Origin of the sequence: Microbacterium sp. NPDC096154 (genome assembly GCF_040302945.1) — a bacterium.
Taxonomy (GTDB): Bacteria; Actinomycetota; Actinomycetes; order Actinomycetales; family Microbacteriaceae; genus Microbacterium.
Window position 1 is genome coordinate 113,694 of record NZ_JBEOSM010000003.1, and the last position, 57,671, is coordinate 171,364.

Below are 57,671 nucleotides of genomic sequence, written 5' to 3' on the forward strand. Positions count from 1 at the left end.
CCCGATCAGGCGTCGATGCTCGTCCAGGGTCACGCGCAGGATGCCCTCGGCGTCGGGCTGCGCGTCGCCGTCCACGGCGATCTCGAGCGCCCGCGCGGTGCCGTCGGGATCCTCGTCGTTGGCCAGCAGGTCGACATCGGCGGTCAGCTCGGGCGTGACATCCTCGACCCGCACACGATCGTCGCGCGCGATGGGTGCCTGTGCCGGGACGTCGGGGTCGACCGTGACCTGCACGACGCCGAGCGCCTCGGCTCCCAGCTCGTCTTGGATCGTGTACTGGAACGAGTCCTGCAGAGCGTGCTCGGGCGCGGTCACGTCCACGCGGTTGGGACCCGGGACGTCGGCGGTGAAGTCGGCCGCCTCCGGCAGGATCAGGCCGTTCTCGACCACGCCGACGCGCCCGCCCTCCGGATCGGAGTCGTTCTCGAGCACGGGCACCGAGACGACGCGCCCCGGACGCATCCTGAGGTCGTCGCGCACGGCGAACGGCGCCTGATTGGTGTCCGAGGCGGGGGCGATGCCGATCCGCACGGTCGCCGTCGCCGACTGCCCCAGGCGGTCTCGCACCCGGTACGAGAAGGTGTCGACGCCGGTCGCGCCTTCCTGTGCCACGTACTCGAGGCGATCGCCGTCGACCTGCGACACGGTGCCCTTGGTCGGTGCCGACTCCAACCCGTCGAGCTCGACCGAGTCGCCGTCGGGGTCGATGCCGTCGAGCGGCACCACCACCGTCGCTGTGCGTCCGGACAGTGCACGGGCGACGAGATCCTTCGGCCGCGGCGCCGCGTTGGCCTCCTCGTCGACGGGCAGGATCTGGATCGACACGACACCCGCGTCCCTCTCGCCCACGCTGTCGACGGCCTCATACGTCGCATAGACGGTGCCCGGCTCATCGCCCGCGCGGAACCGCACGCGGTCCTGCGACACGAACATCTCCCCCATCTCGGCCGCCTCGGCGGCGTCGAGCTCGGGGAGGAGATGCAACTCGTCGCCGTTGGGGTGCGTGTCGTTGTCGAGCACCGGGATGGTCACGACGTCGCCGGCCCGCACCACCGCCTCGTCGTCCGCGACCACGGGCGGGCGCAGCTTGTCGGCCCCCGGCACCGAGATCACGACGACCTCGCCCTCGGCGCTCTGCGAGCCGTTCGACATCGTGTACCGGATGGTCGCCCGCTCGCCCGCCATCGCGCGGTCGCCGATGCGCAGCGTCTGATGCGCGAGCACCGACACGCTCAGGCCGGAGGCCTCCTCGACCACGATCGACTGCACCACGAGCACGCCGCCGCCCGGATCCGCGTCGTTCGCGAGCACGTCGACCAGCACCTCGCCGCCGGCCGGGAGCAGCGCGACGTCACGCACGGCCACGGGCGGCAGATCGCTCTGCGTCGGCGGGCGGACGTCGATGCGCACCAGCCCCGGCACGGCGTTCGGACCGGTCGACGCGAGGTACTGCACGTAGTACGTGCCCGGGGTGTCGGAGCGGAAGGAGAACGAGCGGTTGGGGAAGTCGGGGGTGACCACGGCGCCCTGCACCTCGTCGACCCGCGCCAGGCGCAGCGGTTCCGCGCCGGCGCTCAGGTCGTTCGCCAGCGGAGCCACCGTGGCCTGCTGCCCCGCCCGCGTGATCACGTGGTCGGCCGTGGTGACCGGAGGCGTGCTGCCGCGCGGGCGCACGTCAAGGCTCAGGACGCCCGCCGCCGACGCGAGCCCGTCGGACACTTCGACGGGAACCTCGACGGGCCCCTGGGTGCCCGACAGCGCGCGGTAGGTGATGCGCCCGTCGGCGGTGAACGTGACCTCGTCGCCCTCGAGGGGGTGCACGGCGACGAGGTACATGCTGTCACCATCCGGGTCGCGCCACTCCGGCAGCACGCTGTACGTCACGGCCCCGCCGACCTCGACCGGCACACGCAGCGTGCGCTCCGGCAGCTGCACAGGCACAGCGTTGCGGTCGGCTCCGTGCACCGTGAGCGACACCGAGCCCGCGGCCTCTCCCCCACGCCCATCCGAGACCGCATAGCCGAACGTGTCCGTGCCGCTCGCATCGGCCGGCACCGCGATCTGCAGGGCGGTGTCGTTGTGGATCAGCCGCACGTCCCCGAGCTCCGGCGACCCGTCGGGCAGCGACACCGTCAGCACGTCACCGTCGGGGTCGCTGTCGTTGTCGAGCACCGGCAGGATGGTCGTCTGCCCGGCCCGCACGCCGAAGTCGTCGTCCTTCGTCACCGGGTCGGTGTTCTGCGGTCCGCGATCCGGCGGCAGCGCCTCGGGCACCTGCTGGGTCGTCTTGTCGTCGTTCGTCTCCCCCTCGCCCTCGGGCGGGGTGACGTCCTCCCAGTTGTCGACCTTCTGGAGCGTCTCGGATGGCAGCCAGGCACCGCCGCCCCGCACGTCGTTGAGCACGACGGCGTCGCGGTTCACGCGGAAGCGCAGCTCGCCCGCGGCGTCATAGTCGGGGATGTCCTGGCGCAGATCGTCGCCGTCCCCCGGGCAGTCCCGCAGCACGCGGCCGCTCTCGGCCCAGGCGCCGTATGCGCATCCGCCCACCGCGACGGGCTCGATCGGGTTGGCGGCGGGGACGCCCGTGGGCGTCTCGACCGGCCGGCCCGATGACAGCGGCACTCGGAGCAGCCCGGTCCGCGTGGCGAGCAGCACCGATCCGGCCCCGTTCGCGTCGGCCGGCATCGGATCGGCCGTGCTCGCATCGGCCGCGAGCCTCGCGTCGGCCGCGCCGGCGACGGACACGTCGCGTTCGGGCAGATGCAGCGTTCCGGCTGAGGCGTCGAGCACGACCGGCGCCGTGCCGCCCGTCGTCGCCACCGAGGTGACCGCGACCTTCGAGGTCGCGGTGATGCCCGCCAGTTCCCGCTCCGCGACCGTCTGGGGCGCGCCTTCGGGCGTGAGACGCACGGTGTGCACCGTGCCGCTCTCGGGGGCGACCGCGTACACGGTGCCGTCGCTCGCGACCGTGAAGTCAGCGCCCGCCCCGAGCACCAGCACCGGCTCGGCCTCCGCGCCGCCGAACGAGCTCACGCCCGCGAACGGCAGGACGTGCAGCGCGCCGGATTCGGGATCCAGGATCGCGACGGTGTCGCCGCCCAGCTCCACACGCGCGCCGCGGGGCACCTCCACGCGCTCGCCCAGCGCGACCGCGGCGGGGTCGATGGGCGACAGCGAGCCGTCACCCGCGTCGTGCACCAGCAGCCGCTCGCCCTGCTGCAGCACGTCGTAGTCGGCCGTGGGGGCGACGAGCAGGCCGTCGAGCCGCCGCGACTCGTTGTTGAAGTGGCCGACGTACTGCTCATCCTGTTTGGTGATCCACACCGAGCCGTCGTGCAGGTCGAGCTCGGTCGTGGGGTTTCCCTCGTACGCCACCGCCATGGTGGTGACGCCGAGCGCCGCCACCGCGACCACGGCACCGGCTGCGAGCGTGCGCCGACGCTCGCGCAGCCACGACATGGCTCTCACCGACCTGGCCTCCCCCCGGGGCTCTCGACTGCTCGCACCCCGAAGGATCCGCGACGGCACTAGGATAATGCGCGCGGGGGACATCGCCGCGGGGCAGCCCTGCCCGGCGGACCGGTGCCGGTTCAGGCGACGAGGTCGGCCTGCTCCGGGTGGCGCTGGAGCCAGCCCTGCACGAACGTGCACACCGGCACCACGCGCACCCCGCGCTCACGTGCATCGGCGAAGGCGTGCGATGCGAGGCGGCCGCCGACGCCGTGCCCCGAGTGCTCCTCCCACACCACCGTGTGCAGCAGCGTGCGGGCCCCTTCCGCCTGGCTGTCGTCGTAGACCAGCACGCCGGCCAGCGCGCGGGCGCCGTCGGGCAGCGCGATCAGCGCCTCGTAGCGGGTGTGCTCCGGGTTGTCTCGCACGACGATGTCGGGCTCGGTGTGGGTATCGCTCACGCGCCCATCAAACCGCCGAGCGCGCCCCCGCTCAACCCCTCTCCCGGGTGCGGAGGCGGATGCCCTACTCCTTCTGCGCGGGCGCCTGCGCGGGTGCGGGCCAGAGCGCGTCGATGAGCCGCGCGACCCACGTCAGCAGGTCGGCATCCGCCAGCGGCTCGCCGCCCGCAGTCGGCAGCGGCACCACCATGGCCTCGCCGCCGGAGAGCAGCTTGGCACCCGGGTACAGGCGCTGCAGGCGCACGCGCATCGAATCGGACAGGTTCGCGGGAGCCACGCGCAGGTTGCGCCCCATCGCGACCACGTCGGTCAGGCCGGCCTGCGCGGCCCGGCGCCGCAGGCGGGCGACGGCGATCAGGCCGTCGACCTCGGGCGGCGGGGTGCCGTATCGGTCGGAGAGCTCGTCGATCACCAGATCGATCGCGTCGTCCTTCGCGGTCGCCGCGGCGGCCGCGGAGAGCTTCTGATAGGCCTCGAGGCGAAGCCGCTCGGCGTCGATGTACGACTCCGGCAGGCGCGCCTCGACCGGCAGCTCCAGCCGCAGCTCGACAGGACCCTCGGTGTCTTCGCCGCGGAAGGTCGCGACCGCCTCGCCGATCATGCGCAGGTAGAGGTCGAAGCCGACGCCCGCGATGTGACCGGCCTGTTCGGCGCCGAGGAGGTTGCCGGCGCCGCGCAGCTCGAGGTCCTTCATGGCGACCTGGATGCCCGATCCGAGGTCGTTGTGCACCGCGATGGTCTGCAGGCGGTCGGCGGCGGTCTCCGACAGCGGCTTGTTCTCGTCGTACACGAAGTACGCGTACGCGCGCTCGCGACCGCGTCCCACGCGCCCCCGCAGCTGGTGCAGCTGCGCCAGGCCGTACTTGTCGGCGCGGTCGATGATGATCGTGTTCGCATTGGCGATGTCGATGCCGGTCTCGATGATCGTGGTGCAGACCAGCACGTCGAACTTGCGCTCCCAGAAGTCGTCGACGACCTGCTCGAGCTGGTGCTCGCCCATCTTGCCGTGCGCGACCGCGATGCGCGCGTCGGGCACCAGCTCGGCGAGGTGCGCCGCGACCGAGTTGATCGAGGTGACCCGGTTGTGCACGTAGAACACCTGTCCCTCGCGCAGCAGCTCGCGCCGGATCGCGGCGGCGATCTGCTTGTCGTTGCGGGGGCCGACGTACGACAGGATCGGATGCCGGTCCTCGGGCGGCGTCGCGAGCGTCGACATCTCGCGGATGCCGGTGACCGCCATCTCGAGCGTGCGCGGGATCGGCGTCGCGCTCATCGCGAGGATGTCGACGTTGGTCTTCAGCTTCTTCAGCTGGTCCTTGTGCTCGACGCCGAAGCGCTGCTCCTCGTCGATGATCATCAGGCCGAGATCCTTGAAGATCACCTGATCGGTCAGGATGCGGTGCGTGCCGATGACCATGTCGACCGTGCCGTCGAGCAGGCCGTCGAGCGTCTTGCGCGCCTCGGTCGCGGTCTGGAAGCGCGACAGCGGCTTGACGGTGACGGGGAAGCCGGCGAACCGTTCCTGGAAGGTCTCGAGGTGCTGTTTGACCAGCAGCGTGGTCGGCACGAGCATCGCGACCTGCTTGCCGTCCTGAATCGCCTTGAACGCCGCGCGCACGGCGACCTCGGTCTTGCCGAAGCCCACGTCACCCGACAGCAGGCGGTCCATCGGCACAGGACGCTCCATGTCCCGCTTGACCTCTTCGATGGTCTGGAGCTGATCCGGCGTCTCGGCGAACGGGAACGCCTCCTCGAGCTCGCGCTGCCAGGGGGTGTCGGGACCGAACGCGTGACCCTTGGCCGCCATCCGCGCCGAGTACAGCTTCACCAGCTCGACGGCGATGTCGCGCACCGCCTTGCGGGCCTTGCCCTTGGCCTGGGCCCAGTCGCTGCCGCCCATCTTCGACAGCGCGGGCGCCTCGCCGCCCACGTACTTCGACAGCAGGTCGAGCTGGTCGGTCGGCACGAACAGCTTGTCGCCCGGGTACCCGCGCTTGGACGGCGCGTACTCGAGCACCAGGTAGTCGCGCTCGCTCTTGGTGGCGTTGCGCCCGCCGCTCGACACCTGGCGCTTGGTCATCTCGACGAAACGGCCGATGCCGTGGGTCGCGTGCACCACGAAGTCGCCGGGCTTGAGCTGCAGCGGGTCGACGACGTTGCGCCGCCGCGAGGCGAGCTTCTTGACGACGCGGGTGTCGCCGCCGATCGTCCGGCCGTAGAACTCGGCCTCGGTGAGCACCGAGAGCCGGGCCTCCTCGACCTCGAACCCTCGCTCGACGCTGGCCTGTGTGAGGGTCGCGACCCCCGGCTCCGGAGCGTCGCCGAGCGACTCCACCACGCGAGCGGCGAGGCCGCGCTCGGACAGCACGTCTCGCGCGCGCTCGACCAGGCCGCTTCCACTCGCCGCCAGCACGACCCGCCAGCCGTCGGCGAGCCTGGCGGCGACGTGCTCGATCGCGCCGTCGACGCTGCCCGAGAACGACGGCACGGCAGATGCCCGGATGCGGATGGCCGCCCCCAGGTCGGGAGCGATGCGCACCCCGTCGTCGGCCAGCGCGTCGAGCTCGGCCGCGATGTCGGCCATGCCCGAGTCGAACGGGCTGAGCGTCCACCACACGCCGCCGCGATCGCGCACGTCGTCATGCAGCCTCGCGATCGTGAGGAAATCGCCGGAGTCGAGATTGATGGGCGCGCGCGCTCCGCTCGTGGCGGCGCTCCACGCGGCCTCCAGGAACTCCCGGTTCGTCTCGCCCAGGGTGAGGGCGCGCGACACGGCGCGCTCGGGATCGACCAGGGCGACGGCGGTGCTGCGCGGCAGGTACTCCACGAGCGACACGAGCGGCCCGGCCACGACGGGCGTGAGCGACTCCATGCCCTCGACCGGGATGCCTTCGGCCATCTTCTCGAGCATCTGCGCGATTCCGGGGAACTCGTGCTGCAGCTCGCGCGCCCGTGCCCGTACCGCGTCCGTGAGCAGCAGCTCGCGGCTCGGCACGAGCTCCACGTCGCGCACGTCGCCCGGCAGCGAGCGCTGGTCGGCCACCGAGAACGCGCGGATCTGGTCGACCTCGTCGCCGAACAGCTCGATGCGGTACGGATGGTCGGCCGTGGGCGGGAAGACGTCGAGGATGCCGCCGCGGACCGCGAACTCGCCGCGGCGCGACACCATGTCGACGCGCGCGTAGGCCAGCTCGACCAGACGGCGCGCGATGTCGTCGAGGTCGTGGCCCCGCGCTCCGGCGACGAGGCGGATGGGCTCCGCTCGCCCCAGCCCGGGCGCGAGCGGCTGGATCGCCGATCGCACGGATGCGGTGACGATCAGCGGCGTCGAGCCGTCCCACGTGGCCAGGCGGCGCAGAGTGGCCAGGCGGCGCCCGATCGTCTCGGCGCTGGGGCTGAGCCGCTCGTGCGGCAGGGTCTCCCACGCGGGGAAGTGACGCACGTCCGCGCCGGGCATCATCTCGCCGAGTGCCGCCGCGAGGCTCTCGGCTCGGCGTCCCGTGGGTGCGATGGCGAGCAGCACCGCGGGGTGGCCCGCCTCGACTCGCCGCATCAGCAGTGCTGCGAGCGCCGGGGCATCGAGCCCGTCGACGAGCGAAAGATCGGCGTCGACGGCGGATGCGGACAGCGCGTCCCGGAACGATTCGGCGGTCTCGAGGGCGCGCAGAATCCCCTGAACAGTCACCGGACGAGTCTAAGCGGGAGCGCCGACATCCGGCTCCGTGAGCGCGCCCTCCGTAGGATGACGCCGTGACCGCAGCCGAGCCCCCGCCCGCCGCCCCGTATGTCGCGCCGCAGGATCCGCGGTACGCGCAGCTGATCCAGCCGCCGGCACCGCGTCGCTCGCGCGCGCTGGGACGCGTGGCGCTCCTGCTCTCGCTGATCGCGACGGCGGGCGCGAGCATCGTGCTGGCGATCGCCCTCGGGGCCATCGGCGCGGGCGTCGGCCCCCGCCTCGAGACCCTCTCACCCACGTCGGGGCTGGAGGTGCTCACACCTGTGCGCGACTGGGTGCTGGTCGGCGAGATCGCGACGTGGGCCGGCACCGTCCTCGGCCTCTGGGCGCTCGTCCAGGGCATCGTGGCGGTCGCGCGCGACCGCGGGCGCGGTCCCGCCATCGCCGCGATCGTGATCGCCGCGCTCGGGCCGCTGGTCGTGGCGGCCGCAGCGATCGCCGGGACCATGTCGGGCATCGCGGCATCCGTCGCCCCCTGACACCGAGAACACGTGTCGTCAGCGACGACACGTCTTCTGCGCGTGCGGATGACGTGTGCTCGTTGAGAGCACGTGTCGTCGGTGGCCCTACGCCTTGGGGGCGTGGAAGCGCTGCTGCGCCGCGACGAGGCCATCCTCCACAATCCGCTCGACCGCATCGGCGGCCTCGGAGATCAGGATGGGCAGCGTCTTGCGGTCGGTCGCGCTGAAGGGATCGAGCACCCAGTCGGCGGGGTCCTGACGCCCGGGCGGTCGCCCGATGCCCACGCGCACCCGCAGGAAGTCCGGCGTGCCCAGCGCCTTCGCGACGTCGCGCACGCCGTTGTGACCGCCGTGGCCGCCGCCCGACTTCAGGCGCAGCGTGTCGAACGGGATGTCCAGCTCGTCATGCACGACGACCACGTGATCGGGATCCGCGCCGTAGAACCGCGCGAGGTTCGCCACCGGGCCTCCCGACACGTTCATGAACGAGTTGGGCTTCGCGAGCACGAGCTTCGCGCCGCCGGGCCGCAGCCACGTCTCGGCCACGCGCGCGTTCGCCTTGTGCTGCCGGAACGGCTCACGCCGCCGGTCGGCGAGCTCGTCCATCACCATCTGCCCGACGTTGTGCCGCGTCGCCTCATAGCGCGGCCCCGGGTTGCCCAGGCCCACGATGAGCCACGTATCCGCCATGCGTCCATCCTCTCAGCCGCGCCGGAGCGTCCGACGACCAGCCGGTGCCGGCCGCAGACGAAGGAGGGGGCGCGATCGCTCGCGCCCCCTCCTCCGAAGAGCCGGAATTACTCGGCGGCCTCCTCCGAGGCCTCTGCGGCGGGAGCCTCAGCGTCAGCGGACTCGGCGTCGCTCGTGGTGTCGAGCTGCGGCGTCGACACGGCCACGACCAGCGTCTCGCCCTCGGTGACGAGCGACACGCCCTGGGGCAGCTTCACGTCGGCGGCGGTGATGTGCGCACCGTCCTCGAGACCCTCGACGTCGACCTCGATGTGCTCGGGGATGTTCGTCGCGTCGGCCTCGACGGTCAACGTCATGGCGTCGAGCGTGGCGATCGTGCCCGCGAAGGGCTCGCCCGTCACGGCGACGGGGACGTCCACCGTGACCTTCTCGCCCTTCTTGAGGACGACCAGGTCGACGTGCTCGATGATCTGGCGCACCGGGTCGCGCTGCACGTCCTTGACGAGGGCGAGCTGCTTCTTGCCCTCGAACGCGAGCTCGACGATCGCGTTGGCGTGACGCACCAGCAGGAGCGTCTCGTGACCCGGCAGCGCCAGGTGCACGGGCTCGGTGCCGTGGCCGTACAGCACGGCGGGGATCTGGTGCGCGGCGCGCAGGCGGCGGGCGAAGCCCTTGCCGAACTGGGTGCGCACCTCGGCGCTGAGCGTGGTCTGCTCCGACATGTTGGTCTCCTCGTGGAACGCGCCGCCGATCCGGCGGCGCGATGGTCTGTGGGTTTCTCGACTCGAACGCTGACAACGCGTGAGGAGAGCCACGAGGCTCGCCCGCGTCGATAACGGCTGAGCACGCGGATGCGGCTCGCCCTCGCCGAGGTCTCCCCCATCGTACCCGACGAAGACCCCTGCCGACGAACGGGGCCGACGAACGGGATAGGGTGGGAAGACCGCGCCTGCGCGCGACATTCCACCCTTCACGGCGCCGTCGCGGCGCCGTCCGCCTGCCCGGGAGAGCCTCTGTGATCGACCCCTCGCACATCGTCGCCGGCGTGATCGGCGCCATGACCCTCGCCACCGCGGTGCTCATCGCCGGTGCGTTCTTCTCGATGGGCCGCTCGGGCTACCGCAAGGACTGATCGACCCCTCGCGGGCCGCCGCCGCGGCACGGGGCGCACTAGCCTGGACGCGACGGGATCGCCGCGAGACGCCTTCCGTCTTCCCAGTGCCGTTGCAGTGACCGTGTGCAAGGAGATCGCGTGACCGACGTTTCCACCCCGTCCCCCTCGGATCGCGGAGCCGCCGCCAACATCGGCGTCGTCGGCCTCGCCGTGATGGGCTCGAACCTCGCCCGCAACCTCGCCAGCCGCGAGGGCAACACGGTGGCCGTGTACAACCGCAGCCGCGAGAAGACCGACCTCCTGCTCGAGGAGCACCCCGAGGCCGAGTTCATCCCGGCGTACTCGTACGAGGAGTTCGCCGCGTCGCTCGCGAAGCCGCGCACCGCCATCATCATGGTCAAGGCGGGAGCCGGCACCGACGCGGTCATCCAGGCGCTGACGAAGGTCTTCGAGCCCGGCGACATCATCGTCGACGGTGGCAACGCGCTGTTCACCGACACCATCCGCCGCGAGAAGGCCGTGCGCGAGACCGGCATCAACTTCGTCGGCGCGGGCATCTCCGGTGGCGAGGAGGGCGCTCTGCACGGCCCCTCGATCATGCCGGGCGGCCCGGAGGAGTCGTGGGTCACGCTCGGCCCCATCCTCAAGTCGATCGCAGCGGTCGCGGAGGGCGAGCCGTGCGTCACGCACGTCGGCACCGACGGTGCGGGTCACTTCGTCAAGATGGTGCACAACGGCATCGAGTACGCCGACATGCAGCTCATCGCCGAGGCGTACGACCTGATCCGCCGCGGCACGGGCAAGACGCCGGCCGAGATCGCCGAGATCTTCGCCGAGTGGAACACCGGCGAGCTCGAGTCGTACCTGATCGAGATCACCGCCGAGGTGCTGCGCCAGGTCGACGCCGAGACGGGCAAGCCGCTGGTCGACGTGATCCTCGACCAGGCCGGCGCGAAGGGCACGGGCGCGTGGACGGTGCAGACGGCGCTGTCGCTCGGCGTTCCGGTCTCGGGCATCGCCGAGGCGACGTTCGCCCGTTCGCTGTCGTCGCACCCCGAGCAGCGCGAGGCCGCGTCTTCGCTGCCGGGCCCGGGCGAGACGTTCGAGGTCGCCGATGTCGACGCGTTCATCGAGGATGTCCGGCAGGCGCTGTTCGCCTCGAAGATCGTCGCCTACTCGCAGGGCTTCGACGAGATCCGCGCCGGCGCCGCCGAATACGGCTGGAAGATCGACCTCGGCGCGATCTCGAAGATCTGGCGCGCGGGCTGCATCATCCGCGCCCAGTTCCTGAACCGCATCGCCGACGCGTACGCGGAGGCCCCGGACCTGCCGCTGCTCATGGCCGCGCCGTACTTCGCCGACGCGCTCACGCGCGGCCAGGCGGCGTGGCGCCGTGTCGTGATCGCCGCCACCCAGGCGGGCATCCCCTCTCCGGCGTTCTCCTCGTCGCTGGCGTACTACGACGGCATCCGCGCCGAGCGCCTGCCCGCCGCGCTCGTGCAGGGACAGCGCGACTTCTTCGGCGCCCACACCTACAAGCGCATCGACAAGCCCGGCACGTTCCACACGCTGTGGTCGGGCGACCGCACCGAGATCGAGGCCGAGGACACGCACTGACCCGCGCCCGACGCCCCTCCGTCTGACGTCGCGATGCCCCGCACCGGTCCTCCGGTGCGGGGCATCGCCGTCTGAGGACGCCGGCGTCAGGCGATCTCGCGCACCGTGCCCTTGTCGAGGCGCAGGCGGCGCTTCGCGCGCCGGGCGACCGCCGAGTCGTGCGTGACGACCACGAGCGTCAGACCCTCGTCGTTCAGGCGCTGCAGCACCTGCAGGATCTCGTCGCGCATGCTCTCGTCGAGGTTGCCCGTCGGCTCGTCCGCCAGCAGCACACGCGGCCGCTTGGCGATCGCCCGGGCGATCGCCACGCGCTGCTGCTGCCCGCCCGAGAGCTCGCCCGGGCGGTGATCGCCGCGTTCGGCGAGTCCGACGCGAGCGAGCGCGTCCGCGACGCGGGCGCGGCGTTCCTCCCGCGGGAGGCCGAGCGGCTCGAGGCCCATGTCGACGTTCTCGGCGGCCGTGAGCGTCGGGATCAGGTTGAAGCCCTGGAACACGAACCCGATCTCGTGGGCGCGCAGCCGGCCCAGCTGCGCGTCCGACGCCCTCGCGATGTCGTGCTCGCCGAACGCCGCCTGTCCCGAGCTGGGCCGGTCGAGCGCGCCGAGGATCTGGAGGAACGTCGACTTGCCGCCGCCCGTCGGGCCCTGGATCGCGACGAAGTCACCGTGAGCGATCTCGACGTCCACGCCCGTCAGCGCCTTCACCACTCGGCCCTTCTGCTGATACGTCTTCGTGACGCCCGCGATGCGGTAAGCCGGGGCTGTCTCCGCGATGGTCATCCCTGTCTCCTGTCTGCCGTCGGCCACGCCGCTCTTCGTCACACCGCTCTTCGTCACACCGCTCTTCGTCACACCGCTGCTCGTCACACCGCTGTCCATCACGCCTCCGTTCGTCACCCCTCTGCTCATCACGCCACCGCCCGCAGGGCCTCGGCCGGGCTCAGCCGCGCGGCACGCCACCCGCCGAACGCCCCCGCCACGAGCCCCGCCGCTATCGCGAGGCCGAGCGCGAGCAGGATCACGGTCGCCGACACGGGCGCGCTCAGCGCGATGTCGGTCGCCGTCTGGGCCGCCTGACCGAGGGGGCCTCCGCCGCCACCCGGACCGGCCGCCATGCCGGCGCGCCCCTCGCCGAACCCGGCCGCGGCCGGTGCGCTCGAGATCGTCGGATGGACGAGGTCGATCACCAGCACGCCGGCCAGGGCGAGCGCCACGCCGGCCGCTCCACCGATGAGCCCCTGCACGATCGACTCGCCGGCCACCTGGCCCACCACGCGGCCGTTGGACCAGCCGATCGCCTTGAGCGTGCCGAACTCCCGGGTGCGACGCGAGACACCCGAGATGGTGAACAGCACCGCGAGTGCGACAGCGACCATGAGCAGGATGGCCGACAGCCACGTGCCGAGGTTCGTGATGAGGGTCGACGCGCTCGCGAGCGACCCCGAGACGCTGGACGCGAGGTCGGACTGCGAGCTCACGGTCGCCTCCGGCAGGGCCGATTCGAGCGCGGACCGGACATCGGAGATCGCATCCGACGAGGCGGCCTGCACGTAGACGGTCGACACGACGTCGCCGGAGTCCGACAGCGCCTGCGCGACGTCGAGCGGGATGTAGACGTTCGCGGCCGTGTCGGCGTCGGCGGACGTCGAGGTCACGACGCCGACGATCTCCATCTGCGTGCCCCCGACGTCGATGGGGTCGCCGACGCCGAGCTCGCTGCTCGTGGCGTAGGTCTCGTCGAGCACCGCGACGTCCTGTCCCTCGTCGTCCGCCGTGAGCATGCGCCCGTCCACCAGCTCCGCGGACGACAGCGGGCCGACCGTCTCGCCCGCCGCCTCGACGCCCAGCACGGTGAACGAGTCGATGTCGAACTGGCCGCCGGCGAAGCCGCCGCCCTGCCGCCCGCCCTCGGGCACGCCCCCCTCGGGCGCCTGGCCCTCGGGAGAGGCGCCCGACATGTCGGGAAGCTCGCCGTCGAACGTCGTGTTCGTGAGGCTGAGCGCGCCGGATGCCGCCGCGACGCCGTCGATCGACGTCACGGTGTCGACCGTGGCGGCGTCGAGCGTGCCGCGCATCCGGTCGGTCATGAGGCGCGACTGGCTGAGCGAGGTCGAGCCATCCTCGTTCGCGGTGCCGCCGCCCTCCCCGAACTCGAACGAGGGACGTCCGCCCTGACCCGGCTCCGCCTGCGCCCCCGTGACGGTCAGGTCGGTGCCGACGCCGTACACCGACGCGAGGGCCGCGGACTGGGCGTCCCTCACGCCCGCCGCGAGCGCGTTCACGACGATGACGAGAGCGATGGCGATCGCCAGGCCCGCTGCCACGATGATCGTCTGCCGCTTGCGGCCGGCCAGCTCCCGCCGCAGATATGTCCAGTACATGGGGTCTCCTTCTCGGCCGGGATCCGGCCGTCGACCCGACGCTAGGAATGCTCTGCATGTGAGACCGCGGAGCCGGTTATGACGTTCCTATGCCGCCACCCGCACCGAACGGCCGCGGCGCTTCCCACCCCACGCATAGCGCGCTCCATAGAGACCTCATAGGTTGGCGCGCACAATGGGAGCCATGAGCACCCCGCACGCTTCGCCCGCCCTCCTGCGCGCCGACGGCACGCCCGTGCGCATCCTGGTCGTCGACGACGAGCAGATGCTGACCGATCTGCTGTCGATGGCCCTGAAGATGGAGGGCTGGCAGGTGCGCACCGCCGCCAGCGGCTTCGAGGCGCTCGCTGCGGCGAAGGAGTTCAAGCCCGACGCCCTCGTGCTCGACATCATGATGCCCGACCTCGACGGCATGAGCGTGCTGCAGCGGCTGCGTCAGGCGGGCGACGACGTGCCCGTGCTCTTCCTCACCGCGAAGGACGCTGTGGCCGACCGCGTCGCCGGTCTCACCGCCGGCGGCGACGACTACGTCACCAAGCCGTTCAGCCTCGAAGAGGTCGTGGCCCGGCTCCGCGCGCTGATGCGACGCTCGGGCACCGCGCATGCGGCGGAGGAGGAGCCGATCCTGCGCGTGGGCGACCTGAGCCTGAACGAGGACAGCCACGAGGTGGAGCGCGACGGCACCCAGATCGAGCTGACCGCGACCGAGTTCGAGCTGCTGCGGTTCCTGATGCGCAACGAGCGCAAGGTGGTCTCGAAGGCGCAGATCCTCGACCGGGTGTGGAGCTATGACTTCGGCGGACGCTCGAGCGTCGTCGAGCTGTACATCTCGTACCTGCGCAAGAAGATCGACGCGGGCCGCCAGCCCCTGATCCACACCGTGCGCGGCGTGGGCTACATGATCAAGGCGCCGCAGTGACCGTGCCCGGTCCGACGTCGGACGCGAGAGCGGATGCGCCGGTGCCGGATGCGGGCGCGCCGGATGCGCCATCCCACGATGCGCCGGGCGACCGGCCGGCGAAGCGCATCGGCAAGCGGCCGCTGTCGTTCCAGGCGCGGCTCATGCTCACGGTCTTCGGCTTCGTCTCGCTGATCTTCGTCGTGGTGGCCGCCGTCACGGCCATGATGCTCAACACCGTGCTCGAGGAGCGGCTGTCGCAGCAGGTGCGCAGCATGGTCGCCGAGTCCGGACAGTGGCTGATCGGCGCGGGGGCCATGGGCGACGCGGCCAGTGCGCTGGACGGCAGGCAGGTGCCGCCGGGCACCATCCTGATCCTGGAGACGGCGGCGGGCGACCGCAGCGGCGCCTACGTGGACGCGCATTACACGATCGAACCGCTCGGGTCGTCGCAGCTCGCCGCCCTCACGCTCGCGCGCGGCGAGGAGGGCATCTCGACGCTCACGGTGCGTGGCCTCGGCGACTTCCGCGTGCAGGTCGGACGCACGCTCGGCGACACCCGCGTCGTGATGGGCCAGTCGACGGCCGAGGTGCGGTCGACGATCGGCACCCTCATCACCGCGATCACCTTCACGACGGCCGCCGGGCTGTTCGTGCTGGGCGCGGCCATCACGCTCGTCATCCGGCAGGGCCTCAAGCCCCTGCGCGCGGTCGCCGAGACGGCGCAGCGCGTCGCCCGGCAGCCGCTCGACCAGGGCGTCGTGTCGATCGACGAGCGCGTGCCCGCCGATCAGGCGGAGCGCGGCACCGAGATCGGCGAGGTGGGCGCCGCGCTCAACACCCTGCTCGACCACGTCGACGCCTCGCTGCACGCGCGGCAGCGCAACGAGGAGCGCATGCGCCGGTTCGTCGCCGACGCGAGCCACGAGCTGCGCACGCCGCTCGCGTCGATCCGCGGCTACTCCGAGCTGTCGCTGCGCGACACGACGCTCAGCGAGACCAGCGCGCAGTCGCTCGAGCGCATCCAGGCCCAGTCGATGCGGATGACGGGGCTGGTCGAGGACCTGCTGCTGCTGGCCCGCCTCGACGAGGGGCAGGAGCTCGTCTACGGTGCCGTGGATCTCACCCGGATCGTGCTCGAGTCGGTCGCCGATCAGCGCGTGGCGGGGCCCGAGCACGAGTGGCGCGTGGACGTCGAAGAGGAACCCGTGGTCGTGGCGGGCGACGCCGGACGCCTCACACAGGTCGTCGCGAACCTGCTGGCGAACGCGCGCACCCACACCCCGCCCGGCACCACCGTGACCGTGTCTCTGGCGCGCGAGGGCACGGGCAGCGCGACCCGCGCCATCCTGAGGGTGCACGACGACGGGCCGGGCGTCGACCCGGACCTGCAGGGCGAGCTCTTCACCCGGTTCGCCCGCGGCGACCGCTCGCGTACGCGTGCCACCGGCGGCACCGGTCTGGGTCTTGCCATCGTCAAGGCGATCGTCGACGCGCATCACGGCGAGATCCGCGTGCTCAGCCAGCCGGGCGACACGACCTTCGAGGTGAGCCTGCCCGCCAAGCCGGTCGATCCCGACTGACGGCGCACTCCGACGACGAGAGAGGCCGCACCCACCGGATGCGGCCTCTCTCGTGCGGGCGACGCTTACGCGGCGCCGTCGAACATGCTCGTGACGGAGCCGTCGTCGAAGACCTCCTTGATCGCGCGCGCGAGCAGCGGCGCGGCGGAGAGGACCGTGAGCTTGTCGAAGCGGCGCTCGGGCTCCAGCGGCACGGTGTCGGTCACGACGACCTCGTCGATCGACTCGTCCTGCAGGCGCTGCGCGGCCGGGTCGCTGAAGATCGCATGCGTCGCGGCCACGATCACCTTGCGGGCACCGTTGGCCTTGAGCGCCTGGGCCGCCTTCACGATCGTGCCGCCCGTGTCGATCATGTCGTCGACCAGCAGACAGGTGCGCCCCTCCACCTCGCCGACGATGTCGTGCACGGTCACCTGATTGGCGACCTTGGGGTCGCGGCGCTTGTGGATGATCGCCAGCGGCGCGCCGAACTCGTCGGCCCACGTGTCGGCGACGCGCACGCGGCCCATGTCGGGCGAGACCACCGTGAGGGTCTCGCGGTCCTCACCCTGCAGCGACTCGGCGAAGTACCGCGCGAGGATCGGCTTGGCGAACAGGTGGTCGACGGGACCGTCGAAGAAGCCCTGGATCTGCGCGGCGTGCAGGTCGACGCTCATGATGCGGTCGGCACCGGCCGTCGCGATGAGATCGGTGACCAGTCGGGCCGAGATCGGCTCGCGGCCGCGGCCCTTCTTGTCCTGACGCGAGTAGGGGTAATACGGGGCGACGACGGTGATGCGCTTGGCCGACGCGCGCTTGAGCGCATCCAGCATGATCAGCATCTCCATCAGCCACTCGTTGACCGGCTGCCCGAAGGTCTGCACGACGAACACGTCGCACCCGCGCATCGACGTCTCGAAGCGCGTGTAGATCTCACCCGAGGCGAAGGTGCGGCGCTCGGTGGGCGCGACCTCGATGCCCAGCTGCGAGGCGATCGCGTGGGCGAGCTCGGGGTGCGAGCCTCCCGACACCACCACGAGGCGCTTCTTGGTCTTGGCGACGATTCCCGGGGCGATGCCCCGCTGCCGCTCGTCCTCAGTGGTCGTCTTGCTCTTGCGCGCCATCGGCCGCCTTCTCTGCGCTGCGAGCTCGCTCGGCGGCCTCGGCCGCCGCGGTGCCCGCTCGGTTCTTCTCCACCCACCCCTCGATGTTGCGCTGAGGGGCGACGCTCAGGGCGAGGGCTCCGGCCGGGACATCCTTGCGGATCACGGCGCCGGCCCCCGTCTTCGCGCCGGCCTCAATCCTAACCGGCGCGACGAACACGTTATGCGAGCCCGTGTGCACCTCGTCGCCGATCTCGGTGCGGTGCTTGGCGATGTCGTCGTAGTTGGCGGTGATCGCACCGGCGCCCAGGTTCACGCCCCGGCCGATCGTCGTGTCGCCGACGTACGACAGGTGTGGCACCTTCGAGCCCTCGCCGATCTGCGAGTTCTTCACCTCGACGTACGTGCCGACCTTGGCGCCCGCAGCGAGCTCCGCGCCGGCGCGCAGGTACGCGTACGGGCCCACCGTGGCGCCTGCGCCGACCACCGCGAGAGTCGCGTCGGCGCGCCGCACCGTGGCGCCCTCCCCGATCTCGCAGTCCACCAGCGAGGTGTCGGGGCCGACCGTCGCTCCCTCGGCGATGGTCGTCGCACCCAGGATGTGCGTGTTCGGCAGGACCGTCACATCCTGCGCGAGCGTGGCCGTGTCGTCGATCCAGGTGGTGGCCGGATCCTGGATCGTGACGCCCTCGCGCTGCCAGCGGCGCACGATGCGCGCATTCAGGATGGCGGCCGCCTCCGAGAGCTGCACGCGGTCGTTCACGCCGAGCGCGATGCGCGCGTCGGACGCCGTGCGGGCGGCGACCTGGAGCCCGGCCTCGCGCAGCAGGCGGATGACGTCGGTGAGGTACATCTCGCCCTGAGCGTTGCCCGTGCCGACGCGCGGGAGGCTCGCGCGAAGCGACGCCGCGCGGAACACGTACACGCCGGCGTTGATCTCGGAGACCGCGGCCTCCTCGTCGGTGGCCTCCTTCTGCTCCACGATGCGCGCCACCGAGCCGGACGCGTCGCGGATGACGCGGCCGTATCCCGTCGGGTCCTCCAGCGCGGCGCTCAGCAGCGTGGCCTCGGCGGCTGCGGCGCGGTGCGCGTCGAGCAGCTCCGCGAGCGTGTCGACCTCGAGCAGGGGCACGTCGCCGCTCAGCACCAGCACGTCGCCGTCGAAGCCGTCGGGCAGCGACTGCACCGCGAGCTGCACCGCACGGCCGGTGCCGGGAACCTCGTCCTGGTCGACGAACTCGACGCCCGGCATGTCGTCGAGCGACTCGACGATGCGGTCGCGCTCGTGCCGCACGACCACACGCACGGTCGAGGCGGGCAGCTGCTGCGCCGTGTGCAGCACGTGGCCGAGCAGCGTCCGGCCGCCGATCGGGTGCAGCACCTTCGGCAGCGAGGACCTCATCCGGGTGCCCTGCCCCGCCGCCAGGATGACGATCGCCAGGTCGTGAGGAGCCGTCTCGTTGTACGTCATGCTCCGCCACCAGGATTCGAACCTGGTCCTCACAGCTCCAAAGGCTGTCGTGCTGCCGTTACACCATGGCGGACCGCGGGCGGCCCCCTGGGGCCACGCCGCTGCTCCAGTCTCTCATCCGGCAGACTGGGCCCATGGCATCCGAGACCGACGAGGTCGATCGCATCGTGGGCGCATGGGCGCGCCAGCGTCCCGATCTCGACTTCTCTCCCATGGAGGTGCTCTCGCGCGTCGACCGCCTCTCGCGTCACCTCGATCGCGCGCGACGCGAGGCGTTCCGCCGCACCGACATCGAGCCATGGGAGTGGGATGTGCTGTCGGCCCTGCGCCGTGCGGGAGATCCGTATCAGCTCAGCCCGAAGCAGCTGCTGCAGCAGACCCTCGTGTCCAGCGGCACCATGACCAATCGGATCGACCGGCTCGTCAAGCGCGGGTTCGTGCGGCGCGAGTCGGATCCCGGGGACGGCCGCAGCGTGCTCGTGACCATCACCGACGAGGGGCGCACGCGGGTCGATGCCGCCATCACCCGCCTGATGGACGCCGAGGCGGAGCTGCTGCGCCGTCTCAGCGGCGCCGAGCGCGACCGCCTCGCCACGCTGCTGCGCCGCCTCAGCCTCGGCTTCGATCAGGCGCCCGGCGTCTGACCGCATCCCTCCATATGCGCCACCGGCGCGCACCGCAACCCGGTTGAACCGCCCGCCCGCAGCCGTTGGACTGGCACCATGCCCCAGCGCGACGCCGCCGCCACCCGTGACGATATCGAGCGCGTGGCGCGGGACTCCTTCGGGCTCGAGCACCTGCGCCCCGCGCAGCTGGATGCCATCGAGGCCGCCGTCGCCGGACGCGATGTGCTGGCGGTGTTCGCGACCGGTTACGGCAAGTCGGCCGTGTACCAGGTGGCGGCCGCCATGCGCCCGGGGGTCGCGGTGGTCGTGTCGCCGCTGATCGCCCTCCAGGAGGATCAGCTCGTGGGCCTCGAGGGCGCGCCGGATGCCCCCGTCGCCGTCGCGCTCAACTCGGCTCGCGGTTCGCGGGCTCGCGCGGACGCGTGGCGCCGCTTGCACGACGGCGAGGCGCGCCTGGTGCTGCTCGCGCCCGAGCAGCTGGCCAAGGACGAGGTGCTCGACGAGCTCGCGGAGCTCGATGTGTCGCTGCTGGCGGTGGACGAGGCCCATTGCGTGGCCTCATGGGGACACGACTTCCGCCCCGACTACCTCATGATCGGCGCGATGGCCGAGCGCCTCGGCCGCCCGCCCGTGGTGGCGCTCACCGCGACCGCCTCGACGCCTGTGCGCGAAGAGATCGTGGCGCGCCTGGGCATGCACGACCCACACGTGCTGATCGGCGACATGGATCGTCCCAACATCGCACTCGCGGTGCGCCGGCACGTCGACGACGACAACAAGCGCCGGGCCGTCGTCGAGGAGACCGCCGCCCTCGCGCACCCGGGGCTGCTCTACACCGCGACGCGGCGGGACGCCGAGCGCTACGCCGCCGAGCTGGCCGAGCGGGGCCTGCGCACCGCGGCGTATCACGCCGGGCTGCCCGCCGCCGAGCGCGGTCGTGTGCACGAGGCGTTCCTCGCGGGTGAGCTCGACGTCGTGTCGGCAACCTCCGCCTTCGGGATGGGCATCGACAAGGAGGATGTGCGGTTCGTGGTGCACGCCGACACTCCCGACTCGGTCGACGCCTACTACCAGGAGCTCGGTCGAGCCGGACGCGACGGTGAGCCCGCCCAGGCCACCCTGCACTACCGTCCCGAGGATCTCGCGCTGCGACGCTGGTTCGCGTCCCGGCGGCCCGATGCCGACGAGGTGGGCAGCCTGTACGACGCGCTGGGGGAACGCGAGCGCTCCCGCTCGGCCCTGGCGCGGGCGACGGGCCTGTCGCCGCGCCGTGTCACGGCGCTGCTCTCCCTCCTGTCGGACACCGGGGTCGTGCGGCTGGGCCGACGCGGTGCGGCGTTGCGCCGCGGGGCGGAGCGCACTACGGCGGTGGAGACCGCGCTTCGGCGCATCGAGGAGCGCGAGCTGATCGACCGCTCGCGGATCGAGGTGATGCGCGGCTACGCCGAGACGCGGCAGTGCCGCCGGCAGGTGCTGCTGGAGGCGTTCGGCCGCGAGCGGGGCGAGCCGTGCGGCAACTGCGACACGTGCGAGGCCGGCACCGCGACAGCTGCCACGGAGGCGAGCCCGGTCGCGTCGGGGTTCACGGTCGACGAGCGGGTGCGCCACGACGACTGGGGCGAGGGCACGGTGATGTCGGTCGAGGAGGACCGGATGACCGTGTTCTTCGACAGCGTGGGCTACAAGCTGCTGTCACTCGCGCTCATCGAAGAGCACGGACTGCTGCAGGCGGCCGGCTGAACCGGCGCCGGCGCGGTCACTGGAGCCAGGCGCGCTGTTCGAACGATTCGTACGAGAGCTCGTCGGCCTGGGCGCCCACGAGACCGAGCACCAGGTGTCCCTGGCCCAGCAACGTCATGAGCGGCTCGAGGGCGAGCAGGTCTCCCCCGAGTGAGAGCCCCTCGCCGCCGCCGACCTGGGCGCCGACGCGATCGAGCCAGACCACCACGTTGCCCCGCAGCGTCATGCCGCCGGTGTCGAGGTCGACGACCTCGTGCCGGTTCTTCGTGTCGAGCTGGAACTCGTCGATCACCAGTTCGTCGCACTCGATCCTGATGGTCGTGGCGCGGGTGCCGTCGGCGAGGGGCACCGTCACCAGGCCGACGCGCTTGAGCCCCTTGATCTCCAGCGAGTCGCCCCACGTGTTCGCGGAGGGCAGCGTGAAGACGCCGTGATCGTTGTCGGCTCCCAGCGCGAGCAGCGGCGTGCCGGTCGTCAGGTCGCTGGGACCCTCCGGGTCGGTTACGGGCTCCTCCCCGTCCTCGGGCGCGGACGGGCGGTCCTGACCCGGAACCTGGATGATCGTGGTGCCCGAGCCGCCGTCTTCGGCCGGCCCTTCACCTTCGGTGGCCTCGTCGCCTTCGGCCGTCTCGTCGCCGCCGGTGCTGCCGTCGGCGTCGCCAGAGGGCGGTGCCGCGGGCGAGCTCGGCGGCGTCGGCGATGACGAGGCGCTCGGCCGCGGCGAGCTCGACGGCGTGGGCGTCGGGGTGGGGTCGGGCGTGCAGAGGATGAGCAGGATGCAGCCCGCCTTGACATCGGTGGGCTCGACCGCACGGGCTGCCGGCTGCCACGGCGACGCCAGGCCCAGAGCGAGCGTGACGGCGGCCGCTGCCGCACTCCCCGGCGTCACGCGGCGGAGCCACGGATTGGCGCCCCGGCGGTCGGCGGACTCTGCCGGCGCGCCGGCATCCGCAGCCACGGCATCCGCGTCGGCATCCGCGTCGTCGACCGCGTCGTCGACCGCGCCGTCATCCGGATCCGCCTGCTCGTCCTCCCCTGTCTCGCCGCTCGAACGCGGCTTCTTCGGCATCCACGACACGACCATCACGCCGCCGACGCTCGCGAGCACCATGCCGATGATGAAGCCGCCGAGGTTCACGCCCACCAGCGAGTAGACGGCCACGACGAGCGCGATGACGCCATAGAAGATGCGGTGCGCCGGCATGAGTGCGATCAGCACGCCCAGCAGCACGAGGATCACCGGGATCACCAGCGCCTGAAGGCCCTCGAGCCCGAGCTGGATGTGGATTTCGCCGATGTCGAGCTGGCCCGAGAAGAACTCCTCGATGCCGCCGAGCGCGATCAGCACCGCTCCCCAGAAGGGACGCTCGGAGCGCCAGCGCGCGAAGGCGGTGCGACGGCTTTTCACGACGCCTGTCGTCACGATGCGCGCGGTCCTCTTACTCGCCGCAGCCGCTGCCGTCGGTGACGACCTTGAGCTCCATGCCTGTCAGCGCGAGCGTGCCGGCGGTCGTCGTGTACGCGACCTGCGAGAAGTCGGTGAGCGTGATGGCGTCGGAGTCCATCGCGAAGTCGCCCCCCGAGCCCTTGGCCGAGGTCACCACCTGGCCGGCGTCGGTGCCGATGCGCACGTTGCTGAAGACCGCGTCACCCGCAAGATTGGTCATGCCGATCTGAAGGTTCGTCGCCGTCACCGGGTTGCCGCCCTTGCCGGCGGTGATGACCATGCCGACCTTGCCGAGCGGCGTGTCGGTGACGATCTCCTGGCACAGGTCGGCGATCTTCGCGTCGCCGATGTTCGCGATGGCGACCGGGATCTCGGTGCCGTCCTCGAGCTTGGCGTAGCCGCCGTACTGCGAGAACTGCTCACCCAGCAGCTGGCTGCCGGCCATCGTGAAAGAGGTGCCTGAGACCGAGAACGACACCGGCACGGCACCCTGCGCGACGCCACCCATGAGCACCGCCGACACGATGCCGACAGGGATGGCCACGACGGCGGCGCGGCCGCCGCGCGACTTCACGATGTCCTTGATCTTCATGGCTCTCCTTCGAGGCAGCGAAAGCGGGACATCCCCGTCCCGACGACGACGATCGTAGCCGCCTTACTGACTTCCAGTTCACTAAGCGGGCAGAAGTGCCCACTGACGTCCCCGATACGCTCGATGGCATGTCCGCGCCCGATCGCCGCACCCGCCTCTCCCCTGAGGAGCGGCGCCGGCAGCTGATCGCGATCGGCGTGGGGCTGCTGGCGCACCAGCCGCTGGAGGCGGTCACGATCGAGCGGGTCGCGGCCGAGGCCGGTGTCTCTCGCGGACTCGTGTTCCGATACTTCGGGTCCAAGACAGGGCTCCACGAGCAGATCACCGTCGCGGTGCGCGACGGCCTGATGCGCGCGACCGAGCCGCGCCCCGAGCTGCCTCCCCTGGACCGACTGCGCGACACGATCACGCGGTTCGTCGCCTTCGCCGTCGACCATCGGCTCACCTTCTACTCGCTCGTGCGCGGCGCCGCCTCGGGCGACCACACCGTGCGCGAGATCGTCGACCAGGTGAGGGACGCGCAGACCGATCGCCTCGCCGCCGTCTTCGGCGACCTGGGGATCGCGCCCAGCGTGCGGCTGCGCATCGCGCTGCGCGCGTGGGTGGCTCTCGCCGAGCAGGCTCTCGTGGACGGCGCCGTCAGCACCGCCCTGGACGCCGACGAGCTCGTCGACCTGCTGGTCGGAAGCGTCCGCGCCATCGTGCAGGTCGCCATCGAGCCGGAGCGGTCGTGACGTCGGCGGACGCCGGTATCAGCCGATCTGCTCGGTGAGGTCGAACCAGCGCTCCTCGAGGTCGGCGACCTCGGACTCCAGCGCCGTGATCGCCTCCATCTCGCGCCCCAGCCCCGCGTAGTCCGACTGGTCGTGGTCGGCCAGCGCCGTGCGCGCGGCATCGATCTGCTCGGTGAGCTTGGCGATGCGGCGCTCGAGCGCCGCCACCTCCTTCTGCGCGGCGCGCAGCTCCGCCCCGCTCAGCCCCGATGTCGCGGCCGCGGGCGCCGTGGCGGCGCGCGGGGCGGGCGCATCCTGCTCGAGGCGGCGCAGGCGCAGGTACTCGTCGACGCCCCCGGGCAGGTGCCGCAGGCGACCGCCCAGGATCGCGTACTGCTGATCCGTCACGCGCTCGAGGAAGTACCGGTCGTGCGACACCACGATGAGGGTTCCGGGCCACGAGTCGAGGAGGTCCTCCATCGCGGCGAGCATGTCGGTGTCGAGGTCGTTCGTCGGCTCGTCCAGGATCAGCACATTGGGCTGGTCGAGCAGGATGAGCAGCAGCTGGAGGCGCCGCTTCTGACCCCCCGAGAGGTCCCTCACGGGCGTCGACAGCTGCGCGCTCGAGAAGCCCATGCGCTCCAGCAGCTGCCCCGGGGAGAGCTCCTGCGCCTTCGAGCCGGCCCCGAAGGTGTAGGTCGTGCGCAGGCGCGAGATCACCACGCGCACCGGCTCGGCCAGGTGCTCCTCGAGCTCGTCGAGGCGCTGGGTGAGCGTGGCGACCTTGACGGTCTTGCCGCGCTTGACCCGGCCCTCGGTCGGCTGGACCGTGCCCGAGATGAGACTCAGCAGGGTCGACTTGCCCGCACCGTTCACGCCCAGGATGCCCGTGCGCTCGCCCGGTGCGAGACGCCACTCGACGCGCTGCAGCACCTGTCTGTCGCCGTACGACACCGACACGTCGAGCAGGTCGACGACGTCCTTGCCGAGGCGTGACACCGCGAGCGACGCGAGCTCGGTCTTGTTGCGGATCTCGGGAACGTCCTCGATCAGCTGATTGGCCGCGTCGATGCGGAACTTCGGCTTGGACGTGCGCGCGGGAGCGCCGCGTCGCAGCCACGCCAGCTCCTTGCGCGCCAGGTTTTGGCGCCGCTGCTCGATCGCGGCGGCCTGGCGATCGCGTTCGACGCGCTGCAGGATGTACGCCGCGTACCCGCCCTCGAACGGCTCGACGATGCGGTCGTGCACCTCCCACGTGGCGGTGCAGACCTCGTCGAGGAACCAGCGGTCGTGCGTGACCGTGAGGAGGCCGCCCTGGTTCGCGGGCCAGCGGCGCTTCAGGTGGTCGGCGAGCCAGGAGATCGCCTCGACGTCGAGGTGGTTGGTGGGCTCGTCGAGCGCCAGCACATCCCAGTCGCCCGCGAGCAGCGCCGCGAGCGCCACTCGCCGGCGCTGTCCGCCCGAGAGCGTGCCCAGCGCGGCGTCCCAGGGCAGATCGCCCAGGAGGCCCGCGATCACGTCGCGCACCTTCGGGTCGCCGGCCCACTCGTGCTGGGGCGTGTCGCCCACGACGGCCTCGCCGATCGTGATGTCGTCGGGCAGCGTGTCGGCCTGGTCGAGCACGCCGATGCGCACGCCGCCGCGCACGGTCACGCGCCCGGAGTCGGGCTCGCGGCGGCCGGCGAGCATGGCGAGCAGGCTCGACTTGCCGTCGCCGTTGCGGCCGACGATGCCGATGCGGTCGCCCTCGTTCACGCCCAGCGAGACGGAGTCGAAGACCACCTTGGTCGGGTACTCGAGGTGCAGGGCCTCGGCCCCCAGAAGATGCGCCATATCCCCTCCAGCGTATGGGACGGCGCCTGGACGAAGCTCATGACGAGGGCCGCCGGACGAACATCATCCGACGGCCCTCGTGCGGGAGAGGCGGGTCAGTACGACTCGACGATCTCCAGCAGGCTCGGCACGTTGGCGTACGCCTCGGCGGCGTTGTCCTTCGTGACGATGACCGGCTCCAGCAGGTACGCGGGCACGACCTTCACGCCGTTGTCGTACTGCTCGGTGTCGTTGACGTCGACCTCCTCGCCCTTCTGCAGCTGACCCACCATCTTGATGGTCTGCTCCACGAGCAGCGCGGTGTCCTTGTTGATCGTGGAGTACTGCCGGTCCTCCATGATCCAGCGCACCGACTCGACCTCCGAGTCCTGACCCGTGACGACCGGCTGCTTCTTGCCGGCCTGGTCCACCGAGGTGAGGATCGCGCGGGCGAGCGTGTCGTTGGGCGACAGCACGCCGTCCAGCTCCTTGTCGCCGTACGTGGAGGTGAGCAGGCCGTCCATGCGCTCCTGGGCGTTCTCGGCCAGCCAGCCCTGCGTGGCCGTCTGGGCGATCTCGGTCTGCCCCGAGGCCACGACCAGCGTGCCGTCGTCGATCTTCGGCTGCAGCACGCTCATCGCGCCGTCGAAGAACACCGCCGAGTTGGCGTCGTCCGGCGACCCCGAGAACAGCTCGATGTTGTACGGGGCCTCGTGGCCGGCGTTCGCCTCGAGGCCCTCGAGCAGCGCCTGGCCCTGCAGCTCGCCGACCTTGAAGTTGTCGAACGCCACGTAGTAGTCGACGGCCTCGGTGTTCTCGATGAGGCGGTCGTACGCGATCACGTAGGCGCCGGCATCCTTGGCCGCCTCGACCTGCGTCGACAGCTGCTTGCCGTCCTTCGCGCCGATGACGATGACCTTCGCGCCCGAGGTCACCATGGCCTGGATCTGGTTCTGCTGCTCGGCGACGGTGTTGCTCGCGGGAGCGTACTGGACGTCGGCCTGGAAGCCGGCGTCCTCGAGGCCCTGCGTGAACAGGTCACCCGCGAGCACCCAGTTCTCGCTGGTCTTGTCGGGAAGGGCGACGCCGATGCGGGCGCCCTCCTCGAAGCCGGCCGGCGCCTCCGACCCGCCCGAAGCGGCCGGCGCGCCGCCGCCGCGCTCGGAGGAGCAGCCCGTCAGGCCGAGCGCCAGCGCTGCGGCCGCCGCCGTGGCGGCGAGAGCGATCTTCTTCATGTGATCCACATCACTTTCTCTCCAGCAGTGTGCGTTGCGAGCACGGTGCATTCTGTGGGGACGAGATCGCGGCTCACCTGCGAGTCGCGGTCTCCTTCTTCTCTGCCGCTTGCGCAGCGGCAGGAGTCGGGATGTCGCCCGCGAAGTCGGCGACCGACCTGCGGCGATTGAGCAGGAGTCCGGTGAGAGAGGGACGGCCCTGCTGCTTGTTCCAGACGTCGATGCCGACGGCGAACAGCAGCACGAGGCCCTTGATCATCGAGACCGCGTCGGCACCGGCACCGAGCAGCGCCAGGCCGTTGTTGAGGAACGCCATCACCAGCCCGCCGATGATCGAGCCGATCACGGTGCCGATGCCACCCGCGACCGCCGCACCGCCGATGAAGACCGAGGCGATCGCATCCAGCTCCCAGCCGTTGCCGTCCTGGGGCCCCGACGCCGTGGCGCGTGAGACGTAGATCATGCCCGCGACCGAGGCCAGCACCGACATGTTCATCATCACGAAGAAGTCGACCCAGCGGTCCTTGACGCCCGACAGCCGGGCGGCCTGCCGGTTGCCGCCGACCGCGTAGATGTGGCGACCGAACACGGTGCTGTTCGTGAGGAACGAGTAGATGATCACGAGGACGAGCAGGATGATGCCCGAGATCGGGAAGCTGGTGCCCTCGCGACCCGTGGCGAACATCCATCCGGCCCAGAGGATCACCGCCGCCAGCGCGACCATCTTCACGACGCTGACCCACAGCGGCGCCTGGGAGGAGCCCATCTTCGACTGGATGCGGCGCAGGCGCAGCTCGTTGAACACGATCCACGCGACACCCAGCAGGGCGAGGATCATCGTGGGCACGTTGAACGGCAGCGGCAGCGCCACCTCGGGCAGATAGCCGGCGCCGATCACGCGGAACTCGGCCGGCACGGCCACCGTGCTGGAGTCGCCGATCCACTGGTTCGCGCCGCGGAAGAAGAGCATGCCCGCGAGCGTCACGATGAACGCCGGCACCCCGACGTACGCGACCCAGAACCCCTGCCACGCGCCGACCAGCGCGCCGACACCGAGCCCGAGCAGGATCGCCAGCGGCCAGGGCAGGTTCCAGTCGGCCATGGACTTGGCCACGATGATGCCCGTGAAAGCCGCCACCGAGCCGACCGACAGGTCGATGTGGCCCATGATGATGACCATCACCATGCCGATGGCCAGGATCAGGATGTACGAGTACTGGTTGACGACGTTGATCAGGTTGCCGCTCGACAGCGTCAGCCCCGCGCCGCGGATGATCAGCGTGAGCACCTGGAACAGCAGGATGATCACGATGAGGCTGCCGAGGATGCCGAACTGCCGCAGCGTCGACTGCCCGCCGCCGAACATCGCGCGGATGTCGCTGAGGCGGAAGCCCTTCTGCGTGTCGGGAGTGCCCGTCGTTCCGGTGGTCATACGTGTGCCTTCTGGTTCAGGGACGTCATGCTGCGCATGAGTGCCTCGGGGGTCGCGTCGGCGGCGTCGAGGCAGTCGGTGATCCGACCCTCGAACACGGTGTAGATGCGGTCGCTGATGCCCAGGAGCTCGGGCAGCTCGCTCGAGATCACGATCACGCCCTTCCCGGCCGCGGCCAGGTCGTTGATGATCTGGTAGATCTCGTACTTCGCGCCCACGTCGATGCCGCGCGTGGGCTCGTCGAGGATCAGCAGATCCGGATCCGTGAACATCCACTTCGCCAGCACGACCTTCTGCTGGTTGCCGCCCGACAGGGTCGAGACGCCCACGTCGACGCTCGGCGTCTTGATGCGCAGCGCCTTGCGATACTCCTCAGCCACCCGGTGCTCCGCGCGCTCGTCCACCACGCCGCGACGCGAGATCTTGGACAGCTTGGCCGCCACCGTCGAGCGCTTGATCGTGTCGAGCAGGTTGAGGCCCAGCACCTTGCGGTCCTCGCTCACGTAGGCCAGGCCGTGCCGGATCGCGCTGGAGACGTCCGGAAGCTCGATCTCGCGTCCGTCCTTGATGATCGTGCCCGACACGTACTCGCCGTAAGAACGACCGAAGATGCTCATCGCCAGCTCCGTGCGGCCCGCGCCCATGAGCCCCGCGATGCCCACCACCTCGCCCCGACGCACCGTCAGGCTCGACCCCTTGACGACGAAGCGCTCCGAGACCGTGGGATGCCGCACGACCCAGTCCCTCACCTCGAAGAACACCTCGCCGATGGGCACCTGACGATCCGGGTACCGGCTCTCGAGCGAGCGTCCGACCATCCCCCGGATGATGCGGTCCTCGTTGATCTCGCCGCGCCCCACATCGAGCGTCTCGACCGTGCGACCGTCGCGGAGGATCGTGATCTCGTCGGCGATCCGCTCGATCTCGTTGAGCTTGTGGCTGATGATGATCGACGCGATGCCCTTGCCCTTGAGCCCCAGGATCAGGTCGAGCAGGTGCTGCGAGTCGTCCTCGTTGAGCGCGGCGGTCGGTTCGTCCAGGATGAGCAGCTTCACGTTCTTGTTGAGCGCCTTCGCGATCTCGACGAGCTGCTGCTTGCCGACGCCGAGGGCCTTGATCTGCGTGTCGGGGTCCTCCTCCAGGCCCACGCGCGCCAGCAGCTCGACCGCACGGGCACGCGCCTGCCGCCAGTCGATGGCGAGCCCGGTGCGCACCTCGTTGCCGAGGAAGATGTTCTCGGTGATCGACAGCTCGGGGATGAGCGCCAGCTCCTGATGGATGATCACGATCCCGGCGGCCTCGCTCGCGCGGATGTCGCGAAAGCGCTGCTCCTCACCGAAGAGCAGGATGTCGCCGGTGTACGTGCCGTACGGGTACACCCCGGAGAGCACCTTCATCAGGGTCGACTTGCCGGCGCCGTTCTCGCCGCAGATCGCGTGGATCTCGCCCGCCCTGACCGTGAGGCTGACGTGCGCGAGCGCCTTGACCCCGGGGAACTCCTTCGAGATGTCGCGCATCTCGAGGATGGGGGGAGACACCGCGGGCACGGCTGCCGTTTCGCTCACATCGACCTCGCTGTCTGCGTCACAACCTCTCCCTCAGCCATTGAGGGTTTGTGACCGTTCACATCGGAGTACATCGTGCATCCCCGGCGTCGGCATGTCAAGGATCTCGCAGGGCTCAGTCGCGCCACGGCGCGGCGCTCGACGCGCGAGCCCGCAGCTGCGGTTCGAGCGGCCCGAACACCGGTGCCTCCTCGCCGCGGATGTCGGCCAGCAGCAGCTCGACCGCGCGCCGCCCCAGCTCCGGGAAGTCCTGGTGCACGGTCGTGAGCGGCGGCCAGACGTGCTGCGCCACGGGGATGTCGTCGAAGCCCACGACGCTCACATCGCGCGGGACGTCGAGACCCGCGTCACGGAATCCGTGCATCAGGCCGATCGCCATGAGGTCGTTCGCCGCGAACACGGCGGTGAAGTCACCGCGCCGCGCGAGCTCGATGCCGGCGAAGTGCCCGAAGTCGGCCGTCCAGTCGCCCCGGACCGGGGCGATGGTGGGCAGATCGGCGTCGCGGAGCGCGTCGAGGTAGCCGCGCATGCGCGACTCGGCCTCGATCCAGTCCTGAGGGCCCGCGAGGTGCACGATATCGCGATGACCGAGGTCGATCAGGTGCGCGGTGGCCAGCCGGGCGCCCTCGACCTGGTCCGCGGCGAGGCTCTCCCCCGTCGCGCCGGACGCCGTCTGCAGACTGACGAACGGCACGTCGATCGCCATGCCGCGCAGCACGTGGAACACGCGCACCTGGGGCGCGATCACCACGATGCCCGCGATCTGCTCGCGCACCAGCTGGCGCACGGCCACGCCGATCGCCTCGGGCGTGGTGGCCGGAAGGTTGACGGTCGTGACGGCGTAGCCCTCGGTCCGCGCCGCCTCTTCGATCGTGGCGATCGACGACGCCGGGCCGAACTCGCCGATCGTCGCCGACATCACGCCGATGACGTTCGACCGGCTCGTGACGAGGGCGCGGGCCGCGAGATTCGGCCGGTAGTCGAGCGCCGAGATCGCGTCGAGCACGCGCTGCTTGGTCTCGGGCCGGATGCTCGGATGCTCGTTGAGCACGCGGGAGACGGTCTGGTGCGACACGCCGGCGAGTCGAGCGACGTCGCGGATGCTGGGCGCCGGGGACCGGCGGCCCGAGGTGCGCTCCGTCGCCTGTTCCACGTCACCAGCCCCAGTGCTGCCTCAAGTGCGGACGACCGCGGCAGGGCCGCAGCCGGGCATGTGTACGTTCACATGCCGTCGCACCATTATGCCGACATCGCACGCGGCCCGCATCCCGCCGAGGGTGGCCGCGACTCAGCTGAAGCCATTGGCGGCAAGCCACTCCTCCGCCACGTCAGGCGCGGAGCGCTTCTCGACCGAGTTCTGCACATTGAGCGCCACCAGACCCTCCGGCGTCAGCGCCGCGCTCACCGGATCGATCACCTCGGCGATCTGGTCGGCGACGTCGCTCGCAGCGATGGGCACGACGTTCGACGACAGCAGGAGGCCCTCGGGGTCGCCCAGCGGCACGAGGTTCTCGGTCTCGATGCGCGGGTCGGCGGTGAAGACGTTCGCCACGTCGATCGTGCCGGCCAGCAGGTCCTCGACCGTCGTGTCTCCGGTCGCCGAGAACTCCAGGTCGACGCCGTAGACCTCCCGGGCGCCCGAGGGCCCGTACGGGCGCTCCTCGAGCTCGGGCGGACCTCCGAGCGTGAGCGGGCCCGCGACATCCGCGAGATCGCCGATCGTCTCGACGCCGTTCTCCTCGGCGAAGGACGATGTCACGGTGTACGAGTCCTGGTCGCTGGCCGTCGACATCTCCAGCGCGGTCAGCCCCTCCGGCAACGCGTCCGTGAGCGCGGCGTAGACATCGTCGGCCGTGCGAGCCTCGGCGTCCTCGTCGTAGAACTGCAGCAGGTTGCCCGTGTACTCGGGGAAGAGGCTGATCTCGCCGCTCTCGAGCGACGGCAGATACGCCTCGCGCTGCCCGATGTTGAAGCGTCGCTCGACCTCGAAGCCGGCGTTCTCGAGGGCCTGAGCGTAGATCTCGGCGATGACCTCGTTCGAGGGGTAGGTCTGCGAGCCCACCACGATCGTCTCGGCTCCCCCGGTGCCACCCGACGTCCCCGGCTCGCTCGGCTGCGCGAACGGATCGCTCGACGCGCAGCCGGCCAGCGCCACGCCGATGGCGACGACGCCCATCGTGGCGGCTCGCCGGGCCATGTCTCGTCTGATCCTGCGCATGCCGTTGTCCTCCCGGTGTCTGGTGGTGCCGAGCCTACGCCGACACGGGGACGCCGGGGCGTTCCCGCCCGCCGCGCTCCCCCGCCCGGCCACGCAGGTGCGGCGGCGTCGCGGCCCGCTGCAGCAGCGCGAACCCGCCGTCGAGCAGCAGCGCGAGGGCGGCCACGGCGATCGCGCCGCCCAGTACCTGTTCGAAGCGCCGCAACGCGATGCCCTGGATGATGTCGTAACCGAGTCCGCCGAGGTTGACGTACGCCGCCAGCGTCACCGTGGCGACCACCTGCAGCACTCCGGACCGGATGCCCGCGACAAGCAGAGGCAGGCCGAGGGGAGCCTCGATGCGCCACAGGACCTGCCATTGCGTCATGCCCTGAGCGCGACCCGCGTCGATCGTGCGCCGGTCGATCACCTCGAGGCCCGCGTACGCTCCGGCGAGGATGGGCGGGATCGCCATGAGCACGAACGCCACCATCGCGGCCTCGGGCTTGCGTGTCACCCCGAGCAGCAGGACCAGCAGCAGGATGAGCCCGAACGACGGAATGGCGCGCGCCGCGCCCGAGAGTCCCACGGCGACCTCGCGCCCGCGGCCGGTATGACCGATCGCCCATCCCGCCGGAACGGCGATGAGCGCCGCGATCGCGACCGCGGCGAACGTGTACGCCAGGTGCACCAGCACGGCTTCCGGCAACGGGTGGGATCCGGTCACGCGATCGGGGGATGACAGCCACGCGAGCGCGTCGCCGAGCAGGTTCATGCCGCACCTCCCTGCGCCCGGGACGGGTCGACCCGCGTCCACGGCAGCAGAAGCCGGCCGGCGGCGACGAGCACGAGATCGACCACCAGGGCGACCAGCGCGACGGCCACCACGCCCGCGAGGATCTCCTCGACGATGCGCCGCTGGAACCCGTTCGTGAACAGGTATCCGAGATTCGTCACGCCGATCAGGATGCCGACGGTCGCCAGGGCGATCGTGCTCACGGCCGCGACCCGGAGCCCGGCCAGGATCACGGGGCCCGCGAGCGGCAGGTCGACGCCCCAGAACCGGCGCACGGAGCCGTACCCCATGGCGATGGCGGCGCGCCGCACGTCGTGGTCGACCGCGTCGAAGCCGTCGGCGACCGAGCGCACGAGGATCGCGACCGCGTAGATCGTCAGCGCCAGCACGAGGTTGAGCTCGCTGAGCGGGCTGATGCCGAACACGACCGGCAGCAGCGGCAGCAGAGCGAGCGAGGGCAGTGTGTAGAGCAGTCCGGTGACGACGATGACCGGCCCGCGTGCCGCCCGCCATCTGTGGGCGGCCCAGCCGAGGGGCAGTGACACGATCAGCCCCCAGGCGATCGGCAACAGGCACTGCCGCAGATGCTCGAGCGTCAGCACGGCGATCAGCCCCAGGTTGTCGGCGACCCAGGTCATCCGGTGCCCTCCCCCGCCCGCAGGATGCCCTGCACCCGCCCCGAGGCGTCGACGACGACCGTGCCGTCGGGCGTGTCCCGCACGGTGAGCGTGCGCCGGCTGCCGGCGGCCCCGACGAAGTCGGCCACGAAGTCGTCGGCCGGCGCCGCGAGGATCTGCGCGGGCGTGCCGCGCTGCACGACCCGCCCGCCTGTTCCGCGAGGCCCGGCCGCGAGGATGACGATCTCGTCGCCCAGCAGGAACGCCTCGTCGATGTCGTGGGTCACGAACAGGATGGTCTTGCCGAGCGTCTGCTGCAGCCGCAGCAGCTCCTGCTGCAGCTCGCGCCGCACGATGGGGTCGACCGCGCCGAAGGGCTCGTCCATGAGCAGGATGTTGGGCTCCGCCGCCAGCGCCCGGGCCACGCCCACGCGCTGCTGCTGACCGCCCGACAGCTGCGAGGGATAGCGGTTGGCGAGGCGCGCATCGAGGCCCACGGTGTCCATCAGCTCCCGTGCGCGTTCGCGCGCCTCACGCCGGGGCACGCCGCTCAGCACGGGCACGGTGGCGATGTTGTCGATCACGCGCACGTGCGGCAGCAGGCCCGCCTGCTGCATGACGTACCCGATGCCGCGCCGCAGCGCGACGGGGTCCTTGTCGCGCACGTCCTCGTCGTCGATCAGCACCGCACCGGCCGTGGGGTCGACCATCCGGTTCACCATGCGCAGCAGGGTGGTCTTGCCGGATCCCGAGGTGCCGACCAGCACGACCGTGCGATGCGACGGCACCAGAAGGCTGACGTCGTCGACCGCCACGATCTCGCCACGGCCGTCGGGATAGGCCTTGCGAACGGAGCGGAACTCGATGCCCACGGATCTCCCGTCGTCGCCGGATGCTCCCCGGGACTCTACCGGGGGCATCCGACACCGAGGCGCGGATCCCGAACGTTTCCGTTCAGCCGGGAAGGACCGATACCTCGTCGCCGAAGGCGACGTATCCCGAGAAGTCCGCCCCCACACGCTCAATCGCCGTGTGCAGCGGAGTGGGATAGCTCCAGGCCGCGTCCACCGCCTCATCGTGCACGTCGCCCTGGCTGTGTCGCAGCGTCCAGTACTGGCACTCGCCCTTCCACGGACACGTGTACGGGGTCGGGCTGGCGTGGAACATCGATCGGTCGAGCGAGTCGGGCGGGAAATAGCGATTTCCCTCGATCACGACGATCCTGTCATCCGGGGAATGCGCGACCACGTGGTCGCGCCAGAGTGCGCGCATGGTGCGAGGGTAACCCTGCGCGCGCCGTCACGACAGGGCCTGGCGCGGGAGGGCACTCAGCTGACGACGCGCGCGCCCGGCACGGGGCCGTGTGCGTGCAGAGCGGCGTGGCCCTGTGCGTCGAGCACCGAGCGCAGCTCGTGCGCGTGCTCGGGCGACGCGCACAGGAACGCCAGTGTCGGCCCCGATCCCGACACGATGCCGGCGAGGGCTCCTGAAGCCTCGCCCTTCTCGAGCACGGCGGCCAGGTCAGGCCGGATGCGCAGAGTCGCCACCTGGAGGTCGTTGCGCAGAGCCGAAGCCAGCATCGCCGCGTCGCCCGCGCGTAGCGCGTGCAGCACATCGGCGTCGACCGAGGGTCGCGTGACGACCGGCCCGATGTCGACCCGATGACGCTCGCGGTGCACGTCGAGCTCGCCATACACCTTCGGGGTGGAGACCCCTTCGTCGCTCGTCACGAGCACCCAATCGAACCGGCCGCGCGCGAGCGCGGGGTTGAGCTCGTCGCCGCGGCCCGTGCCGATGGCCGTGCCGCCCTTGAGCGCGAACGGCACGTCGGCGCCCAGCCGCGCCGCCAGGCGATGCAGCTCCGGTCCGCTCAGGCGCGTGTCCCAGAGCGCGTCGCATGCGACGAGCGCGGCGGCGGCATCAGCCGATCCCCCGCCCATGCCGCCGGCGACCGGCACCTGCTTGTGCACGTCGAGGTGCACGCCGCCCTCGTAGCCCGTCTCGGTCGCCAGCAGCCGTGCCGCTCGCAATGCCAGGTTGCGATCGTCGGTGGGCACACCGTCGAGATCGACCGTGCCGGTCACGGACATCGTGAAGCCGTCGGCAGGAGTGGCCACCACATCCTCATACAGCGAGACCGCCTGGAACGCGGTCGCCAGCTCGTGGTAGCCGTCGCCCTGCAGCGCGCCGACCTCGAGATAGACGTTGATCTTGCCCGGTGCGCGCACACGCACCGACGGCAGCTCCGCAGCGTGGGTCATGTGCGCACCGCGCGGTCATCCGCGGTGGGGCCGGGGGGAGGCAGCGTCGCAGGCGTCACTCCCTCAGGCTACCGACCGCCGGATGCCCGGGACCGCTGCACGGGTATCAGATCGCCCGGGCGATACGCACGAAGTCGTCGATCGCGAGCTCCTCGCCGCGCGCCGTGGGCGCCACGCCCGCGCGCTCGAGCACCTCGGACGCGCCCGCGGCCGTGCCGCCGAGCACACCCGCGAGGGCCTGGCGCAGCATCTTCCGGCGCTGCTGGAACGCCGCGTCGACGATGCGGAAGGTCGCGTCGCGCTCGGCCTCCGTGCCGCGCGGGTCGGCGTCGCGCTGGAAACCGACCAGCACGCTGTCGACGTTCGGCACCGGCCAGAAGACCTGGCGCGAGACCGTGCCCGCCAGGCGCCACGGCCCGTACCAGGCCGCCTTGACGCTCGGAGCCCCGTAGACCTTGCTGCCGGGAGGCGCGGCGAGGCGCTCGCCCACCTCGGCCTGCACCATCACGACGCCACGCTGGAGGAACGGGAAGGTCTGCATGAAGTGCAGCAGCACCGGCACCGACACGTTGTACGGCAGGTTCGCCACCAGCACGGTCGGCTCACCCGGCAGCTCCGTCACGCGCAGCGCGTCGGCGTCGACCACCGTGAGCGCGCCATCCGGCACGCCGTGCTGCGCGGCCGTCTCGGGGAGCCGCTCGGCCAGCCGGTGGTCGATCTCGACCGCCGTGACGCTCGCGCCGGTCTCGAGGATCGCGAGGGTCAGCGATCCGAGGCCGGGCCCCACTTCGACGACCCGGTCGTCTTCCGACACGCCCGCCACCTGCACGATCTTGCGGACGGTGTTGGCGTCGACCACGAAGTTCTGCCCCAGCTTCTTGGTGGGCGTGACGTCGAGGGCGGCGGCGAGCGAGCGGATCTCGGTGGGCCCGAGCAGAGTGACCATTCGTCTATTCTCGCGGGTCGCGCGCCGACACGACGCAGGACGTCTGCCGATGGCCGGCCGTGTCGTGTGGGAGGCCGGTCTGGTCGAAGCGGGGTTCCCGAGTCAGAACGGCCCGTACACCTCGAGCGTGTTGGCCGCCACCTGCGCGCACAGCGCGTCGAGGTCGACACCGAGCTCGGCGGCCATGAAGCGCATCGTGACCGGCACGAGGTACGGGGCGTTGGGGCGGCCACGATGCGGCACCGGCGTGAGGAACGGCGCATCCGTCTCGACCAGGATGCGCTCACGCGGCGTGACGGCCAGCGCGTCGCGCAGGTTCTGCGCGTTCTTGAACGTGATGTTGCCGGCGAACGACAGCCAGTAGCCCGCCTCGGCGGCCTCGCGCGCCATGTCGGCGTCGCCCGAGAAGCAGTGGAACACCGTCTTCTCAGGGGCGCCGACGCGCGCCAGCGTGTCGAGCACGTCGCGGTGCGCGTCGCGGTCGTGGATCTGCATCGCGATGCCGTGCTTCTTCGCCAGCGCGATGTGCGCCTCGAACGACTCGTGCTGCGCGGCGCGCCCGCGCGAGCCCTTCTCGCCCGCATCCGGCGTGCGGAAGTAGTCGAGGCCCGTCTCGCCGATCGCGCGCACGCGCGGGTGCGCGGCGAGCTCGTCCATCACGGCCAGCGCCTCGTCGAGACGCCCCGCCTCCGCGTACGTCGGCGCGTCGTTCGGGTGGATGGCCACCGCCGCGAGCACGCGAGGGTGAGACTCCGCGGCGGCCACGGCCCAGCGCGACGACTCGATGTCGCCCGACGCCTGCACCACCCCCGCGATGCCGACCGCCAGCGCACGATCGAGCTGGTCCGCAAGCGTCAGCGGCTCATCGCCGTCGACGATCTCGAGGTGGCAGTGGTTGTCGTACACAGGCACGGCGAGAGCCTCGGGCGCATCCGGATAGCGGATGTCCTTGCGCCCGTCCTTCGCTCGCTCCCGGACGTACGTCTCGAGCGGAGCGGGCGTCTCGAGCGGAGCGGGCGTCTCGAGCGGAGCGGGCGTCTCGAGCGGAGCGGGGCCGTCGCCGCTCACGTTCAGTCGGCCTGCTCGATGCGCGGGAACAGCGGCGCGAGCGTCGTGGTCTCGGTGCCCACGGGCAGCAGGCCCCACGCGCCGGCCTCGCGGATCGGCTGCGCGGCGAGCTCGCCCAGCGCTCCCTCCACGCCCAGCGCGGTCCACAGCTTCGCGGTCGCCTGCGGCATCACGGGCGACAGCAGCACCGCCAGGGCGCGCAGCCCCTCGAGGCACGTGTAGAGCACGGTCGCCAGGCGCGCGCGGTTCGCCTCGTCCTTGGCGAGCGCCCAGGGCTCGTTCTCGGTGATGTAGCCGTTCAGCTCGTCGACGATGGTCCAAATCGACCGGATGGCCTCGTCGATGCGGAACCGCTCGATCGCGGCATCCGCAGCCGACGCGGCATCCGCCACGACCTGCTGGATCGCGCGGTCGGCGTCGGTGTCGTCGCCGGGCTCGGGCACGACGCCGTCGAAGTACTTCTTCGTCATCGCGACCGTGCGCGAGGCGAGGTTGCCGAAGCCGTTCGCGAGCTCGGCCTGGTACCGGGCCGACAGGTCCTCCCACGAGAACGAGCCGTCCTGGCCGAACGCGATCGCCGAGAGGAAGTAGAAGCGGTAGGCATCCGACCCGAACACGTCGGTGATCGCGTTCGGCGCGATGCCCGTGAGCTTCGACTTCGACATCTTCTCGCCGCCCACCAGCAGCCAGCCGTGCGCGAACACCTTGGCGGGCACGTCGAGGCCGGCGGCCATGAGCATGGCGGGCCAGATCACCGCGTGGAAGCGCAGGATGTCCTTGCCCACGATGTGGTGGGCGGGCCAGCGGCGCTGGAAGTTCTCGTCGTCCGATCCGAAGCCGATGGCGGTGGCATAGTTGAGCAGCGCGTCGACCCAGACGTAGATGACGTGCGACTCGTCCCACGGCACGGGGATGCCCCAGTCGAAAGCCGAGCGCGAGATCGACAGGTCCTTCAGTCCCTGCTGCACGAACGCGACGACCTCGTTGCGCGCCGACTCGGGCTGCACGAAGTCGGGCCGGTCACGGTACAGAGCGAGCAGGCGGTCCTGGAACTCGCTGAGCTTGAAGAAGTAGTTCTTCTCCTGCAGCAGCTCGAGCGGCTTCGAGTGGATCGCGCAGACCTTCAGACCCTCGAAGGGGCCCGTGCCGTCCTGGATGTCGGCCTCAGTCTTGAACTCCTCGCACCCCACGCAGTACAGCGCTTCGAACTCGCCCGCGTAGATGTAGCCGCGGTCGTAGATCGCCTGCACGAACTTCTTGACGCTCTCCTCGTGCCGCGGCTGGGTCGTGCGGATGAAGTCGTCGTTGGCGACATCCAGGGTCTCCAGCAGCGGCTGCCACGACTCGGACACGAGCTTGTCGACCCACTCCTGCGGGGTCGCGCCGTTCGCGGCCGCGGCCCGCATCATCTTCTGGCCGTGCTCGTCGGTGCCCGTCAGCATCCACGCGTCGTCACCCGCCTGGCGGTGCCAGCGCGCGAGGGCGTCGACCGCCACCGTCGTGTAGCCGTGCCCGATGTGAGGCACGTCGCTCGGGTAGTAGATCGGCGTGGTGATGTAGAACGATCGGCCGGAAGTCACCCGATCATCCTAGTTTGGCGATGACGCCGCGTTACGCCGCGTCAGCGCTTGGCGGCCAGGGCCGCCTGGTACAGCTCGCGCGACGAGTGGCCGGTGTGCGACGCGACCTCGGCGGCGGCGTCCTTGAGCCGGGCACCGGATGCCACGAGCGCCTGCACCTGGGCCAGGGCGTCCTCGGCCGGCACCTCCTGCGCCGCCGCACCCGCGACCACGACCACCAGCTCGCCCCGCACGCCGGCCTCGGCCCACGCGGTCAGCTCGGACAGCGGTCCGCGCGCGACCTCCTCGTGCAGCTTCGTGAGCTCGCGGCAGACCGCGGCGCGGCGATCCGAACCGAAGGCGGACGCCATGTCGGCGAGGGTCTGCGCCACGCGGGTGGGCGCCTCGAAGAACACCATGGTGCGCGGCTCTGCGGCGAGCGCCGCAAGCGCGCGGCGGCGCTCCCCCGGCTTGCGGGCGACGAAGCCCTCGAACGTGAAGCGGTCGGTCGGCAGGCCCGATACGGCGAGGGCGGTCAGGACGGCGCTGGGCCCGGGGATGGCAGTGACCACGACGCCCGCATCGGCCGCGGCCGATACGAGGCCGTATCCCGGGTCGCTCACGGTCGGCATGCCGGCATCGGTCAGCACCACGAGATCCTGCTCGCGCGCCAGCTCGACCAGCTCGGCGGCCTTCTGCCGCTCGTTATGGTCGTGCATCGCGATCAGGCGCGGGCGGTTCGCGATGCCGAGCGCGGCGAACAGGCGCTGCGTCGTGCGCGTGTCCTCCGCCGCCACCACCGGTGCCTCCTCCAGCACCTCGATCAGCCGCCGCGACGCGTCGCCGAGGTTTCCGATGGGCGTGGCCGCGAGGATGATCACCGGTTCAGCGTAGCCGCGCGGCGGTCGCCGTTGACCGAACCGTCAGGGCACCACGCGATACACTCGCCTGGCTGAATCAAGGGAGCCGGACGCCGCGCGAGCACGGTCGTCCGCTCGTGCGGAGGGATTCTCTCCGCCACCTCCCGTGTCCTTCGGTTCGCGTCTCCGCGCCTCTCGCCTGGCAGCATCCCGCTGTCGTGGCGCGGACCCGCCCATTCCGTCCCGAAGGAGAACATCCGTGTCCAGCGCGCCCAAGAGCGATCGCCGAAACCTCCGCGGCAACCCGCTCGCCACCCTCATCGCCGTCAGCTTCGGCCTTTTCATGGTCGGCCTCGACGCCACCGTCGTCCACATCGCGAACCCGGCCATCGCGGCAGATCTCGGCACGTCGTTCGCCGAGCTGCAGTGGATCACCAACGCCTACCTGCTCGGGATCGCCGTCTTCCTGATCCTGGGCGGCAAGATCGGCGACCGCTTCGGACGGCGCACGACCTACCTGGTCGGCGTGGGGGCCTTCGCGCTCGCGTCGATCGCGATCGGCGTGGTCGGCTCGACGGCCGGCGTCATCGCCTTCCGGGCCGTTCAGGGCCTCAGCGCGGCCATCCTGATGCCGCAGACCATCGCCCTGCTGCGCGCGACGTTCCCGCGGGAGAAGTTCGGCATGGCCGTCGGCATCTGGGGCGGTGTCTCGTCGCTCGCGATCGCGGCGGGCCCCATGGTCGGCGGCGCCCTCGTGCAGTCGATCGGGTGGGAGGCGATCTTCTTCGTCAACGCCCCCATCGCGCTGATCGCGATCGTCATGTCGCTGCTCGTGCTGAAGGAGTCGAAGGCCGATCAGGCCGCGGGCCGGTTCGACGTCGCAGGCGTCGTGGTCCTGGCCGTGGGACTGGCATCGATCATCGTCGGCATCGTGCAGTCGGAGACTTGGGGCTGGGGCAGCCCGTTCACGATCGGATCGTTCGTGCTGGGCCTCGTCATGCTCATCCTCTTCGTTCTCGTGGAGGCCCGCACGGCCAACCCGCTGCTGCCCCTCACGCTCTTCCGCGCACCCGGCTTCAGCGTCGGCGGCCTCGCGATCGCGACGAATTTCTTCGCCATGCTCGGCGTCACCTTCTTCCTGACGCTCTTCCTGGTGAACGTGCGCGGCGCCGAGGGGCTGATGGCCGGCGTCATGCTGCTGCCGATGTCGGGCGTCTCGATCGTCGCCTCCCCCATCGGCGCGGTCCTGGTGAGCCGCATGGGCGCACGGCGCACGATGACACTGGGCCTCGGCATGGTCGCCGTCGCGTTCGCCGCCCTCACGACGCTGACGGCGGACTCCCCTTACTTCGGCATGGCGATCCCGTTCGTCGTGCTGTCTCTCGGCGTGGGCTTCACGATGACCGCAGGCGCCGACGCGATCGTCGGCAGCGCGCCCGTGCACCTCGCCGGCGTCGCCGGCGGGTTCCAGAGCACGATGCTGCAGCTCGGCGGCGCGCTTGGCACGGCCGTGTTCGCCGCTATCGTCAGCGCGGGCGCGCGCGCCGGTTCGCGCGACCTGCCGCTGAGCGCCGCGGAGCGCGACGGACTGGCCCAGGGGCTGGTCCCGTCGCACCTCGGCGCCGCCGATGCCGCGCTCGCCCAGAGCGCGTTCCTCTCCGGCTTCCACACCGCGCTGACCGTGGGGGCCGTGCTGGCCGCGGCGGTGGCCGCACTCGCGTTCCTCGTGCTGCGCGAGCGCCCGCTCCCCGCAGTGGGAGCCGTGCGCGAGGAGACCGTGGAGGCCGAGGCCGGCCACCGCTGATCGACTCGCCCCAGATCTCGCTGCGCGGGCGAGGTCTGGGGCGGAGCGTCAGCGACCGCGACCGATGATGCCGGCCCAGGCCTCGGTCAGCACGTCGACGCGCAGCGGGAGCGGGGCGTCGCCCTCGCCGTCACGCATCCATTCGAGCGCCGCCTGATCGAGCAGGGACATCGCGAGGTGCGCCCGGAAGCGCCGTTCGGCCGCCGGGAACCGGTCGGCCGCGTCGAGACCCTCCCGGATGTCCGCGATCACCTCGTCCCACCACGAATGGAACACCGCGCGCAGGTCGGAATCCACCGCGGCGGCCTCCGTGGCGACCAGGATGTACGGCTTGATATGGGGCCAGTGTCCGACCTGCTCGTCGAGCCACGGGCGGATCGCGTCCCTCGTGCCCGCTCGCACGGCCTCCACCAGACCGGTCGACGTCGACCCCCGCTGGGACGCGGGTCGCTCCAGGATCTCATTCAGCTCGTCGAGCAGCTCGCGCATGACGCCGTCACGCGACGGGAAGTGCGCGTAGAACGTCACGCGCGTCGTACCCGCCGCTGCCGCGATCTCGTCGATCGTCGTGCCCGTGTATCCCTTCTCCTGGAAGAGCTCCAGAGCCGTGGAGAGCAGACGACGCCGCGTCATCTCCTTCTGAGCCGCGCGCAGGTTCGCCATGCGCTCAAGAGTATGCGCCGAAGGATGAAGTGAACACTTCCTCAACTGACTTGACGGGCTGTATAGTCAAGCGACCCGAATGCCGACGCATGGCTGCGCCGGCACCCCCTCCCTGGAACGAAGGAGTTCCCTGCACATGTCCGCACAGACCACGACCATCGTGGCGTCCAAGGGCTCGGTGCGCGCGACCTTCATCGCCGCCTTCCTCTCGGTCGCCCTCGCTCAGACCGCGTATGCGATCCCCGGCGCGCTGAACGGCACGTTCGCGGCGGAGTTCCACACCTCCGGCGCGGGACTGACCTGGATCACCGCGATCTTCGAGATCGGCATCGTCGCCTTCGAGCTCACCTTCGGCCTGCTCGGCGACATGTTCGGCCGCAAGCGCCTCATGATCGGCGGCTCGCTGCTCGTCGTGCTCGGCGCCATCCTGTCGGCATTCGCCGACTCGACCGGCTTCATGATCTTCGCCCAGGCCGTGATCGGCATCGGCGCGGGTCTGCTGTTCCCGATCGGCCTCGCGATGGTGGCGGCACTCACCCCCGATCCGAAGCGCCGCGCCCGTGTGATCGCGACATGGGCCGGCTTCCTCTCGCTGGGTGCGGTCATCTCGCCCGTGCTGGCGGGCGTGACCCACCAGCTCTTCACGATCCCGGGCGCCGAGCCGGGCGCGCCGAACGTGTTCAGCGGATGGCGCGTCGCGTTCTGGATCGTCGCCGCGGCCGCCGCTGTGCTGGTCGCCATCTCGGCCGCCACGCGCGACTCCTCGGCGCCGGCCGGGCGCAAGCTCGACCTCCCCGGCCAGATCACGTTCGCCGTCGGCCTGATCGCCGTGCTCTACGCCACCGTGACCGCCGTGGACTCGGGCTGGACGCACTGGCAGGTCGTCGGCGGGTACATCGTCGGCGCAGTCCTGCTCGTCGCGTTCGTCGTGATCGAGCGCCGCTCGGCCGCCCCGCTGCTGCACCTCGAGCTGTTCAAGAACTCGGCCTTCTCGATCGCCGCCGTGGTGGCCGTGACCGGTATGTTCGCGTTCCTCGCGATCTGCTTCGCGACGTCGATCTCGATGGGCGCCCTCGCGCAGAACCCCGTGTGGGTGGTCGGCCTGCTGTTCGTGTGCATCCAGGGACCGGCGTTCCTGCTGTCGCCCCTCGTCGGCTGGCTCATCCACCACGTGTCGCCGCGCTGGCTGCTCACCAGCGGCTTCGTGCTGATCGCCGTCGCGGGCTTCTGGCTCTCGACCTACCGCATCGGCGTGCCCGAGCAGTTCGGCGGCACCCCGTGGACCGCATTCCTGGTGCCGCTGCTGGTGCTCGGCGTGGGCTTCGCGGCGACCATCGGATCGGTGACCGCGGTCGCCATCAACACGGTCACGCCGCAGCAGATCGGCATGGCCAGCGCCACGACGAGCCTCATGCGCGACCTCGGCTTCACGCTCGGACCGGTCATCGGCTCGGCCGTCGCATTCAGCGTCGGCGCGGCCGCGTTCGCGGGGCCGATCGTGGGCGCGCTCCAGGGAGCGGGGCTCCCCGCCGAGGCCGTCGCGGGTCTGTCGCACGTGCCGCCGCTCGCCTGGCTGTCCGGCTGGGACGGCGTGGTCGGCCAGTTCGCCGGCGAGATGGCGGCCTCCGGTGCGCCCCAGGATGCCGTCGCTGGCGCTGTCGAGGCGCTGACGGCCGCACAGGGCGACATCATGGGCGCCGCCGGCGGGTCGCTGGGCGGCGGGTTCACCGTGGTCTACGTGATCGCCGGTGTCGCGGCCGTCGCCTCGGCGCTGCTGACACTGTTCATGCCGAACAAGGTGAACGCCCCGGTCGACGACGCCGAGCTCGCCGCCTCAGTCAAGGTCGAGGCGTAAGCCGCACCACGAAGAAGGCCCGGATCCGCGGATCCGGGCCTTCTTCGTGCGCCGTGAGGGCTATGCGGCGAGCGTGAGCCGGCGCAGCTTCGGGATGGGGATGCGCCAGTTCGCCGCGACGGCGGTGCGGCTGCCATCCGCGTGCGTCCAGCGCAGCAGCGCCGACTCGGCAGACGGGTCGCCCTCGATGACCTCGGGGGCTCCCACGAGCGGCAGGTCGCCGACGGCCTTCACCGCCAGATCGAACTGCTCGGTCCAGAAGTACGACTGGAAGTCGAGGTCGGGCACGTCGTCCTCACGCAGCAGCGCACGCGCGGCGGTCTTCGCCTGCTCGATCGCGCTCGTCCAGAGCGGGATGCGGCGCACCCCGCTCGCACCGCGCCAGTGCGCGACGTCACCCGCCGCCACGACGCCGTCGCCGACGCGACCACGGCCGTCCGCGACCAGCGCGCCGTCGCTGAGCACACCGGATGCCGAGAGCCACTCGACGTTCGCGTGGTCGCCGGTCGCACTGGCGACCACGTCGGCCTCGACCAGCGTGCCGTCGGCGAGCGCGACGGCCGCGCGACCACCTCGGTCCACGATCGAGGCGGACGGCGTCGTCACGATGCGCAGTCCGCGCGCGATCGCGGCGCGCTCGACCATGCCCGCGAGGAAGCCGCCGAGCTGGCGCGACATGGGGGCGGCGGTCGCGACGAGCGTGACGCGGCATCCAGCCGCGACCGCCCCCGACGCGATCTCCATGCCGAGCACACCCCCGCCGAGCACGACCACCTCCGGGCACCCGGAGAGGGCGGCCCGGAGCGCGATCGCGTCGTCGAGCTCACGGAGGGTCAGCACCGGCGCCTCGACGTCGGGACGTCGCGCGCGGGCTCCCGAGGCGATCACGAGCCCGTCATACGGCAGCTCGTCGCCCGAGTCGAGCGTCACGCGGCGCGCGCCGACGTCGAGCCCGGTGGCCGAGACGCCGAGCAGCTCCATCGCCTCGTGCGTGGCGGGCGGCAGCTCGTGCGCGCCGAGCTCGTCGCCCAGCTTGAGCAGGGCCTTCGAGAGCGCCGGCCGACTGTACGGCGCGTGGCGCTCGGCGCCGACCACGGTGATCTCGCCGTCGAATCCCTCGGCACGCAGCGTGTCGCAGGCCGTCAGACCCGCGATCCCGTTGCCGACGACGACGATGCGTCGCAAGGCGGTCGTCACGACGCGTCGACGAGGCGCAGCGCGGCGACGGGGCAGATGCGCACGGCCGCGCGCGCCCGCTCGAGGTCGGAACCCTCGACGTCCGTCACATCGAGCACCAGCTCGTCGTCATCGTCCAGGTGCATCAGGTCGGGCGCGGCCTCCTCGCACAGGCCGTGGGCCTCGCAGCGCGGGCGGTCCAGTTCGATCCTCATGATGTCTCGTCTCCTCGGGTCAGGCAGGGACGACCTCGCGCACGGCGAGCTCGTGGATGCTGCGGGTCGTATTCGCGGGCTTGCGCACCTCGTCGCCGATCGCGAACGAGGTGACGTGCTTCGCCAGCGCGCGGATGAGCGCGAGTCCCTCCATGCGCGCGAGCCCCTGGCCCGCGCAGCCGTGGGGACCGTAGCCGAACGACAGGTGGTCGATCGGGTTGCGGGTCACGTCGAAGACATCGGGATTCTCGTAGTGGCGCTCGTCGCGGTTGCCCGAGCCGAACAGGATAGCGATCTGCGAGCCGGCCGGCACAAGGGCCCGGTCGATCTCGACGTCGCGCGTGGTGATCCGGCCCCACGCGTGGATGGGGGCCCAGTAGCGCAGCACCTCGTTGAGCGCCGACGCCGCGAGCGACTCGTCGTCGCGCACCTTGGCGAACTGCTCGGGGTGCCGTCCGAAGAGCGCCAGGATGTTGGCGAACGACGCGACCGTGTTCTCGAGTCCGGCGGCGAGGTACTGATGGATGATGTGGCCGGCGCTGCCCTCGGGGATCTCACCCCGCGCTTCGGCGTCGAAGATGCCTCGACCGATCGAACCCTCGGCCAGATCCTCGGCCTTCACCGTGCTGCACCAGCCGTAGAGCTCTCCCGCGACGGGGAAGTTCTCGGCGGTGCGCTGGTTCATCGGCCCCACCACCTCGTTGGCCGCGAGGCCCCACCGCGACATGTTCGCCTTGATCTCGTCCGGGAAGCCGATCAGCTCCGCGATGATGTCGAGCGGGAAGGCCCGTGCAAGATCGTCGATGCCGTCGAACCCGCCGCGGGAAGCGAGCTCCCGCACGGTCGCGTCGGCCTTCTCCTCGATGCGGCCGGCGAGCCCGCGCAGTGCGCGCGGCGTCAGATTGGCCGAGAGCGCGGCCCGCAGCTGGGTGTGCTCGGGCGGATCCGAGCGCAGGGACGTGCCGGCCAGAGCCTCGTTCACCGCCGGGTTGAACCCGATGGACGTCGACGAAAAGGTCTCCCAGTCGCCTAGCACGTCTCGGATCGTGTCGTAGCGCGTGATGGCGTAGACGTCGCTGCGCGTCAGATGCACCACGGCGCCGAGCTCGCGCAACGCGGCGAAGGTCGGGTACGGGTCGATCAGGATGTCGTCGGCCCAGAGGTCGACGTCGGATGTCGCAGGTGCGTTCGTCATGTGTTCCTCGTCATCGAGTGGAGCCGCCCTCGTCGGCGGTTGACTTTACAGCGAGTAAAGCGTTTTGGGGGTCACGGCGCAAGCCGTCAATTGACTTGACAGCTTGTAAACCGAATGCCAGGATCGACCCAACCCCACCCGAAACCTCCGCGATGCCGCGGAGCGAGCCACTCGATGGAGAGTCACGGTCCCATGAGCAGCACCGTCCACACCGTCCTCGGTCCCGTCTCCCCCGACGACCTCGGCGTCGTCGCCCTCCACGAGGCTCTCCTCTCCGTGGTGCCGGGCGCGGAGTACGCCTACGACATCGAGATCGACCGCGCCGACGTCTTCGACGCCATCGCCGCCAAGCTCCGCGCCTTCCAGCAGGCGGGCGGCGGCACCGTGGTCGACAGCATCGGCATGTTCCACGGCCGCGACGTGCGCCTCTACCAGGCGCTGTCGCGCGCGACCGGCGTGCACATCGTCGCCTCGACCGGCATGGGCCCCGAGGAGCAGCTCGGCGGCTACTTCCTCACCCCGCAGACCAACCCGCCCACGCCCTGGCCCGCCGAGAAGTTCGCCGACCTGTTCGGCAAGGAGGTCACCGAGGGAATGGTGATCCCCCGCGTCGAGCGCCGCGGACAGGCGGGACTCGTGACCACGACCGTCACCCGTCAGGGCGCCACCCCGACCGACGAGAGCCTGCTGCGCGGCGCCGCCCGGGCCGCCTCGACCACGGGCATCCCCATGTCGTTCCGCTTCGGTCAGGACGCAGCGCGCGAGCTCGACCTGGTGCTCGCCGAGGGCATCGCGCCCGAGCGCGTCGTCGTGGGGGGTCTCGACCGCCGCGACGCCGTGGCGGCCGGTGCGCACACCGCCGTCGTCGACCGCGGCGCGGTCGTCGCACTCGACCACGTCGGCCGCGAGGACGACGACCTCTTGACCGACGCCGAGCGCGCGGATCTCGTGGTCGAGCTGGTCGCCGCGGGTCACGCGGGGCGCATCGTGCTGTCCACCGGCGCGACCGGCGCCGCCTTCGGCCACGACGGCGTCGATCTGCCCTACGAGACGGTGATCTCCGCCTTCACGCCGCTGCTCTACAGCCGCGGCGTCGACGAGGTGGACGTCCGCCGCATCGTCGTCGAGAACCCGCGCGACCTGCTCACGGTCCGCTGAAACCGAGCTTCAGAGAGGAAGCAGATATGTCGCGCGTCAACACCGTCCTCGGCCCGATCCCCGCCGAGGAGCTCGGATTCGTGGCCATCCACGAGCACATCGGCTACGGCATGCCCGGCAGCGAGCTCGACACCCAGTGGTGGAAGACTCCCGAGCAGCGCTACGAGGAGACCATTCCGAAGCTGCGCAGGTACCGCGAGTACGGCGGATCGACGTTCGTCGATGCCACGGGCATCTGCAACGGCCGCGATGTCGACTACTACAAGTCGATCTCCGAGAAGACGGGCGTGCACATCGTAGCCGCCACGGGCTTCGTCGGCGGTGACACCGCGCTGCAGTTCTTCGCCGAGGCATCGGTCGACTACCTGTACCGGCAGTTCCACCACGAGATCACCGTGGGGATCGGCCGCACCGGCGCCAAGGCCGGCATCATCAAGGTCGGCGTCAGCCGCGGGTTCCGGATGAAGGAGCTCGACCTGCGCATCTACCGCGCGGCCGCCCGCGCCGCGGTCGAGACCGGCGTGCCGATCTTCACGCATCTCGCCGTCGACGCCGAGCCGGCGCTGAAGGTGTTCGAGGAGGAGGGCCTGCCCCTCGACCGCGTGCTGTTCGGCCACGTCGACGACGGAGTGAGCCAGGGCAAGATCGACGAGCAGATGCTGCTCGACGCCGGGGCGCGCTTCGGCTTCGACACCTTCGGATACGACCTGGAGCTGCCCGACCCGCCCTTCTGGGGTCGCCACCGTCAGGAGCGCCTGGAGCACTTCCTCCGCTTCCTCAACGGCGGTCACGTCGACCAGGTGCTGGCATCGGCCGACGCCAACTGCAGCCCGCTGGGCTGGCCGGGCGTCAAGGGCCACACGATCAACTACCTGTTCGAGGACCTCATCCCCGACCTCAAGAACGCCGGCGTGGCCGACGCGACCATCGAGCGGATCTTCGTGACCAACACCGCCGACTTCCTCACCATGAAGCCCCAGGGCTGACCCGATCCCCACCCCACCACTTCCAGCGAAAGACGCATCAATGAAGATCGAAGACCTCCAGAACCTCCGCGTCGCCATCATCGGCGGCGGCTACGGCGGCGTCGCGGCCGCCGTCGCGCTCGACCGCATCGGCGTGCGCAACGTCGCCGTGTACGAGCAGGCACCCGCCTTCGGCCAGGTCGGCGCCGGTATCGGCCTCCGCCCCGAGACCGTCGAGCGCTTCCGCCGCTGGGGCATCTTCGACGCCATCGCGGCCGTGTCCTCGCCGAGCGACCACCTCGAGATCCTCAGCGCCGACGGCAACACCGTGTTCGCGCAGGAGGAGTGGCCGAACCGTCACGCGTTCGCCCAGGTGAACGACACGCGCATCATCCACCGCGGCGACTTCATCGACGCGTTCTCGAAGGCGCTCCCCGCGGGTGCCCTGCACCTCGACCACCGCCTCACGGAGATCGTCGACAACGGCTCGACGGCGACTCTCACCTTCGCCAACGGCAACGTGGTCGAAGCCGACGTCGTGATCGGCGCCGACGGCATCCGCTCGCTCGTGCGCTCGACGTTCTTCTCCGACAAGGCACCGGTGTTCGCGAACGAGCACGCCTACCGCATCGTGATCGACATCGAGGACGCGCACGGCCTGGTCACCGACGACAACCCCCGCTTCTACATGGGCACCAACGGCGTCATCGCCTACAACCTGCCCCTGCGCCACCGCGGTCAGCTCTCCTACGACATCACGGCGCCGTCCGACGACGACACGTGGGCGCCGGAGATCACGAACGACTACCTCGTGTCGCTGCTGGACGGCTTCGACGAGCGCATCGTCGCGATCGCCCGCGAGCTCGACGTCGCGCAGGTCACGAGCCGGTCGGTGTACGACATCGACTCGGTGGACAACTGGCACACCGACTGCATCGCACTGCTCGGCGACGCCGCGCACGCCATGCTGCACCACCAGGGCCAGGGCGCGAACTCGGCCATCGCCGACGGCGACGCTCTCGCCGACGCCTTCCGGGAGGCCGGGTCGGTCAAGGAGGCGCTGGCGCTCTACGTGGCGACGCGCAAGCCGGTGACGGACGAGCTGCAGCGGATCTCGCGCGCCGGCTGGAACGCCGAGGCCGTCGAGGACGCTTTCCCCGGCCAGCGCTGATTATTCCGAGAGGCTGAGACATGGCACTGCACCCGAAGGTCGCGGAGTTCCTCGCGGGCCTGCCGCCGCACGAGCCGGGTCCCGTGGACCCCGCGGTGCTCCGCGCCGAAGAGGAGTCGCACGTTCCGCCGCTGCAGGACCGCCTGCCGCTGCACTCGGTGGAGGATCTCGACGCCGACGGCGTGCCGGTGCGCGTCTACCGCGCGACGGACGACTCGCCGACCGGAGTCATCGCGTACTTCCACGGCGGCGCGTTCTTCCTGGGAAGCCTCGAGACGCACGACCATGTCGCGCGCGAGCTCGCGAAGGCGAGCGGACTGACCGTGGTCGCGGTCGGCTACCGCCGCGCCCCCGAGGCGGCGTTCCCGGCCGGGCTCGACGACTGCCTGGCCGTGGTCCGCTGGATCGCCTCTCGCCCCGGCGAGCTCGGCTGGGACGGCGAGACCCTCGCCGTGGCGGGCGACAGCTCGGGCGGCACGTTCGCGGCCGCGGTCGCGGCGCTCGCGAAGGACGCGGGCCTGGATGCCATCACGCACCAGGTGCTGATGTACCCGTCGCTCGACCTCGATTTCGACGAGGACCGCTGGCCCTCCTTGCGTGAGAACGCGGTCGGCTACGGCCTCGAGACCGCCGGGCTGAAGCCGTTCAACGCGTTCTACATCGACAGCGGAGCCGACCCCGCCGATCCGCGCGTCTCCCCCATCAAGCGCGAGGATCTCACCGGACTGCCGCAGGCGCTCATCCTGACCGCGGAGCACGACCCGCTGCGCGACGAGGGCGAGGCATACGGCGACCGCCTGCGCACGGCGGGAGTCGAGGCGCGCGTGAGCCGCTACGAGGGCGCGGGCCACGGGTTCATCCAGCACTTCGGCTGGCTCCCCGAATTCCACCGCGCGTACGACGAGATCGCGAGCTTCCTGCAGAACGGTGTGGCACGGTGACCGTCGCGGTACGCCCGATCGCCGCCCCGTGGCGGCGGTTCCACCTGTACAGCTTCCTGATCGACGCGCCCGAGCTGGCGATCGTCGACACGGGCGTGACCGCGTCGGCTGCGGGCGTGCCCGGCGAGCTCGCGAAGCTGGGCCGACGGATCGAGGACGTGCGCTGGATCCTGCTCACGCACGGGCACATCGACCACATCGGCGGCGCCTACGCCCTGTGGGAGGCGACCGGCCGCCGTGCCGAGGTCGTCGTCTCGGAGGCGGATGCGCCGTTCGTGCGGTCCCGACGCGCCCATGTCGACGAGGCCCTCGCGCTGCGGGGCGACAGGGTCGGCCGTGAGGCGCTCGAGGCGAAGAAGACGGCCGAGGCGCTCGAGGCGATCTCGGGAGAGTTCGAGCCGACCCGGCTCATCGGCGACGGCGACGTGCTCGACCTCGGCGGCGCCGAGGTGCGTGTGCACGCCATCCCCGGTCACACGCCGGGCGCCGTCGCGTACGAGATCGCCGGGCAGGGCGACGTGTTCGTCGGCGACGCCGTGCAGTCGTACGGCGCCGCGAGCGGATTCCCCGGCTATGAGGACGCGGACCTCTACCGCGACTCGCTGCGACGGCTGCAGGCCCTCGAGCCGCAGCGCATGTATCTCGGGCACCCATACCGCCGCAAGGACGGCACGCCGTTCCCGGTCGTGCTCGACGCGGCGGACGCGGCCGAGGCCATCCGGGGATCCCTGGATCGGGAGGCCGAGATCCGCGCCGCTGTCGCCCGCGCCGGCGAGGGCACGCCGAGCGATTCCCCGTATTCTCCCTACCAGCAGGTGGCCGAGGAGCTCGGCTACACGGGCGACCCGACGCTCGAGCCCGCGCCCTTCTTCACTTCGATCCACGCTTACCGCTCGCGCTGACGCGAGTCCGAGGAGTCACGTATGACCGACGAGTTCCAGACGTTCCAGGCCGGAGCGCAGACCATCCGGATCCGCAAGGATCTCCGTGTCCCGATGCGCGACGGCGTCGCGCTGGCCGCCGACGCCTACGAGGGTGCCGACGACAAGCCGCGCCCGGCGCTCGTCGCTCTCAGCCCGTACGGCAAGGAACTTCAGGCGCTGGCCCTCACGATCCCGCCGCAGCGCCGTCCCTCGCCGCTGTGGGACGGCTGCATCGAGGCTGGCGACATCGCGCGCGTGGTCGAGAACGACTACGTGCACGTGATCGGCGACCTCCGCGGATCCGGCGCCAGCGAGGGCGAGCACTTCGGCAACTACAACGCCGGCGGTGTGCCGCTCGGTCAGGACGCGTACGACTTCATCGAGTGGGTCGCCGCGCAGCCGTGGTGCGACGGCAACGTCGGCATGATCGGTATCTCGTACTTCGGCTCGATGCAGGTCCTGGCTGCGGCCGAGCGGCCGCCGTCCCTGAAGGCGCTCTTCGTCTCGGGCGGTCACTACGACTTCTACGAGACGACGTACCACGGCGGCGTCATGTGGTTCATGCCCCGCGCGGCACGCGAGGGCAGGGGCGGCGACAGTGGCTGGGCGTTCACCGACCGGATCAAGTCCCGCATGCTCGAGTGCGTGCCCGAGGAGGAGGTCAAGGCGCGGGTCGCGGAGCGCCTCGCCGACCCCGACGTGCAGGCGTGGCCGAACCTCATTCACACGCTGCACTACCCCGTCAACCACGAGGCGTGGTTCGACATCATCACGAACGACCTCGACGGCGAGTGGTATGAGGAGCGCAACCCCGTGAACCTCGCCAAGAACATCGACATCCCGGTCTGGCTCAAGATGGAGCAGGGCCGCGGATGGACGCTCGACTCGACGATCGAGACCTTCAACAACATCCCCTCCGCGAACAAGAAGCTGACGATCGGCCCCTACCCGCCGATGCAGTCGCGTCCCTGGGTCGAGGACCACGACGAGATGTTCCGCTGGTACGACAAGTGGATCAAAGGCATCGACAACGGCGTGGACTCCGAGCCGGCCGTCTCGGTGTTCGTCGAGGGCACGCGCCAGTACGTCGAGGCCGAGGCCTGGCCTCCGAAGGAGGTGGAGCACCGGTCGCTCTACCTGCGAGGCCGCGGCAAGCTCTCGACCGAACCCGAGCGCTTCAACGCCGATGTGGCCGGCTACGAGGGCTACTTCCAGGCACCGATCATCACAACGGACGCGATCGGCATGCTCACCTGGTCGACCCCGGTGCTCGAGGAGCCGATGGAGCTGATCGGCACCGGCGCATTCCACCTGTTCGCCGAGATCGACCAGGACGACACGAACTTCATCGCCCGGTTCTGGGACTACGCGCCGAACGGCAAGCGCCAGCTCGTGTCCACCGCGTACCTCAAGGCGAGCCAGCGTGAGCTCGACGAGGAGCGCTCGACCGAGGGCAGCCCGATCCACCCGCACACGCGGAAAGTGCCGGTCACACCGGGCGAGATCAACGAATACGTGCTGCGCATCTACCCGTTCGCCGCGACGATCCTGCCCGGTCACCGCCTCGTCGTCGAGCTCTCGGCGAACGAGCCGATGCAGGACGAGCACAACGCGCTGCTGCCGCCCGACTCGTTCCACCTGCCGATCGGCCGCCCGACGACGCACAAGATCTACCGCGACGCCGAGCACCCGTCGCGGCTGGTGCTCCCCTTCACCAAGGGCTGAGTCGGCGCAGGCGAGAGGCCCGGAGGGATCCCTCCGGGCGTCCCGCGTCGAACCGATCAGGCGGTCGCGTTGGCGCGGTACGCCGTGCGGGCGAACTCGTTGTACGGCGACGTCTGCACGGTCGCGCGGATGCGCGGGAAGCCGAGGTCGGCGTCCGGCGCGGTGCCCGGCCCCGGGTGCTCGCCCCAGACAACCTCCACCTGCGTGCCGGGTTCGGCCTGCGCGTTGTTCACCAGCGCCAGCGACAGCACCGTCGCGACCGGAGCGATGTGCGAGGTCCAGAACGTCATGCCCGCCAGACCGTCGGCGCCCTCGATGCGGTAGCGGCCGTAGCTGTTGAGGTAGTCGAGGTCCTCGCCGAGCACACGCCTGACGTCGTCGCGATCGAACTCCAGCGTGACGCGCGTGCGGCCGACGTCGTCGCGCGCGGCCAGCAGCGCCTCCTTGCCGATGAACTCGTGGTCGAACGAGATCGAGCGGCCGTACCCGAGCTCCCACGGCGTGACGTAGTAGTCCTCGATGCGATCCGAGTAGAAGCTTCCGTTCAGGGGCTTCTTGCCCTCGTACGAGAAGGCGCTGAGCGAGCGGCGGTAATCGGCGAGGCGCTCGTCGGTGTAGATGGCGGGCGTGGGAGTGGGGATCCAGCCGCTCTCCACGCCGTTGGTGAAGTACGCCTTTCCTCCCACCTGCACCAGCCCGGACGGCTCCCCCGCGGCGAGGATGGCGTCCTTGACCACGGAGTAGTCGGCGAACTCACCGATGAACTCGAAACCGGCCTGACCGGCCATGCCGTGGCGCAGGGCGCGCACGGGTCGTCCGGCGATCTCGACCGTGGCCGAGTGGAAGAACTTCACGGCCGGCGCCGGGCCGCCGAGCAGGCGCTCGATGACCTCCATGGCCAGGGGGCCCTGCACCTGGAAGCGGAACAGCTTCGGGTCGGCGTCGGTGCGCACCGACGAGTCGGGGTCGGTCGAGAACTCGACGTCGTAGCCGCCCGCCTGGGCGTGGTACTTCACCCAGCTCTGCGCCGCCGGCACGCCCGTGAGGGTGTAGGCCTCCTCGTCCGTGCGCAGCAGGATGCCGTCGACGATGATGTTGCCGTCGTAGGCCACCGGCACGAACTGCTTCGCCTGCCCGATCGCGAAGGAGTTGTAGTTGTTCGCGCTGACCTCGCTGAGCAGGCGCGTCACATCCGGTCCCTCGAAGAAGGTGTCGAACATGTGGAAGGACAGGTCGAACAGCGCGACGCCGGTGCGCCACGCGGCCTGCTCGGCCGCCCAGCCCTCGAACTCCGGCTGCACGACCGGAACGGTCCAAGCCTCGGAGCCGGGGCGCCAGAGAAGCCGGGTGGGTGAGCCAGCCTGGTCGATCGCGGTCTGCAGATCCGGTCCGTTCATGAGCTCCCCTTCGAGCGCAAGGTGTTTCAGTTGTCTGAAACCTACGCGAAGCGCGCGCCCGAAGGAAGAGCCAGCTGGGAGGATGACCGCATGACGGACATTCCCGGCTGGACCGACACGCTCCCGTACGCGCTGTTCCGGGCCAACCAGAGCGTGCAGCGCCTGCTCGCCGAGGCCGTGAGCGATCTCGGTGCGACGATCACTCAGCTGGGCATCGCAGTGCACCTCGATGCGCTGGGGGCCATGTCCGGATCGGAGCTCGCGCGCCGTCTGCGCGTCACGCCGCAATCCGCGTCGACGGCGCTCGGTCAGCTCGAGGCGCTGGGATGGGTGCGGCGCGAGCCGCACCCGCAGCACGGCCGAGTGATCCTTTATCTCATCACGCCCACGGGGCACGAAGGGGCGGCCTCAGCGCGGCAGCGCCTTGCATCGGTGCAGACGGAGTTGAGGGGCCTGCTGGGGCACGAGCAGATGGCGCGGGCGACGGAGGTCCTCGCCGCGCTCGCAAACCGGGTCGACGCGGGCGCGATCAATCCAGCACGGCGATGAGGTCGGCCTGAACGAGCAACCCGCCGTCGAGGTCGGCTTTCACGACATGCCGCGCGGGGCGCGACGCGGCATCGGGGAACATCGCGATCCACTCCCGGTTCAACGCTTCCCGATCGCGGAAATCGACGAGGTACACGGTCATCCGCATGATGTCTTCCACCCCGCCGCCGACTTCGGCCATCAGCGCACGCACGTGAGCGAACACGTTCGCGACCTGCTCATCCAACGTCGCCGGCAGTTCTCGGGTCGCGGGGTGGCGTCCGGTGAAGGCTCCCGAGAACACGAACGGGCCTTTGCGGCTCGCGGCCGGGATCGGGTTGGCGTGACCGAATCCGGACAGTTCGACCGACTCGCGGCGTGCCATCACTCGCCCCGGCTCTCGCGCCACTGCGCCAGGTACGCCTTGCCGTAGTCGTTGCCGTTCGGCAGGCGCAGGGTGGTGTGCACGTGGAACCGGGCGGGCAGCTTGTTCGCGAGCCACACGCCGGCGTGGTTGTCCAGTTCCGCCACGAGCACTGGTGACTGGATGCGGAAGTACACCGGCTGGCTCCCGTCCGTCGCACCGTACCAGGCGAAGTAGGTCTCATCGAGATGCGCGTCGTACTCGGCCATGGTCATCGCGCGCTGCTCGTCGCGCAGCAGAAGGTGGAAGTCCTCCACGATCGCGCGCAGGATGCCGCGCTGACGCTCGTCGAGTTCGGAGGCGCGGACGCCCTCGTACGGGATCACCCAGTTGTCGTGGAAGGCGCCCGCGAGGTGCCGTTCATCCGCCGGATGCAGCCGTCCCTCCGGCATGCTCGGGTCGAGCACCGAGTCGTAGACGACGGCCTTCTCGCGCTGCTCCGCGGTCAGCGACGACGCGAGCTCGAGCGCGAGGCGCTCGCGGGCGTCGAACAGCGGAGGCCGGGTGTCGGTGAGAGCGGGCTCGCCGCCCAGGAACACCGGGGCCACGACCTCGCGCCCGCCCACCGCGACGAAGTTGACGCACACGTGATGGCCGAAAAGCTGCCAGCCCCACGGCGTCTCGGTCGACGGCTCGCCGAAGATCGTCAGCGCGAACGAGCGACTGTTCAGCACGTTCGGCAGCCCTGTGAGCTCGCCGAGGTAGCCGTTGAGCGCCATGCCCTCTCGCACGCGGGCGGCTCCGTCGGCACTCAGCGACGCGTCGAGCAAGACGAAGAACGCGTCGAGCTGACGTTGCGCCATGTCCTCGAGCCGGATCCCGTGACGGTGGAAGACGAACTCGGGATTCGACCAGCCACGCCAATCGGGGGCGTCGATCGGCAGCAGGATGCGCTCCCGTTGACTGCGGTTGAGCGCGTCGAGCAGCGTGCGCGCCGCCGCGACTGTCCCGGCGTCGTTGCTGCAGCCCTCCGGCAGCGGGTAGAGCCCCTCACGGGGGACTCCGTCGCTGGTGACCCCGACGAAGGGAGCCTCATACAGCGCATCCCAGTCCTCGAGCAGCTGCTCGAGGAAGGGGTGCCCGCGTCGCTCGGCCGTGAACCGCTCGTAGGTCATGTCGCGC

At 70.9% G+C, this 57,671-nt stretch carries 49 protein-coding genes and 1 tRNA gene (2 of these 50 cut by a window edge); 16 read left to right on the plus strand and 34 right to left on the minus strand.

Features of this window, described 5'->3' with window-relative positions; translation table 11 throughout:
* From ABTW64_RS05285 to mfd, 3 genes are all read right to left on the minus strand, one after another.
* On the minus strand, positions 1-3,459 hold the 5' portion of the coding sequence (locus ABTW64_RS05285) for an Ig-like domain-containing protein (RefSeq protein WP_350619987.1). It extends 2,703 nt beyond the left edge of the window; 3,459 of the gene's 6,162 nt are visible here — the first part of the coding sequence; the start codon lies at positions 3,457-3,459; its stop codon lies off the left edge, out of view.
* A 131-nt stretch (positions 3,460-3,590) separates the two neighbouring features.
* Positions 3,591-3,911, minus strand: a complete 321-nt coding sequence (locus ABTW64_RS05290) for a GNAT family N-acetyltransferase (protein ID WP_350619989.1) — start codon at positions 3,909-3,911, stop codon at positions 3,591-3,593.
* A gap of 64 nt (positions 3,912-3,975) precedes the next feature.
* Positions 3,976-7,596, minus strand: coding sequence for a transcription-repair coupling factor (gene mfd / locus ABTW64_RS05295; RefSeq protein WP_350619991.1), 3,621 nt, complete (start codon positions 7,594-7,596; stop codon positions 3,976-3,978).
* Positions 7,597-7,661: 65 nt separating this feature from the next.
* Here mfd and ABTW64_RS05300 point away from each other — a divergent pair, with 65 nt between their 5' ends.
* Positions 7,662-8,126 (plus strand): hypothetical protein, encoded by a 465-nt coding sequence (locus ABTW64_RS05300; RefSeq protein WP_350619993.1) that lies wholly within the window; start codon positions 7,662-7,664, stop codon positions 8,124-8,126.
* Positions 8,127-8,213: 87 nt separating this feature from the next.
* Here the strand turns inward: ABTW64_RS05300 and pth are convergent, their stop codons facing one another.
* On the minus strand, positions 8,214-8,798 hold the full coding sequence (gene pth, locus ABTW64_RS05305; protein WP_350619995.1) for an aminoacyl-tRNA hydrolase: 585 nt from the start codon (positions 8,796-8,798) through the stop codon (positions 8,214-8,216).
* Positions 8,799-8,905: 107 nt separating this feature from the next.
* Positions 8,906-9,520 carry a 50S ribosomal protein L25/general stress protein Ctc gene (locus ABTW64_RS05310; protein ID WP_350619997.1) on the minus strand — a complete coding sequence of 205 codons (615 nt, stop codon included), beginning with the start codon at positions 9,518-9,520 and terminating at the stop codon, positions 8,906-8,908.
* 530 nt (positions 9,521-10,050) lie between these two features.
* On the opposite strand from ABTW64_RS05310, the gene gnd reads away from it, so the two are divergent.
* A complete protein-coding gene (gene gnd, locus ABTW64_RS05315) occupies positions 10,051-11,529 on the plus strand; it encodes an NADP-dependent phosphogluconate dehydrogenase (protein WP_350619999.1) in 1,479 nt (492 codons plus the stop codon).
* 86 nt (positions 11,530-11,615) lie between these two features.
* Here gnd and ABTW64_RS05320 read toward each other — a convergent pair whose 3' ends face one another.
* Positions 11,616-12,308 (minus strand): ABC transporter ATP-binding protein, encoded by a 693-nt coding sequence (locus ABTW64_RS05320; protein ID WP_350620511.1) that lies wholly within the window; start codon positions 12,306-12,308, stop codon positions 11,616-11,618.
* 128 nt (positions 12,309-12,436) lie between these two features.
* Positions 12,437-13,909, minus strand: a complete 1,473-nt coding sequence (locus tag ABTW64_RS05325) for an ABC transporter permease (protein WP_350620001.1) — start codon at positions 13,907-13,909, stop codon at positions 12,437-12,439.
* A 184-nt stretch (positions 13,910-14,093) separates the two neighbouring features.
* Between ABTW64_RS05325 and ABTW64_RS05330 the strand changes: the two genes are divergently transcribed.
* Together ABTW64_RS05330 and ABTW64_RS05335 are read left to right on the plus strand one after the other, a co-directional pair.
* Positions 14,094-14,828, plus strand: coding sequence for a response regulator transcription factor (locus tag ABTW64_RS05330; protein WP_350620003.1), 735 nt, complete (start codon positions 14,094-14,096; stop codon positions 14,826-14,828).
* Positions 14,825-16,390 carry a sensor histidine kinase gene (locus tag ABTW64_RS05335; protein WP_350620005.1) on the plus strand — a complete coding sequence of 522 codons (1,566 nt, stop codon included), beginning with the start codon at positions 14,825-14,827 and terminating at the stop codon, positions 16,388-16,390. Before ABTW64_RS05330 ends, ABTW64_RS05335 begins: the two co-directional genes overlap by 4 nt.
* 65 nt (positions 16,391-16,455) lie before the next feature.
* Here the strand turns inward: ABTW64_RS05335 and ABTW64_RS05340 are convergent, their stop codons facing one another.
* The 3 genes from ABTW64_RS05340 to ABTW64_RS05350 form a co-directional block, all read right to left on the minus strand.
* A complete protein-coding gene (locus tag ABTW64_RS05340; RefSeq protein WP_350620007.1) occupies positions 16,456-17,493 on the minus strand; it encodes a ribose-phosphate diphosphokinase in 1,038 nt (345 codons plus the stop codon).
* Positions 17,465-18,943, minus strand: coding sequence for a bifunctional UDP-N-acetylglucosamine diphosphorylase/glucosamine-1-phosphate N-acetyltransferase GlmU (gene glmU, locus ABTW64_RS05345; protein ID WP_350620009.1), 1,479 nt, complete (start codon positions 18,941-18,943; stop codon positions 17,465-17,467). Before glmU ends, ABTW64_RS05340 begins: the two co-directional genes overlap by 29 nt.
* A 1-nt stretch (position 18,944) precedes the next feature.
* Positions 18,945-19,016: transfer RNA gene (locus ABTW64_RS05350), tRNA-Gln, on the minus strand.
* Between the two features lie 61 nt (positions 19,017-19,077).
* Between ABTW64_RS05350 and ABTW64_RS05355 the strand changes: the two genes are divergently transcribed.
* Both ABTW64_RS05355 and ABTW64_RS05360 read left to right on the plus strand, forming a co-directional pair.
* Positions 19,078-19,587: a MarR family winged helix-turn-helix transcriptional regulator gene (locus tag ABTW64_RS05355; protein WP_350620011.1), complete on the plus strand. Its 510-nt coding sequence runs from the start codon at positions 19,078-19,080 to the stop codon at positions 19,585-19,587.
* A gap of 78 nt (positions 19,588-19,665) precedes the next feature.
* Positions 19,666-21,309, plus strand: coding sequence for a RecQ family ATP-dependent DNA helicase (locus ABTW64_RS05360; protein WP_350620013.1), 1,644 nt, complete (start codon positions 19,666-19,668; stop codon positions 21,307-21,309).
* 16 nt (positions 21,310-21,325) lie between these two features.
* Here ABTW64_RS05360 and ABTW64_RS05365 read toward each other — a convergent pair whose 3' ends face one another.
* Both ABTW64_RS05365 and ABTW64_RS05370 read right to left on the minus strand, forming a co-directional pair.
* On the minus strand, positions 21,326-22,717 hold the full coding sequence (locus ABTW64_RS05365; RefSeq protein WP_350620015.1) for a DUF6114 domain-containing protein: 1,392 nt from the start codon (positions 22,715-22,717) through the stop codon (positions 21,326-21,328).
* A 31-nt stretch (positions 22,718-22,748) separates the two neighbouring features.
* Positions 22,749-23,348 (minus strand): DUF6230 family protein, encoded by a 600-nt coding sequence (locus ABTW64_RS05370; protein ID WP_350620017.1) that lies wholly within the window; start codon positions 23,346-23,348, stop codon positions 22,749-22,751.
* 128 nt (positions 23,349-23,476) lie between these two features.
* Between ABTW64_RS05370 and ABTW64_RS05375 the strand changes: the two genes are divergently transcribed.
* The gene (locus ABTW64_RS05375) at positions 23,477-24,082 is read left to right on the plus strand and encodes a TetR/AcrR family transcriptional regulator (protein ID WP_350620019.1); all 606 of its coding nucleotides are present in this window, start codon (positions 23,477-23,479) and stop codon (positions 24,080-24,082) included.
* Positions 24,083-24,100: 18 nt separating this feature from the next.
* On the opposite strand, the gene ABTW64_RS05380 is transcribed toward ABTW64_RS05375, so the two are convergent.
* From ABTW64_RS05380 to rsmI, 15 genes are all read right to left on the minus strand, one after another.
* Positions 24,101-25,894, minus strand: coding sequence for an ABC-F family ATP-binding cassette domain-containing protein (locus ABTW64_RS05380; protein ID WP_350620021.1), 1,794 nt, complete (start codon positions 25,892-25,894; stop codon positions 24,101-24,103).
* Positions 25,895-25,989: 95 nt separating this feature from the next.
* Positions 25,990-27,108: a substrate-binding domain-containing protein gene (locus ABTW64_RS05385; RefSeq protein ID WP_350620023.1), complete on the minus strand. Its 1,119-nt coding sequence runs from the start codon at positions 27,106-27,108 to the stop codon at positions 25,990-25,992.
* A 73-nt stretch (positions 27,109-27,181) separates the two neighbouring features.
* Positions 27,182-28,540, minus strand: a complete 1,359-nt coding sequence (mmsB, locus tag ABTW64_RS05390) for a multiple monosaccharide ABC transporter permease (RefSeq protein ID WP_350620026.1) — start codon at positions 28,538-28,540, stop codon at positions 27,182-27,184.
* Positions 28,537-30,057 (minus strand): multiple monosaccharide ABC transporter ATP-binding protein, encoded by a 1,521-nt coding sequence (gene mmsA, locus ABTW64_RS05395; protein WP_350620513.1) that lies wholly within the window; start codon positions 30,055-30,057, stop codon positions 28,537-28,539. Before mmsA ends, mmsB begins: the two co-directional genes overlap by 4 nt.
* Before the next feature lie 163 nt (positions 30,058-30,220).
* On the minus strand, positions 30,221-31,258 hold the full coding sequence (locus ABTW64_RS05400) for a LacI family DNA-binding transcriptional regulator (RefSeq protein WP_350620028.1): 1,038 nt from the start codon (positions 31,256-31,258) through the stop codon (positions 30,221-30,223).
* A 135-nt stretch (positions 31,259-31,393) separates the two neighbouring features.
* Positions 31,394-32,302 (minus strand): ABC transporter substrate-binding protein, encoded by a 909-nt coding sequence (locus tag ABTW64_RS05405; protein ID WP_350620030.1) that lies wholly within the window; start codon positions 32,300-32,302, stop codon positions 31,394-31,396.
* A gap of 55 nt (positions 32,303-32,357) precedes the next feature.
* Positions 32,358-33,077, minus strand: a complete 720-nt coding sequence (locus tag ABTW64_RS05410) for an ABC transporter permease (RefSeq protein ID WP_350620032.1) — start codon at positions 33,075-33,077, stop codon at positions 32,358-32,360.
* The gene (locus ABTW64_RS05415; protein WP_350620034.1) at positions 33,074-33,736 is read right to left on the minus strand and encodes an ABC transporter permease; all 663 of its coding nucleotides are present in this window, start codon (positions 33,734-33,736) and stop codon (positions 33,074-33,076) included. The genes ABTW64_RS05410 and ABTW64_RS05415 overlap by 4 nt, the downstream gene beginning before the upstream one ends.
* Positions 33,733-34,587, minus strand: coding sequence for an ATP-binding cassette domain-containing protein (locus ABTW64_RS05420; protein ID WP_350620036.1), 855 nt, complete (start codon positions 34,585-34,587; stop codon positions 33,733-33,735). The genes ABTW64_RS05415 and ABTW64_RS05420 overlap by 4 nt, the downstream gene beginning before the upstream one ends.
* An 82-nt stretch (positions 34,588-34,669) precedes the next feature.
* Positions 34,670-34,987, minus strand: coding sequence for a DUF427 domain-containing protein (locus ABTW64_RS05425; RefSeq protein WP_350620038.1), 318 nt, complete (start codon positions 34,985-34,987; stop codon positions 34,670-34,672).
* A gap of 56 nt (positions 34,988-35,043) precedes the next feature.
* A complete protein-coding gene (locus ABTW64_RS05430) occupies positions 35,044-35,976 on the minus strand; it encodes a 4-(cytidine 5'-diphospho)-2-C-methyl-D-erythritol kinase (RefSeq protein ID WP_350620040.1) in 933 nt (310 codons plus the stop codon).
* A 106-nt stretch (positions 35,977-36,082) separates the two neighbouring features.
* Positions 36,083-36,922: a 16S rRNA (adenine(1518)-N(6)/adenine(1519)-N(6))-dimethyltransferase RsmA gene (gene rsmA / locus ABTW64_RS05435; RefSeq protein WP_350620042.1), complete on the minus strand. Its 840-nt coding sequence runs from the start codon at positions 36,920-36,922 to the stop codon at positions 36,083-36,085.
* Positions 36,923-37,024: 102 nt separating this feature from the next.
* On the minus strand, positions 37,025-37,867 hold the full coding sequence (locus ABTW64_RS05440) for a TatD family hydrolase (protein WP_350620515.1): 843 nt from the start codon (positions 37,865-37,867) through the stop codon (positions 37,025-37,027).
* Positions 37,868-37,992: 125 nt separating this feature from the next.
* A complete protein-coding gene (metG, locus tag ABTW64_RS05445) occupies positions 37,993-39,570 on the minus strand; it encodes a methionine--tRNA ligase (RefSeq protein WP_350620044.1) in 1,578 nt (525 codons plus the stop codon).
* A gap of 41 nt (positions 39,571-39,611) precedes the next feature.
* Positions 39,612-40,430 carry a 16S rRNA (cytidine(1402)-2'-O)-methyltransferase gene (rsmI, locus tag ABTW64_RS05450; protein ID WP_350620046.1) on the minus strand — a complete coding sequence of 273 codons (819 nt, stop codon included), beginning with the start codon at positions 40,428-40,430 and terminating at the stop codon, positions 39,612-39,614.
* Positions 40,431-40,668: 238 nt separating this feature from the next.
* On the opposite strand from rsmI, the gene ABTW64_RS05455 reads away from it, so the two are divergent.
* Complete coding sequence (locus tag ABTW64_RS05455) at positions 40,669-42,213, plus strand: MFS transporter (protein WP_350620048.1); 1,545 nt, start codon at positions 40,669-40,671, stop codon at positions 42,211-42,213.
* A 48-nt stretch (positions 42,214-42,261) separates the two neighbouring features.
* Here the strand turns inward: ABTW64_RS05455 and ABTW64_RS05460 are convergent, their stop codons facing one another.
* On the minus strand, positions 42,262-42,876 hold the full coding sequence (locus ABTW64_RS05460; protein WP_350620050.1) for a TetR/AcrR family transcriptional regulator: 615 nt from the start codon (positions 42,874-42,876) through the stop codon (positions 42,262-42,264).
* A gap of 136 nt (positions 42,877-43,012) precedes the next feature.
* Here ABTW64_RS05460 and ABTW64_RS05465 point away from each other — a divergent pair, with 136 nt between their 5' ends.
* Positions 43,013-44,731 (plus strand): MFS transporter, encoded by a 1,719-nt coding sequence (locus ABTW64_RS05465; protein ID WP_350620052.1) that lies wholly within the window; start codon positions 43,013-43,015, stop codon positions 44,729-44,731.
* Positions 44,732-44,791: 60 nt separating this feature from the next.
* Here the strand turns inward: ABTW64_RS05465 and ABTW64_RS05470 are convergent, their stop codons facing one another.
* Genes ABTW64_RS05470 through ABTW64_RS05480 form a run of 3 tightly spaced genes read right to left on the minus strand, consistent with a single transcriptional unit; the run spans position 44,792 to position 47,317 of the window.
* The gene (locus tag ABTW64_RS05470; protein WP_350620054.1) at positions 44,792-45,928 is read right to left on the minus strand and encodes an NAD(P)/FAD-dependent oxidoreductase; all 1,137 of its coding nucleotides are present in this window, start codon (positions 45,926-45,928) and stop codon (positions 44,792-44,794) included.
* Complete coding sequence (locus ABTW64_RS05475; protein ID WP_350620056.1) at positions 45,925-46,122, minus strand: ferredoxin; 198 nt, start codon at positions 46,120-46,122, stop codon at positions 45,925-45,927. Before ABTW64_RS05475 ends, ABTW64_RS05470 begins: the two co-directional genes overlap by 4 nt.
* A gap of 19 nt (positions 46,123-46,141) precedes the next feature.
* Positions 46,142-47,317 (minus strand): cytochrome P450, encoded by a 1,176-nt coding sequence (locus tag ABTW64_RS05480; protein WP_350620058.1) that lies wholly within the window; start codon positions 47,315-47,317, stop codon positions 46,142-46,144.
* A gap of 192 nt (positions 47,318-47,509) precedes the next feature.
* Here ABTW64_RS05480 and ABTW64_RS05485 point away from each other — a divergent pair, with 192 nt between their 5' ends.
* The 6 genes from ABTW64_RS05485 to ABTW64_RS05510 are packed head-to-tail and all read left to right on the plus strand — an operon-like array spanning position 47,510 to position 54,200.
* On the plus strand, positions 47,510-48,475 hold the full coding sequence (locus ABTW64_RS05485; protein ID WP_350620060.1) for a phosphotriesterase family protein: 966 nt from the start codon (positions 47,510-47,512) through the stop codon (positions 48,473-48,475).
* A 26-nt stretch (positions 48,476-48,501) separates the two neighbouring features.
* Positions 48,502-49,461, plus strand: coding sequence for a phosphotriesterase family protein (locus ABTW64_RS05490; RefSeq protein WP_350620062.1), 960 nt, complete (start codon positions 48,502-48,504; stop codon positions 49,459-49,461).
* 40 nt (positions 49,462-49,501) lie between these two features.
* Positions 49,502-50,611 (plus strand): FAD-dependent oxidoreductase, encoded by a 1,110-nt coding sequence (locus tag ABTW64_RS05495; RefSeq protein ID WP_350620064.1) that lies wholly within the window; start codon positions 49,502-49,504, stop codon positions 50,609-50,611.
* 20 nt (positions 50,612-50,631) lie between these two features.
* A complete protein-coding gene (locus ABTW64_RS05500; RefSeq protein WP_350620066.1) occupies positions 50,632-51,552 on the plus strand; it encodes an alpha/beta hydrolase in 921 nt (306 codons plus the stop codon).
* Entirely contained in the window at positions 51,549-52,454 is a 906-nt protein-coding gene (locus ABTW64_RS05505; RefSeq protein ID WP_350620068.1) for an MBL fold metallo-hydrolase, read from the plus strand. The genes ABTW64_RS05500 and ABTW64_RS05505 overlap by 4 nt, the downstream gene beginning before the upstream one ends.
* Positions 52,455-52,475: 21 nt before the next feature.
* Positions 52,476-54,200: a CocE/NonD family hydrolase gene (locus tag ABTW64_RS05510; RefSeq protein ID WP_350620070.1), complete on the plus strand. Its 1,725-nt coding sequence runs from the start codon at positions 52,476-52,478 to the stop codon at positions 54,198-54,200.
* Positions 54,201-54,256: 56 nt separating this feature from the next.
* Here ABTW64_RS05510 and ABTW64_RS05515 read toward each other — a convergent pair whose 3' ends face one another.
* The gene (locus ABTW64_RS05515) at positions 54,257-55,597 is read right to left on the minus strand and encodes an aminomethyl transferase family protein (protein WP_350620072.1); all 1,341 of its coding nucleotides are present in this window, start codon (positions 55,595-55,597) and stop codon (positions 54,257-54,259) included.
* 90 nt (positions 55,598-55,687) lie between these two features.
* Here ABTW64_RS05515 and ABTW64_RS05520 point away from each other — a divergent pair, with 90 nt between their 5' ends.
* Entirely contained in the window at positions 55,688-56,146 is a 459-nt protein-coding gene (locus tag ABTW64_RS05520; RefSeq protein WP_350620074.1) for a MarR family winged helix-turn-helix transcriptional regulator, read from the plus strand.
* On the opposite strand, the gene ABTW64_RS05525 is transcribed toward ABTW64_RS05520, so the two are convergent.
* Positions 56,127-56,510, minus strand: coding sequence for a RidA family protein (locus tag ABTW64_RS05525; protein ID WP_350620076.1), 384 nt, complete (start codon positions 56,508-56,510; stop codon positions 56,127-56,129). The genes ABTW64_RS05520 and ABTW64_RS05525 overlap by 20 nt on opposite strands.
* A protein-coding gene (locus ABTW64_RS05530; RefSeq protein ID WP_350620078.1) for a DUF3500 domain-containing protein crosses the window boundary here: on the minus strand, positions 56,510-57,671 show its 3' portion. Its footprint extends 134 nt past the window's final position; only the last 1,162 of its 1,296 coding nucleotides appear in the window; the start codon falls outside the window, past its right edge; the stop codon is at positions 56,510-56,512. Before ABTW64_RS05530 ends, ABTW64_RS05525 begins: the two co-directional genes overlap by 1 nt.

Coding starts and splice junctions, on each gene's coding strand:
- ABTW64_RS05310 (WP_350619997.1), bottom strand. CDS start 9,520: ATGTCGGAGCAGACCACGCTCAGCGCCGAGGTGCGCACCCAGTTCGGC.
- mmsA (WP_350620513.1), bottom strand. CDS start 30,057: ATGCGCGACATCTCGAAGGAGTTCCCCGGGGTCAAGGCGCTCGCGCAC.
- ABTW64_RS05375 (WP_350620019.1), top strand. CDS start 23,477: ATGTCCGCGCCCGATCGCCGCACCCGCCTCTCCCCTGAGGAGCGGCGC.
- ABTW64_RS05360 (WP_350620013.1), top strand. CDS start 19,666: ATGCCCCAGCGCGACGCCGCCGCCACCCGTGACGATATCGAGCGCGTG.
- ABTW64_RS05460 (WP_350620050.1), bottom strand. CDS start 42,876: ATGGCGAACCTGCGCGCGGCTCAGAAGGAGATGACGCGGCGTCGTCTG.
- ABTW64_RS05430 (WP_350620040.1), bottom strand. CDS start 35,976: ATGACCCACGCTGCGGAGCTGCCGTCGGTGCGTGTGCGCGCACCGGGC.
- ABTW64_RS05370 (WP_350620017.1), bottom strand. CDS start 23,348: ATGAAGATCAAGGACATCGTGAAGTCGCGCGGCGGCCGCGCCGCCGTC.
- ABTW64_RS05500 (WP_350620066.1), top strand. CDS start 50,632: ATGGCACTGCACCCGAAGGTCGCGGAGTTCCTCGCGGGCCTGCCGCCG.
- ABTW64_RS05385 (WP_350620023.1), bottom strand. CDS start 27,108: ATGAAGAAGATCGCTCTCGCCGCCACGGCGGCGGCCGCAGCGCTGGCG.
- ABTW64_RS05510 (WP_350620070.1), top strand. CDS start 52,476: ATGACCGACGAGTTCCAGACGTTCCAGGCCGGAGCGCAGACCATCCGG.
- ABTW64_RS05490 (WP_350620062.1), top strand. CDS start 48,502: ATGTCGCGCGTCAACACCGTCCTCGGCCCGATCCCCGCCGAGGAGCTC.
- ABTW64_RS05320 (WP_350620511.1), bottom strand. CDS start 12,308: ATGACCATCGCGGAGACAGCCCCGGCTTACCGCATCGCGGGCGTCACG.
- ABTW64_RS05515 (WP_350620072.1), bottom strand. CDS start 55,597: ATGAACGGACCGGATCTGCAGACCGCGATCGACCAGGCTGGCTCACCC.
- ABTW64_RS05480 (WP_350620058.1), bottom strand. CDS start 47,317: ATGACGAACGCACCTGCGACATCCGACGTCGACCTCTGGGCCGACGAC.
- ABTW64_RS05495 (WP_350620064.1), top strand. CDS start 49,502: ATGAAGATCGAAGACCTCCAGAACCTCCGCGTCGCCATCATCGGCGGC.
- ABTW64_RS05380 (WP_350620021.1), bottom strand. CDS start 25,894: ATGGCGCATCTTCTGGGGGCCGAGGCCCTGCACCTCGAGTACCCGACC.
- ABTW64_RS05415 (WP_350620034.1), bottom strand. CDS start 33,736: ATGACCTGGGTCGCCGACAACCTGGGGCTGATCGCCGTGCTGACGCTC.
- ABTW64_RS05475 (WP_350620056.1), bottom strand. CDS start 46,122: ATGAGGATCGAACTGGACCGCCCGCGCTGCGAGGCCCACGGCCTGTGC.
- ABTW64_RS05325 (WP_350620001.1), bottom strand. CDS start 13,909: ATGTACTGGACATATCTGCGGCGGGAGCTGGCCGGCCGCAAGCGGCAG.
- ABTW64_RS05520 (WP_350620074.1), top strand. CDS start 55,688: ATGACGGACATTCCCGGCTGGACCGACACGCTCCCGTACGCGCTGTTC.
- ABTW64_RS05465 (WP_350620052.1), top strand. CDS start 43,013: ATGTCCGCACAGACCACGACCATCGTGGCGTCCAAGGGCTCGGTGCGC.
- mmsB (WP_350620026.1), bottom strand. CDS start 28,540: ATGACCACCGGAACGACGGGCACTCCCGACACGCAGAAGGGCTTCCGC.
- ABTW64_RS05485 (WP_350620060.1), top strand. CDS start 47,510: ATGAGCAGCACCGTCCACACCGTCCTCGGTCCCGTCTCCCCCGACGAC.
- rsmA (WP_350620042.1), bottom strand. CDS start 36,922: ATGGTCACTCTGCTCGGGCCCACCGAGATCCGCTCGCTCGCCGCCGCC.
- ABTW64_RS05425 (WP_350620038.1), bottom strand. CDS start 34,987: ATGCGCGCACTCTGGCGCGACCACGTGGTCGCGCATTCCCCGGATGAC.
- ABTW64_RS05405 (WP_350620030.1), bottom strand. CDS start 32,302: ATGGCCCGGCGAGCCGCCACGATGGGCGTCGTCGCCATCGGCGTGGCG.
- ABTW64_RS05525 (WP_350620076.1), bottom strand. CDS start 56,510: ATGGCACGCCGCGAGTCGGTCGAACTGTCCGGATTCGGTCACGCCAAC.
- ABTW64_RS05340 (WP_350620007.1), bottom strand. CDS start 17,493: ATGGCGCGCAAGAGCAAGACGACCACTGAGGACGAGCGGCAGCGGGGC.
- ABTW64_RS05330 (WP_350620003.1), top strand. CDS start 14,094: ATGAGCACCCCGCACGCTTCGCCCGCCCTCCTGCGCGCCGACGGCACG.
- ABTW64_RS05355 (WP_350620011.1), top strand. CDS start 19,078: ATGGCATCCGAGACCGACGAGGTCGATCGCATCGTGGGCGCATGGGCG.
- pth (WP_350619995.1), bottom strand. CDS start 8,798: ATGGCGGATACGTGGCTCATCGTGGGCCTGGGCAACCCGGGGCCGCGC.
- glmU (WP_350620009.1), bottom strand. CDS start 18,943: ATGACGTACAACGAGACGGCTCCTCACGACCTGGCGATCGTCATCCTG.
- ABTW64_RS05410 (WP_350620032.1), bottom strand. CDS start 33,077: ATGAACCTGCTCGGCGACGCGCTCGCGTGGCTGTCATCCCCCGATCGC.